The organism is Epibacterium sp. ABZ3_068, assembly GCF_056159265.1.
The window spans coordinates 3,710,015-3,765,199 of the sequence record NZ_JBSWUV010000001.1 but is presented as its reverse complement, the minus strand read 5'-3'; the positions used below and the strand labels follow the sequence as shown (position 1 = coordinate 3,765,199).

57 protein-coding genes (2 of these 57 only partly in view) are annotated in these 55,185 nt (G+C 57.6%); 26 read left to right on the top strand and 31 right to left on the bottom strand.

Annotation, left to right across the window (positions count from 1 at the left end; genetic code table 11):
• Positions 1-722 carry the 5' portion of a hypothetical protein gene (locus ACXAEW_RS18105; RefSeq protein WP_474942665.1) on the bottom strand. The gene continues 175 nt to the left of window position 1, outside the view, so the window shows 722 of its 897 coding nt (coding positions 1-722); its start codon is at positions 720-722; its stop codon lies off the left edge, out of view.
• A complete protein-coding gene (locus tag ACXAEW_RS18100; protein ID WP_474942664.1) occupies positions 722-1,285 on the bottom strand; it encodes an acyltransferase in 564 nt (187 codons plus the stop codon). The genes ACXAEW_RS18105 and ACXAEW_RS18100 overlap by 1 nt, the downstream gene beginning before the upstream one ends.
• Before the next feature lie 477 nt (positions 1,286-1,762).
• Here ACXAEW_RS18100 and ACXAEW_RS18095 point away from each other — a divergent pair, with 477 nt between their 5' ends.
• Both ACXAEW_RS18095 and ACXAEW_RS18090 read left to right on the top strand, forming a co-directional pair.
• Positions 1,763-2,461: a TerB family tellurite resistance protein gene (locus ACXAEW_RS18095; protein WP_474942663.1), complete on the top strand. Its 699-nt coding sequence runs from the start codon at positions 1,763-1,765 to the stop codon at positions 2,459-2,461.
• Positions 2,442-3,437, top strand: coding sequence for an endonuclease/exonuclease/phosphatase family protein (locus ACXAEW_RS18090; RefSeq protein ID WP_474943066.1), 996 nt, complete (start codon positions 2,442-2,444; stop codon positions 3,435-3,437). Before ACXAEW_RS18095 ends, ACXAEW_RS18090 begins: the two co-directional genes overlap by 20 nt.
• A gap of 211 nt (positions 3,438-3,648) precedes the next feature.
• Here the strand turns inward: ACXAEW_RS18090 and ACXAEW_RS18085 are convergent, their stop codons facing one another.
• Positions 3,649-4,533 carry a LysR substrate-binding domain-containing protein gene (locus tag ACXAEW_RS18085; protein WP_474942662.1) on the bottom strand — a complete coding sequence of 295 codons (885 nt, stop codon included), beginning with the start codon at positions 4,531-4,533 and terminating at the stop codon, positions 3,649-3,651.
• A gap of 114 nt (positions 4,534-4,647) precedes the next feature.
• Between ACXAEW_RS18085 and ACXAEW_RS18080 the strand changes: the two genes are divergently transcribed.
• Positions 4,648-4,872, top strand: a complete 225-nt coding sequence (locus tag ACXAEW_RS18080) for a DUF1127 domain-containing protein (protein WP_474942661.1) — start codon at positions 4,648-4,650, stop codon at positions 4,870-4,872.
• Positions 4,873-4,970: 98 nt separating this feature from the next.
• On the top strand, positions 4,971-5,417 hold the full coding sequence (locus ACXAEW_RS18075; RefSeq protein WP_474942660.1) for a hypothetical protein: 447 nt from the start codon (positions 4,971-4,973) through the stop codon (positions 5,415-5,417).
• A gap of 86 nt (positions 5,418-5,503) precedes the next feature.
• Here ACXAEW_RS18075 and ACXAEW_RS18070 read toward each other — a convergent pair whose 3' ends face one another.
• The 4 genes from ACXAEW_RS18070 to ACXAEW_RS18055 form a co-directional block, all read right to left on the bottom strand.
• Positions 5,504-7,045, bottom strand: coding sequence for a Ppx/GppA family phosphatase (locus ACXAEW_RS18070; RefSeq protein ID WP_474942659.1), 1,542 nt, complete (start codon positions 7,043-7,045; stop codon positions 5,504-5,506).
• A 90-nt stretch (positions 7,046-7,135) separates the two neighbouring features.
• Entirely contained in the window at positions 7,136-7,828 is a 693-nt protein-coding gene (locus tag ACXAEW_RS18065) for an HdaA/DnaA family protein (RefSeq protein WP_474942658.1), read from the bottom strand.
• Positions 7,829-8,977 (bottom strand): AI-2E family transporter, encoded by a 1,149-nt coding sequence (locus ACXAEW_RS18060; protein ID WP_474942657.1) that lies wholly within the window; start codon positions 8,975-8,977, stop codon positions 7,829-7,831.
• A 133-nt stretch (positions 8,978-9,110) separates the two neighbouring features.
• The gene (locus tag ACXAEW_RS18055; protein ID WP_474942656.1) at positions 9,111-10,589 is read right to left on the bottom strand and encodes a pentapeptide repeat-containing protein; all 1,479 of its coding nucleotides are present in this window, start codon (positions 10,587-10,589) and stop codon (positions 9,111-9,113) included.
• Between the two features lie 144 nt (positions 10,590-10,733).
• Between ACXAEW_RS18055 and proS the strand changes: the two genes are divergently transcribed.
• From proS to ACXAEW_RS18040, 3 genes are all read left to right on the top strand, one after another.
• Entirely contained in the window at positions 10,734-12,089 is a 1,356-nt protein-coding gene (proS, locus tag ACXAEW_RS18050) for a proline--tRNA ligase (RefSeq protein WP_474942655.1), read from the top strand.
• Positions 12,090-12,455: 366 nt separating this feature from the next.
• Positions 12,456-13,331, top strand: a complete 876-nt coding sequence (locus ACXAEW_RS18045; protein WP_474942654.1) for an alpha/beta hydrolase fold domain-containing protein — start codon at positions 12,456-12,458, stop codon at positions 13,329-13,331.
• Between the two features lie 341 nt (positions 13,332-13,672).
• Positions 13,673-14,071, top strand: coding sequence for a hypothetical protein (locus ACXAEW_RS18040; protein ID WP_474942653.1), 399 nt, complete (start codon positions 13,673-13,675; stop codon positions 14,069-14,071).
• A 171-nt stretch (positions 14,072-14,242) separates the two neighbouring features.
• Here the strand turns inward: ACXAEW_RS18040 and ACXAEW_RS18035 are convergent, their stop codons facing one another.
• The 3 genes from ACXAEW_RS18035 to ACXAEW_RS18025 form a co-directional block, all read right to left on the bottom strand.
• Entirely contained in the window at positions 14,243-14,761 is a 519-nt protein-coding gene (locus ACXAEW_RS18035; RefSeq protein WP_474942652.1) for a GNAT family N-acetyltransferase, read from the bottom strand.
• A gap of 152 nt (positions 14,762-14,913) precedes the next feature.
• Complete coding sequence (locus ACXAEW_RS18030) at positions 14,914-16,125, bottom strand: spondin domain-containing protein (protein WP_474942651.1); 1,212 nt, start codon at positions 16,123-16,125, stop codon at positions 14,914-14,916.
• A gap of 398 nt (positions 16,126-16,523) precedes the next feature.
• Complete coding sequence (locus tag ACXAEW_RS18025; protein ID WP_474942650.1) at positions 16,524-17,921, bottom strand: SLC5/6 family protein; 1,398 nt, start codon at positions 17,919-17,921, stop codon at positions 16,524-16,526.
• A gap of 251 nt (positions 17,922-18,172) precedes the next feature.
• Here ACXAEW_RS18025 and ACXAEW_RS18020 point away from each other — a divergent pair, with 251 nt between their 5' ends.
• Together ACXAEW_RS18020 and ACXAEW_RS18015 are read left to right on the top strand one after the other, a co-directional pair.
• Positions 18,173-19,459 (top strand): lipoprotein-releasing ABC transporter permease subunit, encoded by a 1,287-nt coding sequence (locus tag ACXAEW_RS18020; protein ID WP_474942649.1) that lies wholly within the window; start codon positions 18,173-18,175, stop codon positions 19,457-19,459.
• Positions 19,452-20,141: an ABC transporter ATP-binding protein gene (locus ACXAEW_RS18015; RefSeq protein WP_474942648.1), complete on the top strand. Its 690-nt coding sequence runs from the start codon at positions 19,452-19,454 to the stop codon at positions 20,139-20,141. The genes ACXAEW_RS18020 and ACXAEW_RS18015 overlap by 8 nt, the downstream gene beginning before the upstream one ends.
• Before the next feature lie 135 nt (positions 20,142-20,276).
• Here the strand turns inward: ACXAEW_RS18015 and ACXAEW_RS18010 are convergent, their stop codons facing one another.
• The 5 genes from ACXAEW_RS18010 to ACXAEW_RS17990 form a co-directional block, all read right to left on the bottom strand.
• Positions 20,277-20,714 (bottom strand): DMT family transporter, encoded by a 438-nt coding sequence (locus ACXAEW_RS18010; RefSeq protein ID WP_474942647.1) that lies wholly within the window; start codon positions 20,712-20,714, stop codon positions 20,277-20,279.
• Positions 20,715-20,828: 114 nt separating this feature from the next.
• Complete coding sequence (locus ACXAEW_RS18005) at positions 20,829-21,509, bottom strand: hypothetical protein (protein ID WP_474942646.1); 681 nt, start codon at positions 21,507-21,509, stop codon at positions 20,829-20,831.
• A 4-nt stretch (positions 21,510-21,513) separates the two neighbouring features.
• A complete protein-coding gene (locus ACXAEW_RS18000) occupies positions 21,514-22,182 on the bottom strand; it encodes a DNA-3-methyladenine glycosylase I (RefSeq protein ID WP_474942645.1) in 669 nt (222 codons plus the stop codon).
• Positions 22,169-22,948 carry a hypothetical protein gene (locus ACXAEW_RS17995; protein ID WP_474942644.1) on the bottom strand — a complete coding sequence of 260 codons (780 nt, stop codon included), beginning with the start codon at positions 22,946-22,948 and terminating at the stop codon, positions 22,169-22,171. Before ACXAEW_RS17995 ends, ACXAEW_RS18000 begins: the two co-directional genes overlap by 14 nt.
• 476 nt (positions 22,949-23,424) lie before the next feature.
• On the bottom strand, positions 23,425-24,186 hold the full coding sequence (locus ACXAEW_RS17990) for a DeoR/GlpR family DNA-binding transcription regulator (protein ID WP_474942643.1): 762 nt from the start codon (positions 24,184-24,186) through the stop codon (positions 23,425-23,427).
• A 260-nt stretch (positions 24,187-24,446) separates the two neighbouring features.
• Between ACXAEW_RS17990 and glpD the strand changes: the two genes are divergently transcribed.
• From glpD to glpK, 8 genes are all read left to right on the top strand, one after another.
• Positions 24,447-26,033 (top strand): glycerol-3-phosphate dehydrogenase, encoded by a 1,587-nt coding sequence (gene glpD, locus ACXAEW_RS17985; protein WP_474942642.1) that lies wholly within the window; start codon positions 24,447-24,449, stop codon positions 26,031-26,033.
• Between the two features lie 8 nt (positions 26,034-26,041).
• Entirely contained in the window at positions 26,042-27,130 is a 1,089-nt protein-coding gene (locus tag ACXAEW_RS17980; protein ID WP_474942641.1) for an ABC transporter ATP-binding protein, read from the top strand.
• 12 nt (positions 27,131-27,142) lie between these two features.
• The gene (locus tag ACXAEW_RS17975) at positions 27,143-28,219 is read left to right on the top strand and encodes an ABC transporter ATP-binding protein (protein WP_474942640.1); all 1,077 of its coding nucleotides are present in this window, start codon (positions 27,143-27,145) and stop codon (positions 28,217-28,219) included.
• A complete protein-coding gene (locus ACXAEW_RS17970) occupies positions 28,219-29,088 on the top strand; it encodes a carbohydrate ABC transporter permease (protein ID WP_153216862.1) in 870 nt (289 codons plus the stop codon). Before ACXAEW_RS17975 ends, ACXAEW_RS17970 begins: the two co-directional genes overlap by 1 nt.
• A 3-nt stretch (positions 29,089-29,091) precedes the next feature.
• Positions 29,092-29,952 carry a carbohydrate ABC transporter permease gene (locus ACXAEW_RS17965; protein ID WP_474942639.1) on the top strand — a complete coding sequence of 287 codons (861 nt, stop codon included), beginning with the start codon at positions 29,092-29,094 and terminating at the stop codon, positions 29,950-29,952.
• 21 nt (positions 29,953-29,973) lie between these two features.
• Positions 29,974-30,246 carry a DUF2160 domain-containing protein gene (locus ACXAEW_RS17960; protein ID WP_474942638.1) on the top strand — a complete coding sequence of 91 codons (273 nt, stop codon included), beginning with the start codon at positions 29,974-29,976 and terminating at the stop codon, positions 30,244-30,246.
• Positions 30,247-30,323: 77 nt separating this feature from the next.
• Entirely contained in the window at positions 30,324-32,045 is a 1,722-nt protein-coding gene (locus ACXAEW_RS17955) for an ABC transporter substrate-binding protein (RefSeq protein ID WP_474942637.1), read from the top strand.
• A gap of 156 nt (positions 32,046-32,201) precedes the next feature.
• Positions 32,202-33,701 carry a glycerol kinase GlpK gene (gene glpK / locus ACXAEW_RS17950; RefSeq protein WP_474942636.1) on the top strand — a complete coding sequence of 500 codons (1,500 nt, stop codon included), beginning with the start codon at positions 32,202-32,204 and terminating at the stop codon, positions 33,699-33,701.
• Between the two features lie 152 nt (positions 33,702-33,853).
• Here the strand turns inward: glpK and ACXAEW_RS17945 are convergent, their stop codons facing one another.
• The 5 genes from ACXAEW_RS17945 to ACXAEW_RS17925 all read right to left on the bottom strand — a co-directional run bounded on the left by ACXAEW_RS17945 (position 33,854) and on the right by ACXAEW_RS17925 (position 40,064).
• A complete protein-coding gene (locus tag ACXAEW_RS17945) occupies positions 33,854-34,729 on the bottom strand; it encodes a hypothetical protein (protein WP_474942635.1) in 876 nt (291 codons plus the stop codon).
• Positions 34,730-34,844: 115 nt separating this feature from the next.
• Positions 34,845-36,803 carry a DNA topoisomerase IV subunit B gene (parE, locus tag ACXAEW_RS17940; RefSeq protein WP_474942634.1) on the bottom strand — a complete coding sequence of 653 codons (1,959 nt, stop codon included), beginning with the start codon at positions 36,801-36,803 and terminating at the stop codon, positions 34,845-34,847.
• Between the two features lie 121 nt (positions 36,804-36,924).
• Positions 36,925-38,301, bottom strand: a complete 1,377-nt coding sequence (locus ACXAEW_RS17935) for an MATE family efflux transporter (protein ID WP_474942633.1) — start codon at positions 38,299-38,301, stop codon at positions 36,925-36,927.
• A 106-nt stretch (positions 38,302-38,407) separates the two neighbouring features.
• Positions 38,408-39,532 carry a nickel/cobalt transporter gene (locus ACXAEW_RS17930; protein WP_474942632.1) on the bottom strand — a complete coding sequence of 375 codons (1,125 nt, stop codon included), beginning with the start codon at positions 39,530-39,532 and terminating at the stop codon, positions 38,408-38,410.
• Complete coding sequence (locus ACXAEW_RS17925; protein WP_474942631.1) at positions 39,492-40,064, bottom strand: DUF1007 family protein; 573 nt, start codon at positions 40,062-40,064, stop codon at positions 39,492-39,494. The genes ACXAEW_RS17930 and ACXAEW_RS17925 overlap by 41 nt, the downstream gene beginning before the upstream one ends.
• Before the next feature lie 504 nt (positions 40,065-40,568).
• Here ACXAEW_RS17925 and ACXAEW_RS17920 point away from each other — a divergent pair.
• From ACXAEW_RS17920 to ACXAEW_RS17910, 3 genes are all read left to right on the top strand, one after another.
• Complete coding sequence (locus ACXAEW_RS17920; RefSeq protein WP_474942630.1) at positions 40,569-42,254, top strand: sensor domain-containing diguanylate cyclase; 1,686 nt, start codon at positions 40,569-40,571, stop codon at positions 42,252-42,254.
• A gap of 179 nt (positions 42,255-42,433) precedes the next feature.
• Complete coding sequence (locus tag ACXAEW_RS17915) at positions 42,434-42,631, top strand: hypothetical protein (RefSeq protein WP_474942629.1); 198 nt, start codon at positions 42,434-42,436, stop codon at positions 42,629-42,631.
• Between the two features lie 1,067 nt (positions 42,632-43,698).
• Positions 43,699-44,265, top strand: coding sequence for a VPLPA-CTERM sorting domain-containing protein (locus ACXAEW_RS17910; protein ID WP_474942628.1), 567 nt, complete (start codon positions 43,699-43,701; stop codon positions 44,263-44,265).
• Positions 44,266-44,391: 126 nt separating this feature from the next.
• On the opposite strand, the gene ACXAEW_RS17905 is transcribed toward ACXAEW_RS17910, so the two are convergent.
• From ACXAEW_RS17905 to ACXAEW_RS17895, 3 genes are read right to left on the bottom strand one after another with little or no spacing between them, the layout of a single operon-like run.
• Positions 44,392-44,793 carry a hypothetical protein gene (locus ACXAEW_RS17905; protein ID WP_474942627.1) on the bottom strand — a complete coding sequence of 134 codons (402 nt, stop codon included), beginning with the start codon at positions 44,791-44,793 and terminating at the stop codon, positions 44,392-44,394.
• A gap of 23 nt (positions 44,794-44,816) precedes the next feature.
• Positions 44,817-45,221, bottom strand: coding sequence for a VOC family protein (locus ACXAEW_RS17900; protein WP_474942626.1), 405 nt, complete (start codon positions 45,219-45,221; stop codon positions 44,817-44,819).
• Positions 45,222-45,224: 3 nt separating this feature from the next.
• Entirely contained in the window at positions 45,225-46,442 is a 1,218-nt protein-coding gene (locus ACXAEW_RS17895; protein WP_474942625.1) for a pyridoxal phosphate-dependent aminotransferase, read from the bottom strand.
• A 93-nt stretch (positions 46,443-46,535) separates the two neighbouring features.
• On the opposite strand from ACXAEW_RS17895, the gene ACXAEW_RS17890 reads away from it, so the two are divergent.
• From ACXAEW_RS17890 to ACXAEW_RS17880, 3 genes are all read left to right on the top strand, one after another.
• Complete coding sequence (locus ACXAEW_RS17890; RefSeq protein ID WP_474942624.1) at positions 46,536-46,946, top strand: helix-turn-helix domain-containing protein; 411 nt, start codon at positions 46,536-46,538, stop codon at positions 46,944-46,946.
• A gap of 59 nt (positions 46,947-47,005) precedes the next feature.
• Positions 47,006-47,251, top strand: a complete 246-nt coding sequence (locus tag ACXAEW_RS17885; protein ID WP_474943065.1) for an FAD assembly factor SdhE — start codon at positions 47,006-47,008, stop codon at positions 47,249-47,251.
• Positions 47,252-47,325: 74 nt separating this feature from the next.
• Complete coding sequence (locus ACXAEW_RS17880; protein WP_474942623.1) at positions 47,326-47,823, top strand: MarR family winged helix-turn-helix transcriptional regulator; 498 nt, start codon at positions 47,326-47,328, stop codon at positions 47,821-47,823.
• A 296-nt stretch (positions 47,824-48,119) separates the two neighbouring features.
• Here the strand turns inward: ACXAEW_RS17880 and ACXAEW_RS17875 are convergent, their stop codons facing one another.
• A complete protein-coding gene (locus ACXAEW_RS17875; protein WP_474942622.1) occupies positions 48,120-48,548 on the bottom strand; it encodes a VOC family protein in 429 nt (142 codons plus the stop codon).
• Between the two features lie 173 nt (positions 48,549-48,721).
• Between ACXAEW_RS17875 and ACXAEW_RS17870 the strand changes: the two genes are divergently transcribed.
• Positions 48,722-49,555: a thymidylate synthase gene (locus ACXAEW_RS17870; RefSeq protein ID WP_474942621.1), complete on the top strand. Its 834-nt coding sequence runs from the start codon at positions 48,722-48,724 to the stop codon at positions 49,553-49,555.
• Positions 49,556-49,564: 9 nt separating this feature from the next.
• Positions 49,565-50,041, top strand: a complete 477-nt coding sequence (locus tag ACXAEW_RS17865; RefSeq protein ID WP_474942620.1) for a dihydrofolate reductase — start codon at positions 49,565-49,567, stop codon at positions 50,039-50,041.
• A gap of 68 nt (positions 50,042-50,109) precedes the next feature.
• Here the strand turns inward: ACXAEW_RS17865 and ACXAEW_RS17860 are convergent, their stop codons facing one another.
• Entirely contained in the window at positions 50,110-50,976 is an 867-nt protein-coding gene (locus ACXAEW_RS17860; protein ID WP_474942619.1) for a delta-class carbonic anhydrase, read from the bottom strand.
• A gap of 376 nt (positions 50,977-51,352) precedes the next feature.
• Complete coding sequence (locus ACXAEW_RS17855) at positions 51,353-51,559, bottom strand: cold-shock protein (RefSeq protein WP_474942618.1); 207 nt, start codon at positions 51,557-51,559, stop codon at positions 51,353-51,355.
• 217 nt (positions 51,560-51,776) lie between these two features.
• Here ACXAEW_RS17855 and ACXAEW_RS17850 point away from each other — a divergent pair, with 217 nt between their 5' ends.
• The gene (locus ACXAEW_RS17850; RefSeq protein WP_474942617.1) at positions 51,777-52,094 is read left to right on the top strand and encodes an arsenate reductase family protein; all 318 of its coding nucleotides are present in this window, start codon (positions 51,777-51,779) and stop codon (positions 52,092-52,094) included.
• Between the two features lie 63 nt (positions 52,095-52,157).
• On the opposite strand, the gene ACXAEW_RS17845 is transcribed toward ACXAEW_RS17850, so the two are convergent.
• The 5 genes from ACXAEW_RS17845 to thrS all read right to left on the bottom strand — a co-directional run.
• Positions 52,158-52,724, bottom strand: coding sequence for a DoxX family membrane protein (locus ACXAEW_RS17845; RefSeq protein WP_474942616.1), 567 nt, complete (start codon positions 52,722-52,724; stop codon positions 52,158-52,160).
• Entirely contained in the window at positions 52,721-53,506 is a 786-nt protein-coding gene (locus ACXAEW_RS17840; RefSeq protein WP_474942615.1) for an HvfC/BufC family peptide modification chaperone, read from the bottom strand. Before ACXAEW_RS17840 ends, ACXAEW_RS17845 begins: the two co-directional genes overlap by 4 nt.
• A complete protein-coding gene (gene bufB / locus ACXAEW_RS17835; protein ID WP_474942614.1) occupies positions 53,503-54,369 on the bottom strand; it encodes an MNIO family bufferin maturase in 867 nt (288 codons plus the stop codon). The genes ACXAEW_RS17840 and bufB overlap by 4 nt, the downstream gene beginning before the upstream one ends.
• Positions 54,370-54,474: 105 nt before the next feature.
• A complete protein-coding gene (locus ACXAEW_RS17830) occupies positions 54,475-54,780 on the bottom strand; it encodes a BufA1 family periplasmic bufferin-type metallophore (protein WP_474942613.1) in 306 nt (101 codons plus the stop codon).
• A 220-nt stretch (positions 54,781-55,000) separates the two neighbouring features.
• Positions 55,001-55,185 carry the 3' portion of a threonine--tRNA ligase gene (gene thrS / locus ACXAEW_RS17825; protein ID WP_474942612.1) on the bottom strand. Its footprint extends 1,747 nt past the window's final position, so only the last 185 of its 1,932 coding nucleotides appear in the window; the start codon falls outside the window, past its right edge — the gene reads right to left on this strand; the stop codon is at positions 55,001-55,003.

The window sequence follows — 55,185 nt, the reverse complement described above, 5'->3', positions numbered from 1 at the left end:
CATTCTGCACGTGTGTCAAAAAAACCGGGCACAACCACGCTGGTGCATCCACAGACTGCTGCAAATTGCGAATACATCGTGGCTTCATCATAGCTGTAAAACGTCTCACACTGATTGAAGATCTGCGCGACCTCCTCATGGGGAAGACCATCAATACAGATCGCGTCTTTTGTTTCAGGAATGCGCGGTTTCTCGTGTCCTTTGCGCAGAATATAGCAGGCCCCCTGGCGTTCCGGCCGGTTCTCGTTTCTGTAGGCGCTGTTGCGGCGCCAGACAAATAGGTCAGGGGCCCCGCCGGTGAGTTCGGGAAGGTCGCTCATCTCACCTGCGCGGAAAAACATCTCGTTTTCGGTGAACTCAAACGGATCCTTGATGCCGGGTGTATACAGCAGCCAGCGGACAATATTCTTTGCGCGCAGAGGATTGCCCAGTGTTACTTCCGGGTAGATCACAATTGTATTGCTCTTCAAATCCCGTGGCAGCGCAATCCGTGTTTTCAATTCTGGATTAAGCCGGAAAGCGTGGCTGCCATTACGCCACAAAAGGCTGGGTTTGCGCAGGATATTTCTTGTGCTGGGCAACTGGGTTGTCCAGGGCCACAGGCTGACATCCTGTCCCAGCGCGCCAAGCGCATGCGCCAATTCGTGCAGGAAGATCGCGCCGCCGCTGTCGGGGTCAAATCCCGGCGCATAGACAATATAGTTCGGTTGCGTGTCGGACATTACGAATTTTCCTGCGCAAGGTAGTCCTGTTCCAGTTCAAGAAGGCTATTGTCACGCGCCTTCAGAACGCGGGCCGGAACGCCGCCCAATATCTTCCAAGGTGGGCTGGAGGCTAGCACGACCGCCCCGGCCCCGACCGCGCAGCCTTCCTCCAGGGTGACGCCGGGCCCCACTACGGCATTGGCGCCGACAATAACATGGCGTCCCAATCTGATGGGGGCGACGAACTCGCGTTTGAACGCGTGGGGCACGGTGGGGTTCGTCAGTGTGGCGCCAGAGTAGTCATCGGATTGGGCAAAGAGTTTTACGCCATAGGCAAGGCCTGCAAAGTCCTGCAGCTCGATGCCGCCCCGTCCCCCGGCCACCAGGCTCATGGGGGCGATATGTACATTGCGGCCTGTGGTCACCTGACCGGAGATGACACAAAAATCATCAATCCTGGTGTGATCGCCCAGATGCATTTTCTCGGGCTCATAAATCGCGGCTTTGTCACTGATCCGGACGTTCTGCCCCAGATGACCAAATCCCATGGCATCAAGTTCATGTTGAGAGAGATACGCCATAACAAGAGCCTACGCGAATGCCGTTTCGAAGCCGCGCGATCAGATGGAACGCGCATTCATGGGGTTAACCATCCTCGCTCGTGAAAAGCAATGGTCAAGCCGGCCGCGATGATCAAAGCACAACAGATGATGCAAGGAATACTGCCTTGAGGGCAATCAGGTACGTGTTTCAGTGATCTGACAGGCAATAGTGGTTGCGTCGTCAGCCAGAGAGAATGAGGGCAATAAGTCGTCGCCCGTAGGGGGGATCTCAAACCGATGTTTTGTGAAGGCCCAGAGGGTGCGTGCGTGGATCCGTCTGAATTCACCCCCTTGGACTTGTCAGAAACCTGCCATGGGGGGCTTTATAATGCGCGTGTGCGTAAGGGCTGTGCCAGGTGCGATGATCTTTTGTGTTTGCAGCCGTATCAGTGATTTTTTACCGATCAGCGCGCATTGACCGCTGACAGTGCCTGCCTATGCAGATAAGAATTCCCCATGTCGCTTTGGACTCGCATATCTGATGCGCTTTCGGCTCTTGCGAGTGGTGCAAGCCTCTCGGAAGTGTTCGAACAGCTGCGAACACCGCCCGAACGCTCGGTCGGGTTTGCCATTGCCGTTGTCGCCTTAGGAGCCAAGATGGCCAAGGCTGACGGGCAGGTCACGCGCGATGAGGTGACCGCCTTTCGCGAGGTTTTCCGGATTGCACCGGGGGATGAGGCGGGCGCGGCCAAGGTCTTTAATCTGGCCCGGCAGGATGTGGCCGGGTATCAGGATTATGCCCGCCGGATTCAGGTGATGTTCGCTGACGATCCCAGCACGCTGTGTGACTTGATGGAAGGGCTGTTTCATATCGCGCTTGCCGATGGGTTCTACCACCCCGGCGAAAACGCCTTCTTGCAGGATGTGAGCCAGATCTTTGGCCAGACACCGCAGCAGTTTTCCGCGCTCAGGGCGCGTTTTGTACCGGATGCGCCGCGTGACCCCTACACCGTTCTGGGGGTGAGCCCCGATATGCCGCGCGAAGAGATCCGCAAACACTGGCGGCGTCTGGTGCGAGAGACCCACCCGGATGCGATGATGGCCCGTGGTGTCCCGGAAGAGGCCGTAAGGCTGGCGGAAAAGAAGATGATCGACATCAACCGGGCCTGGGATCAGATCAATGGCTGCACGGCACATGCGTCTGGCCACCTATAATATCGAATGGTTCGCCAATCTGTTTGACCAGGAAGATTCCCTTTTGCTGGGGCCGGAGCCCTCGGGACGTTACGGCGTGTCTCGTGGTGAACAGGCAGAGGCTCTGGCCAAGGTTTTTCGCGCTCTGGATGCTGATGCGGTTCTGATCGTGGAGGCTCCCAATACCGGGAGAACCCAGCGAACCATTCGCGCGCTGGAGACCTTTGCTGAATGGGCAGGGCTGCGGACGGATGCGGTTGTGATGGGCTTTGCCAATGACACCCATCAAGAGATTGCCCTGCTATATGACCCAAAGGTTCTGTCAGCCCGGCATGCGCCACACAGCCAGCCCGATGCCCCTCAATTTGATAAAGTGTTTAAACTGGATCTGGATGTGGACGAGCGGGTGGATCACGTGCGCTTTTCTAAACCCCCGTTGGAATTAGAGGTAAAGACAGCTTCAGGACGCAGGATCCACCTGATTGGGGCACACCTGAAATCCAAGGCCCCGCATGGAGCCAAGGGTGACGCGGCAGTGATGCGCCTGTCCATCGCCAACCGCCGCAAACAGCTTGCGCAAGCGATCTGGCTCAGACGTCGGATCGCTTGGCACCTGGGGCAGGGCCGTGATCTGATTGTGATGGGGGATTTGAACGATGGTCCGGGCCTTGATCAATATGAAGCGCTCTTTGGCAGGTCTTCGGTGGAAATCGTCATGGGGGATGATCTGTTTGATCCCCATGCTGAACTTCAACAGCAACCCCGTGCCAGCGGTTCGCCAAATACCGCGCGGTTTTATAATGTTGAAAAGAAGCGCTTTTTCGGAGCACTTCTGGATTATGCGATGATCTCGAACGGTTTGCGTGGCAAAAATCCGCGATGGCGGATCTGGCACCCGTTTGAGGATGCGGAAGTTTATCAAAATCTGTCCTTGCGGGAGGCGCTGCTTCTCGCTTCAGACCATTTCCCTGTCTCTCTTGATCTTGAGGTGGACTGAAGTGTTCTGCCCGAGGTTCTCCCGCCCGTCACCATCAGCCTCTTTGAGGCTGCGGTTCCCGTTGGGCGTGGCGCGGACCCCTTCGGGGTCCGCGCGGCCGTCTGCCCCATCGGGCAGACGGCCCGGCCCAAGGCCGCCAATGGGGCTGCCGCAGGCAGGCATATGCGGGCGCGGGAGACTTCGCCTTGGTCTGGGGAGAGGTTCTTAAGGATTAAGGCTGCGCTTGCCTTGAGAGCCAATCCAAGAACAGTCTTGCCGCTTCGGGTGGTTTGCGATTGCTGGGCAAAGCGGCCTGGAACCCATCTGGAACCTCTACAAATCCCAAGGGGGCGATTAAACGCCCCTGATCCAGATCCAGAGCCGCAAGGCGGCGTTCGGTTAGTGCAATTCCCATGCCAGCAGCGGCCGCTTCCAGTGCAAGAATGTGATGCGGGTGTTCGCGCATCTCTGGGCTGGTGATCACAAGACCCGAGATCTCCTCCCAGACTGCCCAGGCAGAGGGGCCTCCCGTATGGCTAAAGCGCATTGGCGTCTCCCAGTGCGCGCCCCTGCGCACCAGCTCATACCCCGGTGCGCAGACCGGCCCATAGGCCGCATCCCCCATCGCGAACACCTCGAAACCTGGCCCGACAGGTCCCCGCAACCGGTCATAGCTCAGCATCACATCGCAGCTCTCGGGGGAACTCCGCCGCTGCCCGGCCACTAGCCCCGACATCAAAAGAGTGATCTCCACCTCTGGGTGTGCCGCGTAAAATTCCGGCAGCCGCGCCGTCAGCCAGCGGGTGGCAAAGGTCGCCCCTACGGCAATCCGCAGCACTTGTCGCCCGGACCCGCGCCGCAGCTCTGCGCTGATTGCCGCCAGCTCGCGCAACATCGGCGACAGTTCCTCTTGCAAACGCGTACCGCGCTCCGTCAGCACCAGTCCCGTCCCCTCCTTGCGAAACAGATCGCCGCCCAGATCCTCTGCCAGATGTTTGATCTGCTTGCTGACCGCGCTGTGCGTGCGTCCCAGCTCCGCAGCTGCGGCTGTAACCGATCCCAGTCGGGCAGTGGCTTCAAAGGCGGGCAGGGCGGTCAGCGGGGGCAGGTGGGTCATTCCATATGTTCCAAAAGGTTACAAATCCTGTGCCAATAACTCGATTTTTCTGCACATAAATTGATCCTATAAGGAGGATACGCGACCCTAATGTGAAGGAAAGGACGAAAGCCCATGGCTCAGCTCATCACTTTTCCCGCGAGTGTGGCCCGGCCCACCCCGGTGAGTAGCGCAAAAACACCTCCTTTGACCGGGCTTGCGCTGTACGTCTGCCGGATCAAGCAGCGGCGCATGTTGGCGCGCGATCTCCTGTTTGCACCGGACAGTGTTTTGTTGGACGCTGGCCTGACTCGGTCTGAGGTGCAGGCCGAGGTTGCCAAACCATTCTGGCGGGGCTGACCTGCGACGAATTCCCCGCATGCCACCGGGGATTGTGCCTGTAAATGCGCCGGCAAAGCGCCTATATACGGGGCATGTTTTTGCCTCAGGCCCTGCCCATGGGCCGAACCCTGGAGGGCGTGCCCGTGTTTGACCCCAGTCGTATCTCCCGTATCGCAATTGTCGCCATTGGCCTAGGCCCGGCCAGCCTGCTGAGCGTGCCACCTGCAGCCGCCCAAAGCCTTTTTGCGCAAAGCGAAGACGCCGCGCCGGATCAGGGCGACAATTCGCTGATGGAGCGCGGGGCCGAGCTGTTCTTTCGTGGCCTGCGCGAAGAAATGGCTCCGGCTTTGGATGGGCTGCAGGAGCTGATGGGGGAGATCGGCCCTTCTATGGGGGCATTCCTGGCCGAGATGGGGCCAGCGCTGGCGGACATCGTCGCACAGGTTGAGGACTGGAGCGCCTATGAGGTGCCAGAGATGTTGCCAAATGGGGATATTATCATCCGCAAGAAGCAGACAGACACGCCGCCCGAAGAGCAGCACGGCTACGACATCGAAATTTGAAGTGCCGCCGTCGCATTGGCCCCACCGCATCAGCATCAGCCGTACCGTCGCAACAGGGTGTTCAAACCTGTTACACCGCGGGCGGGTTAGCGGCTGATTTTGACCTCTCCCTCGGCGTCCAGCGCATTGCACAGGGACTTGAAACGCGCCTCGGCGGTTTCGGTAAACATCGGCGCAATCGATTTCTCCAGTTTTAACCCCAGCACTTTTTTGCGGGGCTGCCAGATCAATGTGCCGATCTCTGCGTTCTCATTGACAACCAACATCGCACCAAAGCGCATAGCGCGGCCCAGGATCTCGGCCTCGCGACGTTGTTTTTCGTCAATCAGGTCAAATAGTTCACGAAACCGCGCGGCAGGACGGCGATTGCTGTAGCGCGACATCAGTGCATGGCCCAGAAACACCCGTTCGGCATGGCGTAAACCGCCCAGGTTGGCCCGCGTCGCGTTTTCAAAACACAATTCAGCCCGGTAATCAGGGTGGGCGCGCCAGCTGACGTCATGCAGAAGGCAGGCCGCTTTGATCAGCCGCTTCTTGGCAAAATCCGCCCTTGGGAACAGGGGTAGAACAAAATCATAAAGGCTGCGCCCAAATCCCGGCAATCGCGCATCTTTGGCCTCGGCAAAGCGGCAGGCTTCAATCAGCGGATCGCGGTCTTTCAAGGTTTGGGGCATCTGCTCAAACAGCAATCCCTCGCGGATCCCATAGCTTGAGATCGCAATGTCGCGCGGTTTGAACGTCTTGACCAATCGGGCCAGAACCTCGGCTGCATAGGGCACCAGCGCCATCCGTGAACTGGATATCCCACATTCCTGGCGCAGCTTTTGCAGATCGGCCTTTTCGATAAATTTTGCCGTGGCTTGTACGGCTTTGACCGACATCCGGTATTCGTGCTGCACATGCAACGGATAGTTGCGCCGCTCCATGTCGATCCGGGCAATGGCCCGCCAACTGCCGCCCACCAGAAACAGCCGGTCGCGCTGCGGTCCCATCTGGTCCTTTAACGCTGTGACCACCTCATCGATATGCGCTTTGCGGCCTCGTTTGCCGCCTTTGATGTCCTTCAGTTTCAGCGGTCCCAGGTTGGATGTCACCCGTTTGCCAACGGTGTTGTCCTGGATTTCCGCCAGTTCAAGCGAGGAGCCGCCGATATCGCAGATCAACCCATAGGCTCCGGGCCAGCCCAGCAAAACGCCCTGTGCTGACAGCCGCGCCTCTTCCGGGCCGTCAATGATGTGGATCACCAATCCGGTCTCGCGCAGGACCTCTTCGCAGAACTCGGCCCCATCCTCAGCGTCGCGCACCGCTGCGGTGGCGACAACGGTCATATGAGGCAATTGCATCCCGTCCGCCAGGAGCTTGAACCGTTTCATTGCGGCCAGCGCCCGTTCGCGCCCCTTGGGGTTCAGCCGTCCGGTTTCTGACAGCCCTGCACCCAGGGCACACATGATCTTTTCGTTAAAGAAATAGGCCGGGCTGCGCGCCGCGCCATCAAACACCACCATCCGGACCGAGTTTGACCCCACATCCACAACGCCCACGCGTTCCAGCGCACGTACGCCGGGGTCATCAAACAAGGGCTGACCGTAGCCTCCCCAATCCGCAACAATTTCGGAGGTTTCGTTCATGGCTCTTCCAGGATTCGTGGCAGTGTCATATTCGGTTCAAACTAACGCGATGCCCTTCAGAAGGCTACCGCAATTGCCCGAAGGGTTCCATTAATTGGTGGCGCATTGACCCTGATCCAAATCCGTCAAAGCCCGGATGGCCAGCGGGCGCGACAGGCTGCGCTTTTCCGTCAGTGACAATTGGTCCAGCCGCTCCACAATATGCGCGGCGGCTTCGAAGGTTCGGTCCATATGGGCCACCAGATAGGGGATGACATCCGGTTTGGGCGCAATCTGGCGATCGTTGAACAGTTTTGCCAAAACCACAGCCAACAGCGCATCGTCGGGCGGTTGTAACTCTGCATGGGTGGCGGCCTGCACCCGGCTTTGCAGATCGGGCAGGGACAGCGCCCACAGGTTCGGCGCCGGACGACCGGTCATCATCAAGGGATGCCCCGCCGCGAGCACCAGATTATGCAGGTGAAACAGCGCCTCCTGCGCCTCGGGGTCCAACGCCACATCCGGGACATCTTCCACCACCACAGGCCCCTCGGACAGCGTCGCGATATCCTCATAGGGCAGGGCATGGGCCGGGATAATCCAGGCTCCGGACTGACGCGCCCACACATGGGCCAGATGGGTTTTGCCTGCACCTTTGGGTCCGGTCAGCACCATCTTTCCGCTGGGCCAGTGAAAGGCGGGGTCCAACAGTGCCACGGCCATTGCATTTGAAGGCGCAACAAAGAAATCCTCCCGCTCCAGCGCGGGTTTGCTGGGCAGATCAAAGCTTAGCTGTTCGGCCATTCAGGTCTCATCTTCTGCCGCCGCTTCAACGGCTTCTTCGGCCAGACGTTCATGGATGGTCAGACCGCGATACAGGCGACTGTCCAGATATTGCTCCACCAGGAACCGGGCCAGAACCCCCAATGCCGCCGCAATCGGCACCGCAACCAACATGCCGACAAAGCCGAACAGCGCCCCAAACACCGACAAGGCCAACAGCAGCCAGACCGGGTGCAGGCCGACAGAGTTGCCAACCAGTTTCGGGGTCAGGAAGTTGCCTTCGACAATCTGGCCGGCCACAAAAATCGCCGCAACAATCCCAATCCGCACCCAGTCGGTGGCATAGGTCACGGTGTCGCCATTCACCACCTCGATTGTGCCCCAGTACTGAAACAAGGCCAGGCCGATGGCCAGCGCGCCGCCAATCAGTGAGCCCAGATAGGGGATAAAGGTCACCAGACCGGCAACAAAGCCCACCGCCAGTCCAAAGTTCAGCCCCACCACCATCAGCGCCACCGCGTAATAGGTGCCAAGGATCAGGCAGACCGTGCCCATGCCACGAATGAAGGAGGCAATGACCGCATCAATATCGCCCGCCAGCTTGCGAATGACCGGCGCGTGATCGCGCGGCAGCATCTCGTCGATACGGGCAATCATCCGGTCCCAGTCCAGCAGCAGATAGACCGCCACCACCGGTACAATCACCAACAGGACCAGAAGGTTGATCAGAGACACCGCCGAGCCAAGCGCGGATTCCAGGATCACCATGGATTTGTCTTTCAACGTCGCGCCCAGGGAGGTCAGCAACTGGTGCATGCGGCTTTCCTGGTCAAACACCTGCGGGAAATGCTCCTGCGCAAATTCGCGCAGATTGCCAAAGGCCTCGGGCAGGACACGCACCAGATCAATCATCTGCCCGATCAGACTGGGCAGGACAACGATCAGCATCACAAGGAACATAATCACCGCGCCGATGGTAATGGTGGCGGTCGCGCCGGTGCGCGACATGCCCCAGGCCTCCAGACGGTCGGCGACGGGATCAATCATATAGGCAATCGCCGCCCCAAGGATAAAGGGCAACAACACATTCCCAAGCGCCCACATGACAATGGCAAACACAAGGGCGGCAATGCCCCAATACTGAAACTGTTTCTTCGCAGGCAAGGCCATGGCGGCTCCTTGAGGCTGAAATCACATAAACCCGATGCGCCATTTCTCCCCGACCAAGCCTGGGGTTGCAAGTCCCGCAAATCAGACGAACGTGGATAAGCCGGGGACAGAGTGGGTTTTTCTGGGGATGGGATCAGGGCACGCGGGTTTTCAGCCAGTTTTTGTAGGCGTAATCATAGGCGAGCCAATCTAATTTGTCCTCGGGCCAATGCGCGGGGCGGTCCAGCCAGTCTGGCAAAGTGACCGATCCATCGCCAAAACTTGCATCGATCTGATCCTGTGTTAGGTCGGTGGCGCTCAGATCTACATGACTCCAGCTCGCGGATTGGAAAGTGGCCCGATAGAAGGATGTGTCTTGGTCAAATTGCGCCCCGATGAGGTTTGCCCCTTTCATACTCGCAAAGCGGAGGACTGCCCCCTCCATCCGCGCCCCTCTGAGGTCTGCCTTCTCCATCCGCGCGCCGGTGAGCAAGGCGCCCGAAAATACGGCATCTGAACCCGTGTTTGAAAGGTCCGCCCGTTGCAGGTTTGTTTTGCGCAGATCTAAACGATAGCCGGTGTATTCGTTCATCTTCGATCTCCAAGCGCGGAGTTCTGCGTCGAAAACGTGTAGTTCCGCGTTGGTAAGCGCTGTCTGCGTCGGCACATCCTTCAATCGTTGGAATGAGGCTTCATCAAAGACCCATCCTTGGGGTGCAGGACCAACATTTGGCCAGTTCGCCTCCACCTTACGTTGGTCGGGCGTGCGGCGTTTCAAAACATTCAGCGCGGTTTGAATGTCTTCTCGTGGCGGGGGGAGGATCCTAGCCCATTCTCGTGCTTTGGGCTCGTCCCATAGTTCGCATAGTTCGGCGCCAAAGCGCTCCTCCCGCGCCGCGATATGTGCCTCCCGCTCTTCTTCGCTGGCGTCCTCCGACAGCGGCTCCCACTCCGCCAGCGGAAAATCCACGGCCTCGCTCGTCGGCGCATTCTCCCGGATATAGGCGCAGATGATCTCCATCACCCGCACATGGTCGCGGCCCTGGTCATACCGCGTGGAATCCTGCGCGATCCGTTCCAGTGACAACAGCCCGCCGATGCGCACCTCGATGTTGGGCACGGTTTTCTCTACGCCGTCGGTCTTTACTGTCTTCTCCGTTCCCAGATGCTCAACCGCCTTTGAAATCCGGTCGGTCATGTGGCCCTGTTCGGCGGTGCGGGTCTGGCGTTCGGTTGCGATGACACGGATCAAGGCAAGGGGGGCGGACACCGTCGCCCCAAGCGCTGTTACAAGGCCCAGAAATGCCAGAATGTGCCAGCGAAGCTCCGTGCCGGAGGTCGGCGTTCTGGTCCATGCCAAAGCGATCATGCTCCACAGAATGTACCCGCCGATCAATATCCAAACAGGGGAGAGGGCAATCGCCAGCATCCGTATAAAACGCTGCGTGTCGAATTGAGAGCCATCCTGCCTCTCTGTCGATGGTATGGCGGCAAAAATTCCTGCGCATAGCGCCACAAAGAACAGGGTGAATAGGATGGCTTCACCGATGTCCTGGGGGATCGGCAAGGATAACGTAAAGTCTTCAGCCTGTTGGGCCTCAGTTGTGGTGTCAGTCACAGTGTCAAATTCCATTGCCCGTCAGATCATCTTTGAGGCGAGCCTAGCGTGGTTCTGTCGTGTCTGCCAATGCTGTCCTGTGCATCTCCGCCCTTGCCCCGCCGCGCATTGGCTTCTAAACCACTCTTCAAACCTCAAGACACAGTTGATGGAGCCCAGATGCGCCTGTCCCGTTACTTCCTGCCGGTTCTCAAAGAGAACCCCTCCGAGGCCCAGATTGTCAGCCATCGCCTGATGCTGCGCGCGGGTATGATCAAACAGTCTTCGGCCGGGATCTATTCCTGGCTGCCGCTGGGCTTTAAGGTGCTGAAAAAGATCGAAGGCATCGTGCACGAAGAACAGATGCGCGCGGGTCATATCCCCTTGTTGATGTCGACCATGCAGCCGGCGGAGCTGTGGAAAGAGTCCGGTCGTTATGATGACTACGGTCAGGAGATGCTGCGGATCAATGACCGTCATGATCGTGACATGCTGTTTGGCCCGACGAATGAGGAGATGATCACCGACATCTTCCGCGCCCATGTGAACTCCTACAAAGATCTGCCGCTGACCCTGTACCAAGTGCAGTGGAAGTTCCGCGACGAGATCCGCCCTCGGTTCGGGGTGATGCGGGGGCGCGAGTTCTATATGAAGGACGGGTATAACTTTGACCTGACCAAAGAAGACGCGCTGCATGCCTATAACCGCCATCTGGTGAGCTATCTGCGCACCTATGAACGCATGGGTCTGCAGGCGATCCCGATGCGTGCGGACGGCGGCCCGATCGGCGGCGATTACACCCATGAGTTCCTGGTGCTGGCCGAAACCGGCGAGAGCGAGGTCTTCTATGACAGCGCGGTGACCGATCTGACCTTTGGTGATCGTGAGATTGACTATGACAGTGTTGAACAATGCCAGGGCGTGCTGGAAGAGTTCACCACCAAATACGCCCGCACCGATGAGACCCATGACGCGGCGCTGTTCAACGAGATCCCCGAAGACCGCCGCCGCGTGGCGCGCGGGATTGAGGTCGGCCAGATCTTCTATTTCGGGACCAAATATTCCGAGAGCATGGGGGCCACCGTGCAGACCGCAGATGGCAAGCCGCAGCCTGTCCATATGGGCAGCCACGGTATCGGTGTGTCCCGTCTGCTGGGCGCTATCATCGAAGCCAATCACGACGACAGCGGTATCATCTGGCCCGAGGGCGTGACCCCGTTCCACTGTGGCATTGTCAACCTGAAACAGGGCGACGAGGCGGCGGATGCGGCCTGTGACGATCTGTATAAGGCTTTGACCGCAGCCGGTCTGGATCCGCTTTATGACGACCGTAAGGAACGCGCAGGTGGCAAGTTTGCCACCATGGATCTGATCGGTCTGCCCTGGCGCATCACCGTTGGTCCGCGTGGTCTCAAGAACGGCGTGGTCGAGCTGACCTCCCGCCGCTCTGGCGAAAGCGAAGAACTGGCACCCGATGCGGCAGTGGCCAAGATCATCGAGATTTACAAGAACCACCCGAGCCCGCAGGGGTTCTGACCAGTTATTGGACATGTTCTGGAAAACCCCGCTCAAGAAGATTGGGCGGGGTTTTTCTTTTTCTCGATTTGTTCAAAGCGTGTGACCTGCCCTCCGCACACCAGAATTCTCGGATGTTTAAAATGCGCCCAGCTCTATTGGCTTTTCTGTCCCCCCAGAGCACGCAGTCCCAGGCCGGATGTTTCTGTGCCAGGCAGTGCGGCTGTTGCGGATCCCGGTAGAGGTCGGGCAAGGTCTGGCACATGCTCTTCGCAAGTAAACAGGAGGCGCGGGCGCAGTCCTGCCAAGGGGGCGAGCTTTGACCGCTTTAGGTTGAACCGCAATACAGAGTTGGCATAGCGTTGCCGCAGGGGGAGGAGAGACAAAATGATGGTATCACATGGGCTGCTTCTGAGCGCGGGGATCTTGGCAATGTCGATTACGGGAACGGCACAGGCAGAGGTGATCCGCGATATTGCCTATGGCGAACGTGCGCGCAATCAGTTGGATCTTTACCTGCCAGACGGTGTGGAAAATCCCCCCGTGGTGATGTTCGTGCACGGCGGACGGTGGTTTCGCAACGACAAGACCCAGATTGAGCTGCACAACCGGGTGAATGCTCTGACAGAAGCGGGCTATGCCATTGCGGCTGTGAATTACACCTTCAGCGATGAGGCGATATGGCCGACGCAGCGCGAAGATATGCAAGCCGCTTTGGGCTTTTTGCGCGCCCATGGCCCGGACTATGGATATGATGCCGAACGGGTTGCCATCTGGGGACAGTCTTCCGGGGCGCATCTGGCCTTGTGGGCGGCTTTTGATCAGGCCGGTGATCCCGCAACACCGGTAAAGGCGCTGGTTTCGTGGTATGCGCCCTCGGATCTTTTTAACCTGATCCCGGACCGCGCTGCGGATACGGTGGAGGACCGGGGAAACCTGGCAAAAGAGCCAACGCCGGAAAGCCAGCTGATCGGTCAGCCGGTGCCCAGTCACAAGGCGCTCGCAGATGCCGCCAGCCCGTTGTTCCAATTGTCGAAGCTCCCCGAAGATCCGGCACTGCCGCCGACTCTTCTGGTGCATGGAACAGCGGATTTTGTGGTTTCGCCTTTACAGACCGAACGTCTTTATGAGGCCATGATGCCGTTGATGGGGGACACACAAATCCAGCTGCGTGCGGTTCTGGGCGGTGGCCATGGAGGCGATGCCTTTGACGCGGAGGTGCAGCCGGTGATCGATTTCCTTGATCAGACATTGGCTAAGTAACAAGGGAAGCAAAGGCCCATTTAATCGTGGTCCCACCTGCAAGACCCACTGCCACTGTATGAAGGGGAGCTGTTCTGGGAAAAAAACGACATTATTCGGACAGCCTCTATCCGATGACTTATGCCGCGTTGCCGTGGCTGTGGTGGATCGACCAATCCAATGAAACTGCGCGGCGCAAGTTTCTGCCGTGTCTCTTTCATATGATTTTCTGCGGTGGTGCGCCAGACGGATTCGCATTTGACAGACGGAGGGCTAGGGACCGATTTCGCGGCCCGTCCGCAGCGGTCTGCTCCTATGTTTTGGAAGGGCTGCCGGGAGGTGATCCGCCACAGAAAGCGGACATGATCTGTTTGGCTGCGCTTGAGGATTGGTTTCTGGCGACCACTCCCAGCATAAACAGCGCCTGTCTTGAGCCGATTTCGCCGATGACAGCACAGGATGCCGGTTATCCCCTCAGCGGGGGGCTGGCTTTGGATGGTCTGTGGACACTCCATTCATGTGTCACGGTTTGGTGTGATGGATGGGAGCTGCAGGAATTCTGCTCTATACGACAGGAAGAGGACGGGCTGCATCGCGACCTTATGCGGCGCGAGATCGCCCGGGCTGCTGCCCTGGCCGAACGCTTTGGCCCACGGCTACCCGAGCTGGCGCAGCTGTTTCAAGATATCTTGAGCTTGGGGCAGTGCCCCGCAGAATTGTCGCCCACAATCAATGTTGATCGTCAACTGCGTATATTGTGACACCTTTTGCGAGTCAGACGTCTCCCGCGCGACCTGCGTGGATTTGAAATCCCCTGGGCCCCTTGGGCTTGGCACCGGGCCAGAGGCCCGGTGCCAAGCCCAACGCCTGAACCGGGTCTCTGCGTCAGCAGAGGGCAGGGGCAGGGGGCGGGAGTGCTTTGGGTTGTTTCTTTAGCCGCCTTGACCTCCGACGGTGGCTGCAGAAACAATCTTTTCCATGTGGGTGATTTCGATAACCGGAAGGCCTTCGCGTCTCGGAAAGGTACCGCGGCCGACTTCAGTGAAGCCCCATTTCTGATAAAAAGGCACGGCGCTTAGCGTGGCTACAATTCGGACGCGGCGCGTATCAGCCGTCACCGTCTGGGCCATCGCGCGTTCCATTAATCCACGACCAATACCCAGACCCGCGACATCGCCATCCACAAACAGACGCAGGATTTCACCGGGGCGTCCCTGACCATACCCCACAGGGCGGCCTCGGAATTCGGCTATCCAGATCTTTCCTGACGCACAAGGCGCCCGGTAATATGCGGCAGTACGGTTGGCCGTCCAACTCTGAACCACCTCTGGCGAATAGGGCACTGGCGCAAGCTTGCGGACCGCGGCGCGGGTGATGTCCAAAATGACCCCTGCATCGGTGGCGCGGGACCGGCGAAAGTGAACTTCGGGTGCTGGGGCAGATTGCGTCATGTCTCTTTCATGACAGATCTTCAGGGCGCGCCCAAGTCAGGAAACCGACACTCTGTCCGGGTACTCAGTTTCTAGGCCCCCCAGACTAGAACGCCCGGCGAGAGTGTCGCCGGGCACCGTGTCACAAGACACAGGATTTGGTCTGCGCCACCTTATGCAAAGAAGAAGTGATCTTCGGTCAGCTCATCAAAAGATACACCACGCAGCACCAGCGCGTCGCCATCGCCAAAGTTCAGCACGGTCCGGTTGCTAAAGTCGCGGGCAAAGTCAGCCAGATCCTCAAAGCTCTCGACCCCTTCGATGTTCAGCGCGATAACGTCATCTTCCAGATTGAAACCGCGCACCCTGTCACGGCCATAGCCGTCGGCAAAAACAAATGTATCTTCGCCACGGCCACCACGCAGATAGTCGCGGCCCGCACCACCATCCAGCACGTCATTGCCGTTGCCTCCGAACAGGAAGTCAACGCCGTCGCCGCCTTCCAGAATGTCGCGCCCCTGGTTGCCATAGAGCTTGTCTGCGCCGCTTCCGCCGGTCAGGTGATCCCAACCCGCGCCGCCAAAGATCACATCATTGCCGTCGCCGCCGTCGATCACATCCCAGCCCGCCCGGCCAAAGATCACATCATGGCCTGCGCCACCATCGACGATATCGTCCACGCGGCTGCCCTGGAACAGATCGTTGCCATTGCCCAGGTCCGTTGCAACATATTCGTTGATGTGAACCTGCGCGATGCCAGCGCCTTCTTGGGTAAAGTCGGCGACCTCGGGATCAATAAAAGCACCGGCTGCGTTTGTGCCCCCCAGGATCGTGCCTTCGCCTTCGGGCAGGAAGCCTTCATGCGCGGTTACAACGCCATTCTCGTCCTCGCCGGTGTTTGGCCCAGACTGATTGATAAAGGCCGCGTCCAGTTCGGTGTTTTCCTCGGTGCCCGCATCCAGAACGTCCGAACCTTCAAAGGTGATATTCTTGACACCGGTGAAATTGCCTTCCTCGTCAAAGAGTTTGATGGCCTCTTCGGTTCCCACAAAGGCGTCGTTTGACGGCAGGATCATTGCCGCCAGCGAGATATAGGCGTTCTGGGTGCCGTCGATGGTCAGGGTTGTGGCCGCGCGTTCGGCTGTTGCGATCGGGCCGTTGGCACCCAGAACCGCGCCAGTGGTTGCATCCGCGTCAAAGGCGGTCACTTCCGCGTTGATCGGGGCAAAGTTACCGTCTTCGGCCAGCGCTTCCAGACCGGCTGAGGAGGCTTCGCCAAGGTTGAAGACGTCGAAACCTTCGTCATGGGCTGCGAACCAGAACGGGGTCAGGAACGTACCGCCAGTGGGGGAGGTGTTTTGAACTGCAATGCGAATGTCGGTCATAAGGGTTCTCCTTGGGGTTATGTCCGAGGCCGACCATGCGTTCAAAATGATAATCGAAATAGGGCTGCGGGGGTCACAGTTGTTCACATGCGCACAACAGTATCGTGAATTAAGATGTGATCAGTAATCGTTAACAATAATAATGACTTATTTGTCAATTATAATGTGCAAATTGGCCTGTGTGTTCATTTGAAATTAAGAAAAATCTGGGCCGGAAACACCATCGTGTAGTGAGGTGAAGCGGCCGTCTCTTTAATTGTTTGATTGGTCTCCCAAGGGCGCAGCCGATTCATTGGGGTGTGTCCGATACCGCAGATGCAAAACGCGCCGCAGCGGGGATCCGTGCGACGCGCATGAAAGGTCAGGACACGATGTCCCGCCGGGAGGGCGTTGGGGGCTTAGCCCTCCACCGCCTGTTCCGCACGTCTGTCACGCGCGGTGGACCCTGTAAGAACCGCGCCAAATCCGACCGCCAGAACCAGTACACAGATTTGCAAAAGCTGCTCGTATTTATGTCCCTCATAAAGCAGCGGGGCGACGGTCTCATGCCCGCGCAGGAAATAGGCAGCAGCCCCGGTCAGCGCGGAGGCAAAACTCACCCCATATGCCCAAGGTGCAATGCGCCGGTTCATCAGCAAACCGATAACCAAGACCGGTGTCAGAAACATCGACGCCGTGCCAGAGACCGCAACCGCGTCAAACAGGCTTTGATTGCCCCATAGGGTCAGGGCGGCTCCCAAAACCGCAAAAGCCGTCATCGCCAGCCGCCCACCGGTGAGCGAGCGCGGAGCCAGACGCAGCTCTTCCACCACCAGACGTGCGGCTGAGGACAGAGCGGAATCCAACGTCGACAGGGCCGACACCAGCAAGGAGACCATAAGCGCGGCAAAAACCCAGCCCGGCAGCATCTGCGCCCAGGTGCCAATCAGCTGGCCCTCATAGGCGGCGCCTTGCAGGGCGGCCTGGATGCCAAAAGCGCCAAAGGCCAGAATGCAGAGGGAGGAAATCCAGAACGCGTGTACAAAGCTCTTCTTTGTGGTGGCCTCATCGGCCACAAAGCCGCGATCCATCATCACCGGATCATGCACGGGATATGAAAAGACCTGAAGGCATGCGACCAACAGCAGAACCCAGCCATTATAGGCACCGGCGGTTCCGGTGGCCGTTACTGTTGCGGCCAGGTCAAATCCGGGACTGAAGATCAGCGCCAGAAAGGCTGCGCCAAAGACCACCAGAAACAGGCCCATTTGCATCACGTCTGTACGCAGCGCGGCACTCAGGCCGCCCCACAGGGAATAGGCCAGCGCCAGGGCGCCGACGGCGATCATCACGGTGTTCTCCCACGCAGACAGATCCGGCAGGATCGCCGCAAAGATGAGCCCGACAACAATCAGGTTGGCAAAGACCTCGGACAGAAGGCGCAGCGCAATCACCAGATTGTAACAATGGGTGCCAAAGCTGCCAAACTGCATTGCAAGCCAGTCCTGAACGGATCCTGCGCCGCGCGCGCGCAGGCGCGCCACCACATACCCCCCGGTGAGGAATGATCCGTAATAGGCCGCATAGGCCAGAACTCCCGCGCTGCCATAGTAGTACCCCAGGATAGCGGCATTCATCAAAGAGCGGGCAAAGATCCATGTGGTCACCTGGCTGAGCACCAGCGTCCACAGCCCCGGCGCGCGCCCGTCTGTTCCGGCGCCGCCAAAAAAGCTCCGTTCGGTGACGCGTCGCGGTGCCACGTAAAGGCTTGCCAGCAGGATAGCGGTAAAGGTGGCAATGATAAGAACCGGCTGCATAAGTCCTCCAGAATAAAAGTTTGTCCTGACGCGCTACCAGCGTGGCCGTTGCCACGACCAGTCAATAGACTACGCCTCGCGCGACTGTGACCGTTGGTGTTCCGCGCGTGAGGGCGCAGGTGATCCGGCAAAGCAGCGCCGATCAGAGGCGGGGCAGGTCTGGTGATCTGCTTGACCCTGTGGGCTGTCCTACCTAGGGTTCGCGCGAGCTTTCAGGGCGGAAAATAAGCGTAAAAACAACCGGAGCAGACATGGCCAAGACCCCCCCGCCGTTTTCCAAATTTGAATGGATGATCGCCTGGCGATACCTCCGCGCGCGGCGCACCGAAGGGGGCGTCAGTGTGATGACCTGGATCTCTTTGATCGGGATCACCCTTGCGGTCTTTGCGCTGATTGCCACGTTGGCGGTGCGCTCGGGCTTTCGCTCGGAATTTGTGGGCACCATTCTGGGTGCCAATGCGCATGTGTCGATCTACACGCATGGGGTGGTGGATCAGAACGGTCGCGTTGATCGCACGCTCAAGGACTATGATGCCATGGCAGAGCGCCTGGGTGAGGTGCCCGGTGTCATCCGCGCGGCTCCGCTGATCAAGGGGCAGGTGATGGCCTCCCGCGCGGACCGCAATGCAGGGGTGCAGGTCTTTGGGATCACAGGCGAAGACCTGTCCGATGTTCCGGGTGTTGCCGGCAGCGAACAGGCGATAGGTGATCTGGCGCGCTTTGACGACGGTATCGCCATTGGGTCCGGTGTGGCACGTGAACTGGGGGTCACCGTTGGAGAGCGGATCAAGCTGATCTCTCCCAATGGGGTGAAAACCGCCTTTGGCACCTCTCCGCGGGTGAATGCCTACGAGGTGGTCTATATCTTTACTGCCGGTCGCTATGACATTGACCGCACGCGGGTCTATATGCCCTTTGAGGAGGCGCAGAGCTATTTTAACCGCGAAGGTGTCGCGGATGAAATCGAGGTCATGGTCGAGGATCCCGAAGCGGTCGACCAGATGGCGCTGCCTCTGTTGCGCGCTGTAGGCGGGCAAACCGGGGTCTGGACCTGGCGGGACGCCTCCGGTGGGTTCCTGCGCGCCTTGGAGGTTGAGGACAATGTGATGTTCATCATCCTGTCGATCCTTGTGTTGATTGCGACGATGAACATCGTCTCAGGCCTGATTATGCTGGTGAAGAACAAGGGCCGTGACATCGGGATCCTACGCACGATTGGCCTCAGCGAGGGGTCGGTCTTGCGGGTGTTTTTTATCTGCGGCGCCTTTACGGGTGTGATCGGCACGGCGTTGGGGGTGATCCTTGGATGTCTGTTTGCGATCTATATTGATCCGATCTTTTCCTTTGTGAATTACCTCATGGGGGGCGGGGTCTGGGATCCCTCGATCCGTGGGATTTATGCCCTGCCGGCAGAACTGCATTTGGAAGATGTGCTCAAGGCCGTGACCCTGTCGCTGGGCTTGTCCTTTGTTGTGACCATTTTCCCCGCCCGCCGCGCGGCGCGGCTGAACCCAGTGGAGGCGCTGCGCTATGAGTGACGATGTGATGCTGTCCCTACAAGGGATCACAAAGACCTATAACGCCGGTCAGCCCAATGCGGTTGAGGTTCTGCGCGGGGTGGATCTTGAGCTGAAAGCAGGCGAGCTGGTGGCGCTGGTGGCCCCGTCTGGATCGGGGAAGTCGACGCTGTTGCATATTGCAGGACTGCTGGACGCGGCCGATCAGGGTGAGGTTTATATCGGTGGTGAGGCGGTGCCCCAGTCCAAGGGGGACGGCAAACGCACCGGGCTGCGCCGTCGCGAGGTTGGTTTTATCTATCAGTTCCATCACTTGCTGCCTGAGTTTACGGCAGAGGAGAATATCGTACTGCCGCAGCTTGCCAATGGGGTGAGTGATCGCGAGGCCCGTGCGCGCGCCGCACATCTGTTGGCGCTTGTGGGTCTGGACCATCGCGGCGCGCATCGCCCTGCAGCGCTTTCTGGCGGAGAGCAGCAGCGGGTTGCTTTCTGTCGCGCGCTGGCCAATGCGCCTAGGCTTTTGCTGGCGGATGAGCCGACGGGTAATCTGGATCCGGGGACCTCGGATCAGGTGTTTGAGGCGCTTATCGCGCTGGTGCGTGGCAGTGGAATGGCTGCTTTGATTGCGACCCATAACCTGGACCTGGCCGCGCGGATGGATCGTATTTTGCGGTTGGAAGAGGGGCGGTTGGTCGCCGGCTGATGAGAGATAGGGTGGCCGCGGGAACCGGGCCGTTAGGCCCTCCGTCCACATTTGTGGGCGGACCCGCGCGCGCTTGGGCAGCAAAGCTGCCCAAGCGCGCGCCTGCGCCTTTGGCGCAGGTCTGTCGTCACGCCTTTAGGCCAGTTGGGTGATCCAGACACCAAGCGCCATCACTGCGATCCCGCTTGCGCGCAGCCAGCCCAGCGGTTCAATCTGGGCGCCAAACAGGCCAAAGTGATCAATTGCTGCTGCCGAAATCAACTGCCCCAACAAAACAAAAAACACCGCATTTCCGACGCCGAAATGTGGCGCGATATGGGTGATGGTCAGCACATAGAACGCAATCAGCGCTCCGCCCAGCAGAAGGTGGCGGGGGGCTTCAGATATTTTGCTCACGGCTTGTGCACCGGAAAACACCACCATAATCAGAACGCTGGAGGCCAGGGCTACCGAGAACAGCACCACCGCTGCCACCGTGGGAGATCCGATAAAGCGGCCCAAGGCGGCGTTTAATGCGGCCAGGACGGGGATACCTATGCCGGCAGTCAGCATGATCAGGGCGTAATGGGTCATCAAAGGGCTCCGGAGTAAATCATGAACGAGTAAAATGGCAGATCCACGCAGGCACAGTTGCGCGCAAAACTGTGGTGGGCAAGGTGTTTTGGCCTGTGCCGTTGCGTTGCGGAATCAACCGCATACCCCCGAAAGCTGTGCGCCTTTCCACGGCAGAACCACTTCATGTTCCCGCGATTTCGGAAGAGGGGCGATGGGCATTGCAGCGCCCAGCATCGCATGGATGCGTTTGGTCCGCGCCCCTTGGGGGTTGAGCGCGCGACAGCAGACGTATTCTTCGACAATAGCGCCCTGTTGTTCAAACCCGTAATCCAGAAAACGGCGCTCTTCGGCCAGATCAAAGAGATAGGGATCCTCGGCCCCGCCATGTTCAGAGGCCGCGCGCAGCGGATGATAGCCGGTCACCGCGCGGTTTTGCCATTGCCAGACATGGGTTGCCTCATGGGCGATCAGCATTGCCTCGACCAGATACAGGCGATCGGGAAAGCGAGGCATGTAGTTTGGCTCATACCAGTCCTTGGTCAGAAAAACCCGATTGAACAAAGCGATGGCCGCCGGACGGGCGCGCACCACGCCGGGTTTGGCAGGGGGCAGGATGCGTTCGCGGCAGGCCACACGGGGACGGGTTTGGCGGTAGACCTTGACCGGAAGGACCGGCGCGCCCTGGACCAGTCGCATACGATCCAGATCCAGCGCCTCCCCGTGGATGTCGCTTAGAAAGGCGCGCTCATCCGGGGTGAGCGGGCGGCCACAGCTGGCAAGGATCATCAGCAGGAAAATGGCGTAGCGTATCATGGGATCAGATGCTCATGGCCAGGATGCGGCTCATCTCGGTCAGGCTGCGCCCCGATTGTTCGCCCCATGTGTTAAACGCCTCCTGCACCTTTTTCAGCGCCCCCTTTGAGGTTGCGGGTTTGTCGATCACCCCTTCGGCCACCAGTCGCGCAGTCACATCCTGGCTGAGGATAAAGGCGTCGCGCCCGGCAAAGCGCATGGCGTATTGGCCCGTGGCCCCACCCAGGCGGCTGCCGCGTTTCTTGAGCATCTCAAGAAGGCCGATGTAATCCGTTGAGGGCCATCCGCCCAGAACCTTGCCAGCGCCGCCGTCCTCGCGCAGCTCCAGCAGAAAGGCTGCGTTGTCGCGCACGGCCTGGATCTTGGCCCCGTTGCGCACAATGCGGCTGTCCTGAATAAGGGCGTCGAATTCTTCATCGTTCATCATGGAATTGCGCCCGATATCAAATCCTTGGAAGGCCTCCTCGAAGCCATCCCATTTGGCCTGAATGACTTTCCACTGAAAACCGGCCTGAAAGATGCACCGGGTCATGGTGGCCAGCCAGCGGTCCTCTGGCAGATCCGTGATTCCGGGGGCTGGGCCGCGCGGGCCTTCGGCCAAGCGGGTTTCCAAAGCCTCTGCGCTGCCCTGGCGGTTGGCGGCAATATCATAGATTTCGTCAAAGGGGCGCATGGGGATTGTTCCTTTTGGGGGCCAGTTCGACCAGCGATTTGCCAAGGCGAAAGGGCGCGGCAAAGCTGACAAGACAGAGAGCAATGATCTGCAGCAGAAGGATATGTGCGTTGGCCTGCAGGATCTCCCATTCGGTTTTCAACTGCGCGACCTGAGCGATCAGATCATCATAGGCGCGCGCAATAATCAGGTAGTCCCCGGCAATGGCGGGCACCTTGCGGCGCATGTTGTCGACTGCGGTTTGGGTGGTGTCATCCAGCGCGGTAAAGACCAGAAACGGTGTAGGGTCAAAGGCGTCGGCCTGAGCTTTTTTGTCCGCCATTTCCTCCATTGGGGGGGCGGGGCCAAAGATGTGCAAGCCTTGCAGCGGTGCCACTTCGCGGGTGACAGAGAGAAACAGCGGCAACTCGGCATTGCCCGCGGTGGAGGCCGAGAGGAATTCGACCTTGTCGCACAGAACGGCTGTGTCGGAATCATAGGCGGGATCGCAGAACCTGAGCCGGAAGCGGGCGGCATCGCGGTCAAACGCATCAGTGGCCGCATAAGCGATGTCGATCTGGCGACCGATGCGCGAAGAATCCTCGGCGTAGATCCCGGCAATCACGGCTGCAATCGCCCCAAAGCCGCCAAGCACCACCCAGACAAGGTCGGCAATGCGCCAGGCGCGGTGGCCTGCAGGTTTGCGAAACAGGAAGGCGGTGCCGCCGCAGCCCAGAAGAAAGAACAAGGCAATCAGGGGTAACTGATTGTCGGCAATAAACATCATGAAAGGGCGCGCGCTCCGGTGAGACCAATAGCCAGAGCTTAGGGCGCAGGTCGGTGCCCGATCAACCGTTTGTGGTGGCTGCGGGCTTCACAATTTGATGCTGTGTCCTGACATCCGCCTGTCCTGACATCTGCCTGTCGTGCGTCCTGTGTGTCGGTTCTGAAGGCTGCGGGCAGGTGGTCTGGCAAAAGAAGGGTGGCGGCCGCCGGGGGCGGAGGGCCGGGGCGGGGAAATCCCCGCGGTCAGAGTCCTCTGGGTGGTTGCATCGCCCTTCACCTGGTCGCGGGGGCTTTAATCCCGGTCAAAAGGTGACCCGGCCAAAAGCTGGGTTGTGGGCGGTGCGGTCCCCGTATCTCCTGTGGTGTGTGCCCAGGGCGTGCCAGGCCATGGGCGTGTCTGTCCGGACGGGAAAGAGCCTACCGCGTCGGGCTTAACAGTCGGCAAGCGGGGCGTACGGTGGGGGCGCAACGGGGCCATCAGGTGACGGTGATCACACGGGTGTTGCCGGCATTGCAATGGGCGACAGAGGTTTCGGGCAGGGGGCCGTTGGTAATGAACATGTCCACATCTGCCAATGACCCGATCCGCACCGGGGCCTTGCGGTCGTATTTGGAAACATCGGCAGCCAGGATCACATGATCGCTGTGGGTGATGATCGCCTTGCTGACGCCGACCTCCTGAATGTCGTAATCCATGATGTCGCCCTGCGGATTGAGCGCCGAGCAGCCGATCACCGCATAGTCAAATCGGAATTGGGCAATTGTGTTGCGCGCCAGTTCGCCAATCAGCCCACCATCGGAGCGACGCAGATTGCCGCCAGTGACCACCACCTGGATCTCGGGGTTGGCGGACAGGATCGTGGCAATATTGACGTTGTTGGTGATCACCAGAAGCCCCACGTGATTGAGAAGCTCTGCTGCGACGGCCTCTGTTGTGGTGCCGATGTTCAGAAACAAAGAGCAGTCGTTGGGGATGTGTTTCACGCATTCGCGGGCGATGTCGACCTTGGCCGCAAGGTTCAGATCGCGCCGTTCGCTATAGCCGATATTGGCGGTGGTCGAGGGCAGGATGGCACCGCCGTGGACGCGCTCCAGCTCTCCGGCATCGGCCAGTTCGGTCAGGTCGCGACGGATGGTCTGCGGGGTGACCCCGAAATGTTCGACCAGACCTTCCACGGTCACCTTTCCTTCGCGGCGGGCGATATTGATAATCTCGGGTTTTCTGAGGGTCTGAACCATGCCGCCTTGCCTTTGCTGGTTGTGGTCTTGAACCGTTTTAGACCGAAACCGCGCATCGGCGCAAATTTTTGTGTTCGCTGTGTTTCGAATCGAAAATGGACGTGAACCGATCAGATCCGCGCAACAGGTGCGATTTTTTCTTTTCGTTTTCAGGGTATTACTCGGAAACGCAAAGAAACGAACATTTTTACCTTCCAATTGTGATCGTTTTTTGTCAGTTTTTGCCAGGGCACCGAAGGCGGTGGACTGTGGAGGATCACATGACAACGACGTTTGACCTGCTGGTGATCGGCGGGGGCATCAATGGGTGCGGGATTGCGCGTGACGCCGCTGGGCGTGGGTTGCGGGTTGGCCTGGCCGAGATGAATGACATGGGCTCTGCCACCTCTGCGGCGTCGACCAAGCTGTTTCACGGTGGCCTACGGTATCTGGAGTATTTTGAGTTCCGCCTGGTGCGTGAGGCGCTGGTCGAGCGGGAGACGCTGCTTCGGGCGATGCCGCATATTTCGTGGCCGATGCGGTTTGTGCTGCCCTATCACAAGAGCATGCGCTTTGACGCGTCGACGCCGACCTCGAAACTGCTGAGCCTCGTGATGCCCTGGATGAAGGGGCGCAGACCGGCCTGGCTGATCCGGCTGGGGCTGTTTCTGTATGACAATCTGGGCGGACGGGAGATCCTGCCGGGCACGTCCAAAGTGGATCTGACATCCGGCCCCGAGGGGCGCGGGCTGAACCCGAAGTTTGCCAAAGCCTATGAATATTCCGACTGTTGGATCGAAGATTCCCGGCTGGTGGTTTTGAATGCCCGCGATGCAGAGGCGCGCGGGGCGCAGATCATGCCACGGACCAAAGTGGTCTCGGCCGATGTGGCGGACGGCATCTGGCATGTGACCCTGCGGGACAGTAATACAGGGGAAGAAAAGACCGTAACCGCGGGCATGGTGATCAATGCGGCCGGCCCCTGGGTGGGCGATGTTCTGCACGGCACGCTGCGCAGCAATGTGACCAGCGGCGTGCGCTTGGTGCGTGGGTCTCATATCGTGACCAAGCGGTTGTTTGACCACAATAAATGCTACTTCCTGCAGGGCACGGACGGGCGCATTATCTTTGCTATCCCGTATGAGACGGATTTCACCCTTATCGGAACCACCGATGCGGATCATCAGGACGCCAGTGTGGAACCGGAATGCACCGCAGAAGAGCAGGCCTATCTGATCAACTTTATCAATCAGTATCTGGCCAATCCGATCTCGGATCAGGATGTGGTGTGGACCTATTCCGGCGTGCGGCCTCTTTATGATGACGGGGCCAGCAGCGCGACGGCGGCGACGCGGGATTATGTGTTACAGTTGGATCAAAGCCGGGGCGCGCCTGCGCTGAATGTCTTTGGGGGTAAGATCACCACCTACCGGCGTCTGGCCGAAAGCGCGATGGACAAGATCGCAACGGTTTTCCCGACGGCCGCCACGCCTTGGACCGCCGGAGTGGCGCTGCCCGGAGGGGATTTCCCGGTGGATGGGGTGGATGCGTTGATTGCGGACCTGCGGTCCGAGTTCGCCTTTTTGAGCGAACGCTGGGCGCGGCGCCTGGTGAAGGCTTACGGAACCGAGGCACGTTTGATGCTGAAAGGGGCTGAAACGGCCGAGGATTTGGGACAGGATTTCGGAGCCACTCTGACCGCACGTGAGGTCAGCTGGCTGATGGATAAGGAATATGCGCGCGCAGCCGATGATGTGTTGTGGCGGCGCAGTAAATTGGGACTGCGGCTGACCGGTGCAGAGATCGTTGCGCTGGATCAGTGGATGAAAAATCGGCTGAACGCGGGCGTTACCGCAGCTGCAGAATAGGGGGAGTTATGACACTCGAGCTTAGGAATGTGTCAAAGGTGGTGAATGGGGCGACCCATATCTACCCCACTGATCTGACGTTGGAAAAAGGCACGATGAATGTGCTGCTGGGGCCGACTTTGTCGGGCAAGACCTCGTTGATGCGCCTGATGGCCGGGCTGGATGCGCCAACCAAGGGCAAGATCTTTTGGCAAGGCAATGATGTCACGGGCATGCGGGTGCAGGATCGTCAGGTGGCGATGGTGTATCAGCAGTTCATCAACTACCCGTCGATGACTGTTTACGACAATATTGCTTCGCCTTTGCGGCTGATGGGAAAATCCAGCGCCGAGATTGACGCCGCAGTGAACAAGGCTGCGGATCTGATGCAGCTGTCGCCGATGTTGCAGCGCAAGCCGCTGGAACTGTCCGGTGGTCAGCAGCAGCGCTGTGCTTTGGCGCGCGCGCTGGTCAAGGATGCGGGTCTGGTTCTGCTGGATGAGCCTTTGGCGAACTTGGATTACAAACTGCGCGAAGAGCTGCGGGTTGAGATCCCCAAGATCTTTGAAGAGGCGGGATCCATCTTTGTCTATGCCACAACCGAGCCGGAAGAGGCGCTGTTGTTGGGGGGCAATACCGCCACCATGTGGGAAGGCCGCGTGACCCAGTTTGGTCTGACGCCGTCGGTTTATCGCCAGCCGGTGGATGCAACCACCGCGCGGGTGTTCAGCGATCCGCCTATGAACTTCCTGAAGGTGTCCAAGACGGGCACAAAGATCATGTTTGGCGATGGTCAGACCGCAGATGCGGTGGGGCCGATGGCGGATCTGGCCGATGGGCGCTATGTGGCGGGGTTCCGTCCCAACCATGTGGAGATCACCCCGCATGCGGCGGGGCTGATGACATTTGACACCCGTCTGGTCGTGACTGAGCTGACCGGCTCCGAGACATTTGTGCATCTGGACCACCACGGCGAGACCTGGGTGGGGCTGGTGCATGGGATCCACAACCTTGAGATCGGAGCGACGCTGCCGGTCTATCTGGATCCGGCACATGTCTATATTTTTGATGAGAATGGCGCATTGGTGGCGCCGGCCTCTTACGCTTTGGCTGCATGAGGGGGGCTGGATATGGCACAAATCACACTTGATAATCTGGCGCATTCCTATTTGCCCAACCCGACCCGCGAGGATGATTTTGCGCTGAAAGAGCTGAACCACGTCTGGAAAGACGGCGAGGCTTATGCGTTGCTCGGCTCGTCAGGATGCGGGAAATCGACGCTTTTGAATATCATCTCGGGCCTGTTGCAGCCGAGCCAGGGGCGCATTCTGTTTGATGATCAGGATGTGACCCATGCGTCCACCGCAGATCGCAATATCGCCCAGGTGTTCCAGTTCCCGGTTGTTTATGACACCATGAGCGTGCGCGAGAACCTGGCGTTTCCGCTGAAAAACCGCGGTGCGGATCCTAAGTATATCGCCGAGCGCGTGCAGCAGATCGGTCAGATGATTGGTATGGAAGCCGAGCTGGACCGCCGTGCGCGCGGTCTGACGGCGGATGCCAAGCAGAAGATCTCGCTGGGTCGTGGCATGGTGCGCGAGGATGTGAACGCGCTGTTGTTTGACGAACCGCTGACCGTGATCGACCCCCATATGAAATGGGAGCTGCGCACCCAGCTGAAATCGCTGCATCACCAATTTGGTCACACGATGATCTATGTGACGCACGACCAGACCGAGGCGCTGACTTTTGCGGACAAAGTGGTTGTGATGTACGACGGCCGCGTGGTGCAGATCGGCACGCCGGAAGAGCTGTTTAACAAGCCGGAACATACGTTTGTGGGCTATTTCATCGGCTCTCCGGGGATGAATGTGATCCCGGCCTCGGTTGCGGGGCAGGTGGCGTCGGTGCATGGGGCCGAGGTACGTCTGGACCGCGCGTTCAAGGATCTGTCCGGCAAGGTCGAGATCGGCGTGCGCCCGGAATTTGTGACGCTGACCAAGGGTGATGGCTTGCCGGTGAATGTACGCCGGGTTGAGGACGTGGGCCGCCACAAGATCGTGCGCGCCGACCTCTTTGGCAAAGAAATGAACATTGTCGCGCCCGAAGGCACCGAGATTTCGCCGGATATGAACCGCGTCACTTTTGCGCCGGAACGGGTCAATGTTTACGTGAACGACTGGTTGCAAGAGGGGGAGGCAGCCTGATGGAAAAGACAGTCAATCAAAAGGCCTGGTTCCTGATCCTTCCGGTTCTGATCCTGGTCGCGTTTTCGGCGGTAATCCCGTTGATGACGGTTGTGAACTATTCTGTGCAGGACACATTCGGCAACAACCAGTTCTTCTGGGCCGGTCTCGAATGGTTCGAAGAAATGCTGCATTCGGAACGGATGTGGGACGCTTTGGGGCGTCAGCTGATGTTCTCGGGCATTATTCTGGCGATTGAAATTCCGCTGGGGATTTTTGTGGCGCTGAACATGCCGAAATCGGGCTTCTGGTCGAGCTTCTGCCTGGTTCTGATGTCGCTGCCTCTGCTGGTTCCGTGGAACGTGGTGGGCACCATCTGGCAGATCTTTGGCCGTGTGGACATTGGTCTGTTGGGCTATACGCTGGATGCGCTGGGGATCAATTACAACTATACCCAAGACACATTTGCCGCCTGGGCCACCATCATTGTGATGGATGTCTGGCACTGGACCTCGCTGGTGGCGCTGTTGGCTTTTGCCGGTCTGAAATCAATCCCCGACGCCTATTATCAGGCGGCCAAGATCGATCAAGCATCGCGCTGGAAGATCTTCCGCTTTATCGAGCTGCCCAAGATGATGGGTGTTCTGATGATCGCGATCCTGCTGCGGTTCATGGACAGTTTCATGATCTACACCGAGCCATTTGTTGTAACCGGCGGTGGTCCGGGCAATGCAACAACGCTTTTGTCGATTGACCTTGTCAAAATGGCGCTTGGCCAATTCGATCTGGGACCGGCTGCTGCGTTTTCGATCATGTATAACCTTGTGATCCTGACGCTGGCCTATGTCTTCTACACCATTATGACCACTATGGACAAAAGGGAGGGCTGATTGATGACGGATGAAACTGCCACAACCAGCTTTACCGTGCAGCCCAAGAAGAAGGCGCGGGTGGCGATCAAAGGGTCGGTCATTGTGATGGCCTGCTATCTGATCTTCCTGATGCTGCCGATCTACTGGCTGATCAATATGAGCCTGAAGACCAACACCGAGATCCTGAGCACGTTTTCGTTGTGGCCGCAGGATTTGACGTTTCAGAACTATATCACCATCCTGTCTGACCCCGCCTGGTACATGGGCTATGTGAACTCGTTGACCTATGTGGTGATGAACACGGTGATCAGCCTTGCTGTGGCGCTGCCGGCGGCCTACGCCTTTAGCCGCTACAGCTTTCTGGGCGACAAACACCTGTTCTTCTGGCTGCTGACCAACCGAATGGCACCGCCGGCTGTTTTTGCGCTGCCGTTCTTCCAGCTCTATTCCTCGGTGGGTCTGTTTGACACCCATATCGCGGTGGCGCTGGCGCATTGTCTGTTCAACGTGCCGCTGGCGGTGTGGATCCTGGAAGGGTTCATGCGCGGCGTGCCCAAGGAAATCGACGAGACCGCATATATCGACGGCTACAGCTTTGGCCGGTTCTTTGTGAAGATCTTCATGCCGCTGATTTCATCGGGCATCGGGGTCGCGGCCTTCTTCTGTTTTATGTTCTCTTGGGTAGAACTGCTGCTCAGCCGGACCCTGACCACGGTGGACGCAAAGCCGATTGCCGCAATCATGACCCGAACCCAAGGTGCAGCGGGCATTGACTGGGGTGTGCTGGCGGCGGCGGGTGTGCTGACGCTCGTGCCCGGTGCCCTGGTCATCTATTTCGTACGCAACTACATCGCCAAGGGTTTTGCCCTGGGCCGTGTGTAACCAGACCGGAGGAGAGCCCTGATGGATTGGATGGCCTGGACCCTGCCGACGGCATTGTTCTTCATCTTCATTGCCACGACGCTGATCGTCTTCACCGTGCTGGCAATCAAATTTCCCGAAACGCCGCGTCGTGGTGTTTTGGGGACTGAGACGACCCGAGGGGATCGTCTGTTTATCACGCTTCTTGGTTCAGCCTTTATCAATCTTGGCTGGCTGGGGCTTGCGGGTGCAAACCAGCCTTATGCGCTGGGGCTGTGCCTGATCTACGCCGTGGCGGTGTTCCGCTGGGTGTAAAGCAAAGATCTGGCTTCCCATGGCCCGGCGGGCGGTGGGGGGATGGAACAAGAAAGAACTTTAAACGGGAGGAAACGATGAAGTTCACGCTGAAATCAAGTACCGCGCTTGCGCTGGCACTTGGACTGATGGGCAGCGCGGCTATGGCCGATATGGAAGCTGCCAAACAGTTCCTGGATACGGAAATTGGCGATCTGTCGGTGCTGTCACGCGCTGATCAGGAAGCAGAGATGCAATTCTTTGTGGATGCGGCCAAGCCGTTTGAGGGCATGGAAATCAAAGTGGTGTCGGAAACCATCACCACCCACCAGTACGAAAGCGAAGTACTGGCGCCCGCCTTTGAAGCGATCACCGGTATCAAGGTCACCCATGATCTGATCGGCGAAGGCGATGTGGTTGAAAAGCTGCAGACCCAGATGCAGTCCGGCGAAAACATCTATGACGCCTATATCAACGACAGTGACCTGATCGGCACCCATTGGCGCTACCAGCAGGTGCGCAACCTGACCGACTGGATGGCGGGTGAGGGTGCAGATGTGACCCTGCCGAGCCTGGATGTGGATGATTTCATCGGCACCAGCTTTACCACGGGCCCCGATGGCAAACTGTACCAGCTGCCGACCCAGCAGTTCGCGAACCTATACTGGTTCCGGTATGACTGGTTCAACGACGAGAAGAACAAAGCCGACTTCAAAGAGAAATACGGCTATGATCTGGGCGTTCCGGTGAACTGGTCTGCCTATGAGGATATCGCCGAATTCTTCACCGGTCGTAACCTGAGCCATATGGGCGTCGAAGGGGACGTATTTGGCAATATGGACTACGGCAAGAAAGACCCGTCTTTGGGCTGGCGTTATACCGACGCGTGGATGTCCATGGCGGGCATGGGCGACGTTGGTGAACCCAACGGCCTGCCGGTTGACGAATGGGGCATTCGTGTGAACGAAAACTCCCAGCCGACCGGTTCCTGTGTGGCACGCGGTGGTGCGACCAACGCGCCGGCTGCGGTTTACGCCGTGACCAAGGCGATCGAATGGCTGGAAAAATACTCTCCGCCCGCGGCCGCTGGTATGACCTTCTCTGAGGCGGGTCCGATCCCAGCACAAGGGAACGTTGCACAGCAGATGTTCTGGTACACCGCCTTTACCGCAGCCACGGTTGAGCCGGGCCTGCCGGTGATGAACGAGGACGGCACGCCGAAATGGCGCATGGCGCCCAGCCCACATGGTGTTTACTGGAAAGACGGCCAGAAGATCGGCTATCAGGACGCTGGTTCCTGGACACTGATGAAATCCACCCCGGTGGATCGCGCCAAAGCGGCCTGGCTTTATGCTCAGTTCGTGGTGTCAAAAACCGTGGACCTGAAGAAGTCTGACGTGGGTCTGACCTTCATCCGCGAAAGCACCATCGACAGCCAGCACTTTACCGACCGTGCGGACAAGCTGGGTGGTCTGGTGGAGTTCTACCGTTCGCCCGCGCGCGTTCAGTGGTCCCCAACCGGCACCAACGTGCCTGACTACCCCAAGCTGGCACAGCTGTGGTGGCAGAACATCGGCGACGCCATGTCCGGCGCCAAGACCCCGCAAGAAGCGCTGGATGCGCTGTGTTCCGACCAGGAGCGCGTTCTGCAGCGTCTGGAACGTGCAGGCGTTCAGGGCGACCTGGGTCCGAAACTCAATGACGAGCAAGATGCCGAGTACTGGTTCAACCAGCCGGGTGCACCTTATGCCAAGCTTGCCAATGAGGACGAAGAGCCCAAGACGGTGTCCTATGACGAGCTGATCAAATCCTGGCAGTAAGCCCCTGGGATGAGACAGGGCGGGGGCGTTCACATACGCCCCCGCCTTCTTTGTGACCTCTGGTCACGGCTTTGGTTTTATCTGGCCAGAGCGTTCGTATTTGGCCACACTCTCTGGACCCAACCCTTTGCGTTTGATTTTAAACGAGACCCACCCATGACCTATGTTCTTGCCATCGACCAGGGCACCACATCGTCCCGCGCCATTCTGTTTGACGCTCAGCTTGCGCCTGTGGCCTCAGCCCAGGAGGAGTTTGCGCAGATCTTCCCAAATTCCGGCTGGGTGGAGCATAATCCGGATGACCTCTGGGCGACGACAGCGGGCACCTGCCGGGCGGTGATCGAACGCGCAGGCATTGATGTGGCGCAGATCGCTTCGATCGGGATCACCAACCAGCGCGAAACCACCGTGGTCTGGGACAAGGCAACAGGGCAGCCGATCTACAACGCCATTGTCTGGCAGGACCGGCGCACGGCTGACTTCTGCCGCAGCCTGCAGGAGGCGGGGCATGCGGATATGTTTGCCGACCGCACCGGTTTGCTGGTGGACCCCTATTTCTCGGCCACCAAGCTGAAATTGGTGCTGGACAATGTGGAGGGCGCACGGGCGCGCGCCAATCTCGGAGAGCTGTTGTTTGGCACCGTTGATACCTTCCTGATCTGGAAAATGACGGGTGGTAAAGTGCATGCAACCGACGCCACAAATGCGGCGCGCACCATGCTGTATGACATCCGCAAAGGGCGGTGGAGCCAGACGATCTGTGATCTCTTGGACATCCCCATGCATATGCTGCCCGAGGTCAAGAACAGCGCTGATGATTTTGGACTGTGCCGCGGCGATCTCTTTGGGCGGGAGATCCCGATCAACGGCGTGGCAGGCGACCAGCAGGCGGCGACCGTGGGGCAGGCGTGTTTCAAACCGGGGATGTTGAAATCCACCTATGGGACGGGCTGTTTTGCGCTGCTCAATACCGGAGATGTGCCGGTGAAATCCAACAACCGCCTGCTGACGACCATTGCCTATCAACTGGATGGCAAACCCACCTATGCGCTGGAAGGGTCGATTTTTGTCGCCGGTGCCGTGGTGCAATGGCTGCGTGACGGGCTGAAAATCATCCGCGAAGCGTCGGAAACCCAAGGGCTGGCGGATGGCGCAGATCCCGCGCAATCGGTGGTTCTGGTGCCTGCGTTTACGGGCCTTGGCGCGCCCTATTGGAACCCGGATTGTCGCGGCGCGATCTATGGACTCACGCGCAACTCTGGCCCCAATGAGCTGGCCAAGGCGGCGCTGGAAAGCGTGGGCTACCAGACCCGTGACCTGATTGACGCGATGCGCGCCGATTGGAGCGCGGCAGAGGGCACAAACAGCGGTCAGTCGGTCCTGCGGGTCGATGGGGGCATGTCGGCCTCGGACTGGGCGATGCAGTTCCTCGCCGATATCACCGACGCACCGGTGGACCGTCCCAAGGTGCTTGAGACCACGGCGCTGGGTGTGGCCTGGCTGGCGGGTATGAAAATCGGCGCGATGCCGGATATGGAGGAATTTGCCAAAGGCTGGGCGCTGGACCGCGAGTTCCGCCCGTCAATGGCGACCGAGGTGCGCGACGTCAAATACACCGCCTGGAAACGCGCGGTCGAGAGCACGCTGGCGTTTTAACCACGAAGGTTTGCGCCAAGTGAAACGGCCGAAGCCTCCGGCGGGAGTATTTGGGAAAAGATGAAAGGGTTGAAGGTGTGTGTCAACGATAATTCAAACCGTTAAATTTTAAGGGCTAGGCTAGGATTGGCGGTGGCCGAAACGAGCGGTTTTCAGTTGACGAGCTTCCTGCGTTGGATAAATCGCGTAAATAAACCAAAACATGCCAACCCTGAAAGAATGAGCACCCCACCGGCTGGAAGCGGAACTGGGGCAGGCGGAGCTGATAAAACGCGATTGTCCTGTTCTATTACGCTAGCTCCACCGCTGCTTTCTACGGAAAGAATACCTTGTATATTAGCTGATCTGTACGCAGCGGTGGTGTTGCCAATAGAGCCATGCGAAGTCAAATAAGCTCGTAGCGTAAATGTATCCCCGTCGATGATCGGGAAAGTCAACGAAAGTGTTTCCGAAAAACTTTGTTCAATGACGTCCCCGAATGTCTGTTCCGCTGCCATCCCGCGAGTGTCGAACATTAGTGAAGGCTGGAAAGGCCTTCCAGATGAAGGATTAATTCCCAACAAGGCTGTTGCGTAAGGGTTGTCTGTAGACCGTACAGAACCGCCAGAAGCGACAGATGCAACGAGGTCTAAGGAAACCGTCACAAAGCCGTCGCCAATTATGTTGAATGAATATCTTGAGTCAACAAGTGCAGCAGAGCTACCATATCCATTCCCAAGCTGGCTGTCACGCTCCAAAAAAGATGAAGCGCTAAACGTTCCGGTTGCAAAATTTGCACTGAAACTAGCTGATCCAGAGAGCTCTCTATCGAGCGTTTGAGCCCCAGCTAGACCGTTTAAATGTAACCCGTCAAAAACTGTATTAAATGTGTTTGTTTGATCAACTCTGTCCTGAACTAGCTCGCCGCCGATACGCAAGGTGGTTGCTGCGACCGTATTACCGCTAATGAGCGTTGCCGCAGCTAAAGGCCGAAACGGAAGTAAAGCAACCGTGAGTAAAAAGTACCCAAAAAATCGATAACGTAACATAGGCACAACCTTTTAACAGAACATTGCTCTGTTATTTTTGTCGCCGTTTTGTAAAACTGCAATTACACTTGAGCTAATGCACGAGAATTTTATTGATTGTGCCTATTTTTCGCACTCAAACATCCAGCTCCTCCACGAACTTCGCGTTTTCCTGAATGTACTGGTAGCGCAGTTCGGGTTTTTTGCCCATCAGACGTTCGACCAGGTCGCCGGTCTCGCCCGGTTCGTCCTCGTCGATGGTGACCCGGATCAATTTCCGGGTTTTGGGGTCCATTGTTGTCTCTTTCAGGTCTTTGGCGTCCATTTCACCCAGACCCTTAAATCGGCTGACGTCGATTTTGCCTTTGCCGCCCAGCCCTTTTTCCAGCCATTTGTCGCGCTCTGCCTCGTCCAGGCAATACACACGTTTGGCCCCTTGAGTCAGGCGGAAGAGCGGCGGGCAGGCGAGGTAGAGGTGGCCTGCGTCGATCAGCGGGCGCATCTGGGTGAAGAAGAAGGTCATCAGCAGCGAGGCGATATGGGCGCCGTCGACATCCGCATCGGTCATGATGATGATCTTGTCATAGCGCAGATCATCGAGGTTGAATTTGGTCCCCACACCAACCCCCAGCGCCTCACACAGATCGCGGATTTCGGCGTTTGACCCCAGTTTCGAGGAGGCCGCGCCAAGCACGTTCAGGATCTTACCCTTCAAGGGTAACAGCGCCTGGTTTTCGCGGTTGCGCGCGCCCTTGCCGGAGCCGCCGGCCGAGTCGCCCTCCACAATAAACAATTCGGTGCCTGCGCGGTTCTTGGCGGTGCAGTCGGTGAGCTTGCCCGGCAGACGCAGTTTCTTGGTCGCGCTCTTACGCTGGGTCTCTTTTTCCTGTTTGCGGCGCAGACGTTCTTCGGCGCGCAGAACCAGGAAGTCGAGGATGGCGCCGGCCGATTTGGTATCCGCCGCAAGCCAGTTGTCGAAATGGTCACGGACCGAGTTTTCCACCATTTTTGCGGCGGCTTCGGTCGACAGGCGGTCCTTGGTCTGGCCCACGAATGCCGGGTCTGCAATGAAGCAGGAGACCAGCGCACAGCCGCCTGCCATCAGGTCTTCGCGGGTGATCTGGGCAGCCTTCTTGTTGTTGACCAGATCGCCATAGGCCTTGATCCCCTTGAGGAGCGCGGCCCAGAAACCGGTCACATGGGTGCCGCCTTCGGGCGTGGGGACGGTGTTACAGTAGGACTGGGTGAACCCGTCGCGCGAAGGTGTCCAGTTGATCGCCCATTCCACATAGCCGGGTTCGCCGAATTTCTCGGAAAACTCAACTTTGCCCGCGAAGGGCGCGTCGGCATAGGTGGTTGTTTTGCCCAGAACTTCGGTCAGATAGTCACGCAGGCCGCCGGGGAAGTGGAAGGTGGCCTCGACCGGGGTCTCATTGTCGTCGATGGCCGATTTCCAGCGGATTTCCACACCCGAGTAAAGATAGGCCTTGGAGCGCACCAGGGTGAACAGGCGTTTGGGTTTGAAGCGGTGGGAGCCAAAGATCATCTCATCCGCGTGGAAGGTCACGGTGGTGCCACGGCGGTTGGGGGCTGCGCCGATCTTCTCCACTCCGCCGAGGGGCAGACCGCGGGAGAATTTCTGTTCATAGAGCTCTTTGTTTTTGGCGACCTGGACCACCATGGAATCCGACAGCGCGTTCACAACGGACGACCCTACACCGTGAAGGCCGCCCGAGGTCTGGTAGGCCTTGCCCGAGAACTTGCCGCCGGCGTGCAGGGTACACAGGATCACCTCAAGCGCGGATTTGTCGGGGAACTTGGGATGGGGGTCGATCGGAATGCCGCGGCCGTTGTCGCGGATGGTGACCGAATAATCTGCGTGCAGTTCTACCTCGATCCGGTTGGCGTGGCCTGCGACGGCCTCGTCCATGGAGTTGTCGAGGATTTCCGCCACCATATGGTGCAGCGCGCGTTCATCCGTGCCGCCGATGTACATGCCAGGGCGCTGGCGCACCGGCTCGAGCCCTTCAAGGACTTCGATGGAGGATGCGTCGTAGGTTTCGGCCTGGGGCGTGGAAAGGAGATCATCTGCCATGTGTCGGGGCTGCTCTCAACTGAATGTGATTTGCTGTTGTTTGGCGACCATTATGGCACCAGTTGTGTCCCGGCGAAAGGGGGGCGCAAGGTTCTGTGGATAAGCTGGGCGCAGGCGGGTGTTAAAACAGGTCGCCGCGCCGTATCGCATGGCCCCAGAAACGCCACAGGAGCAGCGCGCCCACCGCGGTGAGGCCAAAGACCAGGCCTATCCAGACTCCAACGCCGCCCAGGTCAAAAACAAAGCCGAGGACATAGCCTGTCGGCACGCCAACCGCCCAATAGCCAAAAACGGCAATGAGCATGGGAACGGTTGTGTCCTGAAGCCCGCGCAAAAGGCCGATGGCCTGGGCCTGAAGCCCGTCGGTCAACTGAAAGAAGGCGGCGACGATCAAAAGCGAGATACTGCTTGTCATAATGATCGCGCGATCCGGATCATCCGGGCTGAGAAAGACCGAGATCAGAGCTTCGGGAAACAGCACAAAAGCCGCAGCTGACAGCATCGCAAAGGCAAAGGACAGCAGGATCAGCATTCGGGCGCCGCGCAGCATATGGGGTAGGTCTTTGCGTCCCAGTGCATTGCCCACGCGGATGGTGGCAACATTCGACAGACCCAGGTGCACCATGAAGGTAAGCCCCGCAAGATTGAGCGCAATCCCATGAGCTGCCAGCGCTATGGGGCTGATCCAGCCCATCATAATGGCGGAGGCCATAAACAGAGAGACTTCGGCCAAGGTGGTGAAGCCGATTGGAATACCCAGCTTGAATAGACGCGCGAACATCTCCCAGTCCGGTTGGTGAATATTGCGAAACAGCTCTTGCTCTGGGAGAGCCCGCTGGCAATAGGCTATCAGGATCAGGGTGCTGACCGAGATTGTCACAAGCGACGCAATGGCCGCGCCCATTAGGCCCATCTCTGGTGCGCCGAAGTTTCCAAAGATCAGGACATAGTTCACGCCGGCGTTGACCACGGCCGAGGCGATTTGCATGAACAGTACGACCTGGGTGCGTTCCTGTGCGGCGAGAGTGGATTTCAGGACCATCACGATCAGGGCGGGAAAGGTTCCCCAGCCCATTACTGACAGGTATTGCGCGGCGTCGGCGGCAACGGTTGGATCCTGTCCAAGGGCTCTCAGGATCGGTTCAGACCACAGGAATGCCGGCATGGCGATCGCCCCATAAAGCATCGACAGCCAAAGACCCATACGATTTGCGCGGCGCGCCATTCGGGTGTCACCTGACCCGGCCGCTGCGGCCACCAGGGGCAGCACTGCAAAGGCAAAGCCGGACCCGAGCAAAAAGATCGCATGGAAATAGGAACTGGCCAGCGTCACGGCGGCCAGCGCGCCGGAGCTGTACCAGCCCAGCATCGCCGCATCCGTCAGGCCGATGGCGAATTGCGCCAGATGACCGCCAATCAGTGGCAGGCCCAGAACGGCAATTGCACGCACATGGCCTTTTGGTGTCATAGCATTGGAGTGAAGAGCCGCATGTGTCATGCTTTTGCTTAGATGCGTAATTTTTGACCTTCAAGTAAATTCCTGACGGTCCGTGCAATGCACAGTGTCCTGTGCATTTTCACATATTGGTGAGCTTTGCGGTGGCTCAGATCAGCCGAAGGGCAATCTGGCTGGCAACACCCAAGATGATCAGCCCGCCAACCAGCTCCATCGTGGCGGCAATGCTGCGGGCGCGGGTGCCCGAGAGACGGGACAATGTACCTTCGCGCACGGTCACCGATGCGATGGCAACAGCGATCGTAATCGAGGCGGTGCCAAGACCCATCGCCAATGTGCCCAGAACCCCGGCGGTCATCAAATCCAGCCGCCATGTCAGCAGCAGCAAGAAAACTGCCCCCGTGCAGGGGCGCATCGCAACCGAGGCGATAATCGCCAGACCATCGCGGAAGGAACGGACTGCGGCGACCTCTTCCAGGGAGGGGCCATGTTTGTGGCCGCAATCCGGGCAGATGTCACCTTCGTGGTGGTGGTGGTGGTGGTGATTGTGAGGGTGGGGGGCGTGCATATGGTCATGATGCGCGTCATGTTCATGCAGGTGGTGATCATGCCCGTGATGGTGATGCCCGTGATGATCGGGCCCGTGATGGTGATGCCCGTGATGATCATGGCTGTGCAGCTGTGGTTCTACCGTTGCAGCCTTTGTCCGCCAGAGCTTCAGAAAGCCACGGCGCGCCAGCCAAAGGCCCAGCAATGCGATCAGCCCGTAGGACAGCGGTGCCAGCACCTCTTCAGTGAGCCCGGTGAGTTCCACGCGGCCCAAGTCCAGAAGCGTAAGTCCACCCACAACCAGCAGGATTGCGGTGCCCGCCTGTGCCAGCGAGGATCCAAGCGCCAGAGAGATCAAACGTCCAAGCGGCACCTTCTGGCCCAGCCCGTAGCCTCCGATCACCAGCTTGCCATGACCGGGGCCTGCCGCATGAAAGAACCCATAGGCAAAGCATAAGGACAGCAAAGACATCAGCGCCCCCGGCTGCTGGGTTTTCAGCGCGCGCAGGGCGCTTGCAAGCGCGTTTTGTACAATCTGCTGTTCATTGGCAGCCCAAAGGGCCAGACGGTCCGCGCCGCCAAATCCCCAAAGCCAGATGGCGGCGCCAATACACAGGACAGCACCAAGCCCAAGACACCACGCCAGCACCCTCCGACGCGAAACAGGAGGAATTGCAGTTGGATTATGATCCGTGGGCACAGGAAAGTCTGATGGTGTCTGCAAAGGATTTTCCGATCTCGGGGTAATTGTCTTCGGCCTCGGCGCTGGACATGGCATAAAGCGTTTCTTCCACCAGCGTGTAGGCCTGATCTAAATTGGGTGCGGTAACGGTGGCGGAACAGGGGCTGCCCTCTGGCAGGCTGACCCGTGGTCCAACGGTATAGGCGGTGTAATAGGTTGGGTCATAGGTCTGAATCACCAGATCATCCGCAGGCACCGGCGCTGCAAGTGGTCGAAAATGGCGAGTGGTGATCCGGCCCTGGCTGACCTCGGTTGCCAGATGCTCTGGCGCGGCCAATGCAACGGGGGTATCATCTTGCGTGACAAAGGTGTCGCCTGCAAAATCCGCGTCCCATTGCATGTCAAACCCCTGCAGTTGGGCCAGTTCCGCTGGGTTCAGCTCTCCGTCGAAATCATTGTCGAGCTGGCGGTCCTCAAAAATGAGGAGTGAGTAGAAATCATCATAGGCCCATGTGACCTCAAGCCCGAGCAGCTGACCTTCTTCATCAATCCGTAGTGCAAGTGAGGTGTCCACGAAAATGTGAGGATGCGCCTGAGAAAAGTTAGGCGTCAGGCAGGCAGCAAGGGCCAGAACAGCAAATGACGGTGTGATGCGCATATATAACAGATAGCGGTCCAAAGCGGTCCGGGCAAGATGCGGATCCGTCAAAACCCGGTGAGACGGCAGGGTTTAGCGCATGTGCAAGGGGGCGCCAAAACGCGTATTTCACGGATGGGACCAGGGCCCAGTTCGGTTAACAGACGAATCCCGCAATAGACCGCAAAAAGCCGTGTAAGCACGTATGCGGCGTGGGGTTTTGCTCGGTTTATCGGAAGAATTGTAAAGGTTTTGCCCTGCTGGCGTTTACCTTTGCCTTAACCTTTGGTGCGAGTTTCGGCGCATATACACTTCCTTACCGGTACTCCCGCCATGCACAGACTACTTAAACTATTTCTTTCCGCCACAACTTTTCTGACGATTGCTGGGGGCGCCGGATTTACAGTTCATCACGTCTCGGTTCCGATTGTGGAGCGGCTGATGGAGGCTGATACACGCAAACATTCAGAACTGTGGAACCGGCGCGTGGTCCTGCATCTAAGCGATCCGGATCGCACGTTTTCTGATGGAATCTTGACCCCGGAAGATATCCGATACCTCAGCCTGTTGCCGGAGGCCTCTGATATCTATCGGTTTAACCTGTTTGACCCAAAGGGCCTGATCCTCTGGTCCACCCGGTCGCAGGACACGGGCCGCGATGTCTCCGCGCATTTCCCGGCCCAAGAGATCGCATCGGGAAAAGTGGTGTATAGCCGAGATCAGAAATTGGCCTCGGAAATTGACGGGTTGGGGCTTCACGCCCTGAACCAGGATGTTTCAGTCCGTGAGGTGGCCGAGGTCTACCAGCCGGTGATCGACGAGGGGCGGGTGATCGGAGCCATCGAGTTTTACACGGACATTACGGATTTGCGGAGCACGTTCCTGATGCGGGTGCGCGCGCTTCTGTCCGGGTTGTCTGCGATTGCCTTGATCGCTGTCAGTGTGGTTGGCACCATCCTCTATCGTACCAATCGAAGCCGTTATGAGGCGCTTATTCAACGCTCCGCCAGCGAAAAAGAGATGATGAGCGAGCAGCTGCGCCTGGCGCGGGATGTCAAACTGTTGGGAGAGCTGAATGAATGGCTGCAATCCAGCCGGTCTTTGGATGAGCTGTTTGATATGGTGGGCCGTTTCATGAGCCATATCCTGCCCAACGCGGAAGGCAGCGTGTATGTCTATTCCAACTCGCGCGATGTGCTGGATGGCTGGGGCAGCTGGAATGGCGGCACCCACAAAGACCACATCCGACCGGATGAATGCTGGGGGCTGCGCCGCGGGCAGACCTATGAATACGGGGCCAATGAGATCAACTTCAAATGTGGCCATGCTGATGCGGACAATGACAAACCCTATTTCTGTTTCCCGCTATTGGCACATGGTGAAACCGTCGGGCTGCTGCATCTGCATGCCAAGATAGAGGATGCAGACGCGTTTTTTGCCGACCGGGACTTGGCCCAGATGTGCGCCGAGCAGATTTCAATGGCCATTGCCAATGTGCGGATGCGCGATGAATTGCATGACCAGTCCGTGCGGGATCCGCTGACCGGGCTGTTCAACCGCCGCCACATGACGGAAACCCTGCGAAAGCGGATCAATGAAGGGGAGCGCAGCGGGGCCTCCTTTACCGTGGTTGCGATTGATGTGGACCATTTCAAAAAGTTCAACGACACCCATGGGCATGATGCAGGTGATATGGTCCTGCGATCGGTGGGCAGCACGCTTGAACAGGCGTGTGACGGCGATGACGTGGCCTGCCGCCCGGGCGGTGAAGAGTTCACAGTGATCCTGCCGGGCTGTGATACCAAGCAGGGGCTGTTGCGTGCCGAGGCCCTGCGCCGCCAGGTGGAAAACATCAAGGTCCGCTATGGCGAGAAAACCTTGCCGCGGGTGACCATCTCGGTTGGCGTGGCCAGCTACCCGGCAAACGGGACTATGCCGCAGTTCCTGCTTCGCTCAGCAGATGAGGCGCTTTATCAGGCCAAGGCGCTGGGTCGCAATCGCGTGGTCCTGGCGGATGATCTTGCGGCTTCTGATGCGGTCCAGGCCTTGCCCATGGGAGACGACGGAAAGGCCTGGGATGCGGTGGATGAGGCGGTCTCCGGAAAAGAAACTGCGCGCAAAGTCTGACCCGTTTTGGGGCGTATGGCGCTGTTTGGGACGGGCGCGTTCACCGCGAAACTTTGTGAAATCCGCCATCCCATATGGCCCCATTGCGCAAAATAAATGCGTCTGAGCCATATGTCCGCCATACTTGAGACTAATTTTAAAAGTGTATTCCGCGTGTGATTTAAAGCTCGAGATTGAAGATGAAGACTATTTCCATTGCCTTTGCCGTGTGCGCGGTGCTTTTGGTCTGTGCCGCGCCAACTCCACCACGTCCCGATAACACAGCGTTTTCGACCGCTCAGATTACGCAAGCCAACCTGCAGCCGGTTCGTGGAGGGTATGGTGTGCCTGTATCCTCGGATGCATTTATCAATGTAAACTTTGGCCCTTACGAATAGTCGCGCAGTGCTTTCAGCCGGTCCGCCACCGGAGAAGAGCCGCAATTGAAAATGACAATTTACTGCGTTGCGAAAGAATTACTGCGTTCGAAAGAAACCGGGCACGGTTCTCGTCTGGTGGGACGGGCCCGGACATTTCCCTTCTGATCGCGTCCGAGACGGCAACAGATGCCGAGGTTTCGGAATGCGGCAAGGAAATCGCGCGCCGAAGCTTTTGCAATGATTGTTCTGTAGCGGCAAAAAAACAGCACCGATTACAGGATTACGACTGGATAGATCTCAACCGTCTTGTGGTGGGAGACTGCGGGTAAGCTGAGGAAACCCAATTCCTGCGTGCCTGTCGATATTCCGAGGAAACTGGGTCACGGGGATTGCGATGTGACTTTGGCAAAGAGTCGCCAGGCCGACCCGGCGATTAGGATGGCTGAATTGCACGTTTCCAAACGGAGAGGTGATGCCTTTTTCGTGAGTCGCAAAAGGAAGAGAATCGGAGCGACAAAATCCGTTTCCTTGCGAGGAAAAGGTTAAGAGATCGGGAAAAATACGTAAGTGAAACTGATTACAGAAAGAGGGAATTGTTGTTATCTGGCGGTCCAATGGGGGGAAAAAGTTTGTTTCCGTAACCGTTGGTAATGGTCATGGCTTAACAGATGAAGGCGCTTTGTTTAGCCATAATTCGAGTCGCTGGAGGAAACTTCCAGATTCGGGTATGTCATTGGAATATCAGGATAAAAATTTATTCTTTATCGCAGGTTTGCAAAAGTTCAATTTTTTTAACACGAATAAAATTATGCGCGGAAGTGGTTTGCCGGTCGCAGGGTGCGGATCTACTCACGTTCACGGGTACTTCCCTAAATTTTTATCAAGCATCTGATTTTGTAACGAAAAATTAACTTTCTTTTGTTGTCGCTTCGTTAGGTAAGGAGTGCTGCCGTATTAGGAAAGGTTAAAAAGTTATTTATCGAAAGATCAGGATCGCATAATATGGCAACAGTTTGACGAAGTTTGGGCTTTGTGCGGACGCTGCAATGTGTGAACCAACACAAGAGTTTTAGTGAGGATACATAATGTTTGGTCAATTGAAGAAATTTGGAATGGTGGTCGCGCTTCTGACCGTTCCTGCTACGCTTCAGGCGGCGACTATTTCAGGTCAGATTGATATTGTCGGGCTTGTCGATGTAGACGCTTCTGAGTTTTCTGCCACTGGCACTGCCGATTTGTCTCCGACGGGGACCGCTCTGCAACGCACCGGTGACTTTACTGGCTATCTGGCCGAAAACGCTTCGGTAACCCTTTTTGACATCGATTTTGCTTCGGTGGTACCGCAAACGATCTGGGAAGTTGGCGGTTTTTCCTTTGTTGCCACGTCGTTTAGCTCTTTCCAGGATTCAGTGACAAAAGCGTTTGAAGCGATTGGTGTCATTTCCGGAAACAGCTTCGACGATACCTTGGGAACCCTGTCATTTACCGCCCAAGAAAACAGTGGCGCTGTAAACGTGTCCTTCTCCACAACAACCGTTTCCGGCGACTCGACACCGGCTCCGGTTCCGCTGCCCGCCGCAGGTCCTTTGCTGTTGCTGGGTCTGGGTGGACTGGCTGTTGCGCGTAGAAAGAAATCAAAGTCTCGCGCATAATATTTTGATACGTCGGCAATAAGCCGGTGTTTTGAAAAAAAAGGAACGGCATCTGCTGCCGTTCCTTTTTTACTTTGGCGGTCTTGTTCAAAAACAATAATGTTTAAGTCCATGCCGCGACTGCATTTAAGCTTTGCTCATCCGGTCGGCTTTTTTGCGTACCAGAACCGTGCGCAGGTCATGCATGGCCATCAGCAGCCGGTCGGTAACATTCTCCAGCTGGTCGGCATCGGCCTTGGACTGAGCCCATTGGGTTGTCAGGTTCAGGTGATCGATGGTGCGGTGGATATCGTCCAGTTCCCGGTTCAGCAACGTAGCGCGCCGGTCTTCTTTCCAAGCCCCGATCGCATTCAGATCTTCGGGAGACAGCGCCCGGTTTCCATGGGGTTTCACATCGCCATTGCGAATATTGATCACGGCGATCTGGTCCATTTCTATGCGGCGGTGACGGTTTTCGGTGTCGACCTTAAAGACCACAGCGCCGTTTTCACGGATGCGAAAGTAATATTCTGGCAGCTCTACGCTCATTTCTGTCCCTTCGGCGCGGTCTTTTAGCCGAGCCTTCTGTCTTGGGGGCTGTGTTGATCCAGACCCTTTAAATCAATCACCCGCCATAGTGTGCCATCTGGATCGACCAAAGGAAACATCCGTGGCACCGTATCGCGCACCGGGATGATGTCACACAGACGCGGGATGGCGGCCGGATCCGTCGACAGCCCCAAAGCGGACCATTCCTTGTGCAGAGGCGCGATGTCTTCGACCCTTAAGCAGGCGGAGAACCAGCTTTCGGTTGGGGCCAGATCCGGGTGGGGAAAGAACTCCACCTGGGTCTCCTCATAAGTCAGGATCATCCAGCTTTGATCCCGGTAAGAGGTGGTAAAGCCGAGACGATGATAAAACGCTTCGGTCTTATCAAAGTCCCGGCTGGGCAGATTGGCTGTTATCTGCGCGCCCATGCGTCAGGTCAGCGACGCGCAGAAAGTCTGGATGCGGGTGCATGCTTCTTTCAGCGCCTCATCCGACGTGGCGTAGGAGACGCGGAAATTCGGCGACAGGCCAAAGGCCGCGCCAAAGACCACGGCCACACCGGTGTCTTCCAGCAATGCGGTTGCAAAGATCTCGTCGTTTTCGATGACCACGCCCTTTGGGGTGGTTTTGCCGATGAGGCCCGCAATCGATGGGTAGACGTAGAACGCACCTTCGGGCGTTGGGCAGGTGATGCCGTCGATTGCGCTCAGCATTTCCACCACCAGATTGCGGCGGCGGACAAATTTCTCGTTGTTGGGGGCCAGATAATCCTGGGTGCCGTTGATCGCTTCAACGGCCGCATATTGCGAGACAGAGCAAGGGTTTGAGGTCGATTGCGACTGTACCTTGCGCATGGCTGCGATCAGCTTTTCCGGACCCGCCGCATAGCCGATGCGCCAGCCGGTCATCGCATAGGCTTTGGAGACGCCATTGCAGGTCAGCGTGCGCTCATACAGCGCAGGTTCGATTTCGGCCGGGGTGGCGAATTTGAAATCGTCATAGGCGAGGTGTTCGTACATGTCGTCAGACATCACCCAGACATGGGGATGGCGCATCAGAACATCGGTCAGCCCCTTCAACTCATCCGCTGTATAACCTGCACCGGTGGGGTTCGATGGGGAGTTGAAGATGAACCATTTGGTTTTGGGCGTAATCGCCGCTTCAAGCTGTTCGGGGGTCAGTTTGAAGTTGTTTTCCAGCGTTGCTTCAACCGCAACGGGCGTGCCACCTGCCAGCAGCACCATATCGGGATAAGAGACCCAGTATGGCGCGGGGATGATGACCTCGTCCCCTGGGTTCAGCGTGGCCACAAGCGCGTTATAAAGCGTGTGTTTCCCGCCCGAGTTCACGGTAACCTGAGCAGGCGTATACTCCAGCCCGTTGTCGCGTTTGAACTTGGCACAGATCGCCTCTTTCAACTCGGGAATGCCGTCAACGGCCGTGTATTTAGTCTTGCCCTCGGCGATGGCCTTGACCGCAGCGTCCTTGATGTTTTGCGGCGTGTCGAAATCGGGTTCGCCGGCACCCAGGCCAATCACATCGCGGCCCGCGGCCTTGAGTTCGCGCGCTTTGTTTGTCACCGCAATCGTGGGGGACGGCTTCACGCGGGCCAAGGTGGATGAGAGGAATTCAGCGGGCAGGTCGGACATTTTGCGCCTCGGTTTGAAAGTTGGACGCGTCTGTCATAGGGTGCAGCCCAGAGGCGATCAAGCGAGATCGCGAATTGATACAGGAGTGAGGCGATGAGCGAAGGCAAAGTGACCGAAACCGAAGCGGATTGGTACGGCCCAGACATGGCAACACTCGGCGATCGGATTGCAGCGGCGCGCGAGGCCAGTGGCATGACGCAGGCACAGCTAGCGCGGCGTCTCGGGGTCAAGAAAGCAACCTTGACGGGGTGGGAGCAAGATCTGTCAGAGCCGCGCGCCAACCGGATGTCGATGATGGCGGGGATCCTCAGTGTCTCTATCATGTGGTTGATGACCGGAGAGGGCGAAGGCGCGGCTTCTCCCGAAGAAGATGGCACTCCGCAAAATCTGCGTGACCTTCTTGTTGATTTGCGGCAGTTGCGCAGCGAGATGCGCGAAAACGCTGATCGCGCTGCCCGTTTGGAAAAACGTCTGAAGAATGTCATTGAGGAGATGAACGCGTGAACGACCCCCTGCGCGAAGCTGGTTTGAGCCTGAAGGAACAAAGCCCCAAGGATGAAAGCATGGAGGTCCGCAAGAAGCGGCTTTATATGCGGTCGATCCGTCGTGGGATCAAGGAAATGGATATTCTCCTGCAGGGATACGCCGAAGCCAATCTGGCAGGCATGGATGCTGCCGCGCTGGATCGGTATGAGGCCCTGTTGGGGGAGAACGATCAAGACCTGTTGCAATGGGTGACAGGACAGGTGACGCCACCCGCAGAACTTGCTGATTTAGTTAAAAAAGTCTCGCAAACTTATCAAAATTAATTCTCAAACGCCTTAACGCAATTTTCGGAAATTCAGCGCATTCTGTCTCTAGCAAATTCGAGTCGGAGATGCGCATGAGTATGGAAATGCCAATCGGCCAGCAGGAATCCAAAGGGTTCATGACTGGCTACCTTGAAGCGCTCGCGCTAGTCGAGCGTCTGCATCGTCTGCTGCTAGACGTGATCAAGGATGAATTTGAACGCGTAGGCGTTCTTGAAATAAACGCGGTTCAGGCTCTTCTGCTGTTCAATATCGGGGACAATGAGGTTACTGCGGGAGAATTAAAATCCCGTGGCTACTATCAAGGCAGTAACGTGAGTTATAACCTCAAGAAGCTGGTCGAGATGGGGTATATGCACCATCAACGTTGTGAAATCGACCGGCGTTCTGTCCGTGTACGCCTGACAACAAAAGGGCGTGAAATTCGGGACATCGTAACCGAATTGTTCCTGCGCCACGCAGAAGGCCTGGAAAACCGAGACGTGATCAGCCTCGAAGGGATTGCGGATATTACCGCGTCATTGAAACGCGTTGAGCGGTACTGGTCAGACCAGATCCGCTATATCTACTGAACGTAGATAAGATCAGGAGAATTCCGCGTCTTGTCGGAGCGGCTAGAATGGCCCGGACGACCGCCAGGATGCACGTTGTAGAATGCAACGGTGAACAGTAATTCACAAAACGGCCGCCCCAAAAAGGGCGGTCGTTTTTGCGTTTGGCAGGGTTGAGACTGGACTGGGGGCTTGTGATCGGACCGAGGACGGTGGACCGTTTTGTGCAAAATATAAATTATCTGAATGGCTTCTGTCGAAACGCCCGCCACGGTTCTCTGCGGGCGTTTGCTGATATGCGATTATGCGCCTTGTGATTACCAGTGGCCGGTGTTTTCCATGCTGGCCCAGGGTTCTGCAGGCTCCAAACGCTCGCCGTTTTGCAGAAGTTCAATCGAGACATTATCGGGGGAGCGCACAAAGGCCATATGCCCGTCGCGCGGGGGACGGTTGATGGTGACACCCTTGTCCATCAGCATCTGGCAGGTCTCGTAAATATTGTCGACACCATAAGCCAGATGGCCAAAATGGCGGCTGTCGCTGGGCAGGTCGTCATCGCCGTCCCAATTGTAGGTCAGCTCAATCGGGGTGTCCTCCTGACCGGGCGCGGCCATAAAGATCAAAGAGAACCGGCCCTGTTCGCTGTCGATGCGGCGGGTCTCTTTCAGTCCCAACAGCGCGTAAAAGGCCATGGATTTTTCCAGATCCTTCACGCGGACCATTGTGTGGAGATATTTCAGTGGCATGTTTTCCTCCGAGGTTTGCTTCCTGTCGGCGGTCAACATTTAGGCCGCGCTCGGCGTTAAAACCAGAGGGTGTAAATAATTTAATGGTGCATCATTCGGCGTGACACTGGCCATTTATGGTATCTCGTGCGAAAAAGCACACAAGCGATTGAGGTTTTCCTGGGGCAAAAGCAATGCAGCAATATCTTGAAGCGTTACGTATGGTACGGGACCAGGGCGTTCAGTCCACGGACCGCACCGGTACTGGTACGATTTCCTATTTCGGGATGCAGTGCAGGTACGCTTTGGCGGATGGGTTTCCGCTGGTGACCACCAAGAAACTTCACCTGAAGTCTATCATTCACGAACTTTTGTGGTTCCTCTCCGGCGATACCAATATCCGCTATCTGCAGGATAATGGCGTGCGGATCTGGAATGAATGGGCAGATGAAAACGGTGATCTGGGTCCTGTTTATGGCTATCAGTGGCGTCGGTTTCCGAAGTTGGAGCTGGTCGAAGGCACCACCGGGGATGAGCCGCTGTATCGGGCGGGCAGTGTGGATCAGATCGCCGATCTTGTGGAACTGATCCGGAAAAGCCCGGACAGTCGCCGCATGATCGTGTCTGCCTGGAACCCCGCTGACGTGCCCAATATGGCGCTGCCGCCGTGCCATACCCTGTGGCAGGTACGGGTTGCCGGCGGCAAGATGCATCTGCAGCTCTATCAACGCTCGGCCGATATGTTTCTGGGCGTGCCGTTCAACATCGCCTCATACGCTCTTCTGCTGAAGATGCTGGCGCATGTCACCGGTTATGAGGCCGGGGATTTCATCCACACGATGGGAGATGCGCATATATACACCAACCATCTGGAACAGGTGGAACTGCAGCTGAGCCGGACACCCAAGTCCTTGCCTCAGCTGAATATTCTCCGCGATGTAAGCTCGATCTTTGATTTCAAATTTGAGGATTTCGAGGTTGTCGGCTATGAGGCCGATCCGAATATCAAGGCGCAAGTGGCGGTCTGAGGAAGCACGATGATTTCATTGATTGTAGCGCGTGATCGCAATGGGGCGATTGGCAAGGACAATACGATCCCCTGGTATGCGCCCGAGGATCTGAAGGCGTTTCAGCGCGAAACACTTGGCGGCGCGATTATCATGGGGCGCAACACATGGGACAGCCTGCCGGTGAAGCCTTTGAAAAACCGTCTGAACATTGTGGTCTCTTCCAATCCCGGTTGCGCGGATCTGGTTGTCCCGTCGATTGAACTTGCGGTCGCTGAGGCGCGCGCGCAGGGCTACATGCGAATCTATGGGATTGGCGGGGCCGGGATCTATCGCGGTATGATGGACATGGCGGACCGGCTTTTGATCACCGAGGTGGAGACGGAGGTCGCCGAGGCCGATACGTATTTCCCGGAGGTTTGCGCGGATCAGTGGCAGGTTGCCGCGCGCAATCCGTTGCGCATTGAAGATCCGTCCTGTGTGATGGTGGAGTATCTGCGCCGCTGACCGGGCTGTTTGTCTTGGGATAAAGGGCCGCCCCCCAAAGTGACAGGGGGCGGTTTTTTGCGGTGTCTTTAGTGGTTGATTGGTGACAGCAGCTTTTCGTTTTCGACCAGGTTGCGCACGCCGTGGGCGTGGTTCTCTTGGAAGATATTGTCTTTGTACCAGGCATCGACTGAGTTGATGTCGACCTTGATCACCTGCGGGCGCACGCTCCATGTCACCTGGAACGGAGAGCCTTTCTCATTGTAGCTGGGTCCTGTGGTCGACCCTTCATAGACAATGGGCGTGCCGAGGTTGTTGGGCAGGTTTTCCGCCTGATAAAGCCCATTCACCTTGGAAACCTTTGCCATCTCGGTGAAATCAGCGGCTTTGGGATCATTTACCAATACTGCAACCACAGTTTCCACCCGAAGCTGTGGGTTGGCGATAGAATCGCTGAGACAGGTGCCAAGGGTTGGTCCGGGCTGCGCCTGGGCTGTGGAATGGACAAAGTGGATTTCGATGGTGTCACCGCTTTCCAAGAGGCCATGTTCACCGTCGCCGACCGGGTGCCCTACGGGTGTTAGCTCTTCTTTGGTCAGGGTTCCATCATATTTGAATCCGGTCCCGTAGCCCTTACCATTGCCATTACCGACATAGGTCGTGAACTCGCCGCCCTTGTGCTCGGCGTTTTCATGGAAATGGATGTCACACAGGTTCATCTCCGTATAGGCGGGCGCAGCCGCAAAGGTGCGTGTGTTGAGCCCTTCATGTTTTGCCAGATCTCGTGGCGCCTGCGGGCCAAAGCCTGCGCCTTCTGTCGATTGGGCAAGCGCTTTACGCTGTTCAGCTATGACGTGGTCATCCACCGGGTTGGCGTCGCTGCCGGCCAGAACAGGAGCGGCGAATGCAAGAGTCACACAGGCAAAAATTGCTGAAGGGGTGAGGTGATGGGACATAATATCCTCAGTTCTTTTGGTTAAGAATCACACTCAGACTAAAAACGATGATGTCGTCTGAGGTCAGTCAACGAAAATCGGCTGACACGAGAGACATAAGAAACGTGTATTTGATTTAAATGTCTCAGCTGAAAGAAATATCGCTGCTGGTGATGTGTGGAGCTAAAAAAATGGTAATAAAAACAATAAATTAACCCACTGCAAAAGTGCAGGTAACGGTTTCGTGAGGTGGGGAGAGCGGGGGGCTAATGGCTTTTTGCAGGAAAAACAGTGCCCTGCCGAAGCGCCGACCCGTTTCGAAGCAGCTTCGACTGATGTGTTTTCTGAAAGCATCAGCTGCGCCCCGCTGGAGTAGGGCGCAGCAGATTCTTTTAGTTCAGAGCGGCTTTAATTCGCCAGCCATTTGACGGCCATCTCGCCCTTCGGTCAGTTCGTAACCAACTTTCATATTGTCAGACAGGCCCGTCAGCCCCGAACGTTCAACCTGAGAGATGTGCACAAACACATCTTTGCCGCCTTCGTCCGGTTCGATGAAACCATAACCCTTTGTGGTGTTAAACCACTTCACGGTGCCGGTTGGCATATCCCGTGTCTCCTTCTACCTTGTACTTTCTCACGAGGCCTCCCCCATGTACTTCATCCACCAAGATGGTCCGCTTGAGCCCAAAAATAGCCGGGCAAACGGCAGAACAGCTTGACGAACCTTCTTTAACTGTTGCACGCGGATTGCAAAAATCAAGCAAAACACAAGGCCACTACCATAAATTGTGTTTGAGAGAGCCTTGGGAATGGAGAGTTTTATGCGCATTTATGGTTTGAAGAACTGCGACACCTGCCGTAAGGCATTGAAAGCATTGCCTGGCGCTGCGTTTGTTGATGTGCGCGCAGATGGGGTGCCTGCGGAACTGTTGCAACAGGCCTATGCGCAATTTGAAAGCAAGCTGCTGAATACACGGTCAACGACGTGGCGGCAGTTGGACGAGGCCGAACGCGCCCGTGCCCCGTTGGACCTGCTGGCAGATCATCCGACATTGATGAAGCGGCCGCTGATTGTGGACGGGGATCAGATGGTTCTGGGCTTTGACAAAGCCGCGCAGACGGCCTTGGGTCTGGGGTGATCCATTAATAAAACGCCCTGCTGTGGGGCAGGGCGTTTTCAGATGTAACTGGTCCGTGCGCGATTAAGCCATGGCCGGGGCGGTCAGTTGCTTGCGCAACAGCGTGTCCAGCGACAGAATGCCTGCACCTTTGAACACCAGGATCAGCAGGACAAAGCACCAGAACAGACGTTGGTCCAGGATCACGCCATCGGGCAGGCGGTCAAACATAACGCCCAGAGTTTTGGTGTCGGTGGCATTGTGGCCATAAACATCAGTCAGCGACTGAACCACGACAAAGCCGATCATGCCAACAGCGGCCAGGCGGGTCAGCAAGCCCAGAACAATCAGCAGCGGCAGGACAAATTCAGCATAGGTGCCTGCCATGACCACGGCCCATTCAAAGATGCCGAATTGGGAGACGTCATAGCCTGCGGCTTCAAGTTTCTTGGGGAAAATTTGGCTGTAGGCGCCGATGGAGGGCGAAAAAAGCCCCCAAATTCCGTCCCCCAATTTGGTGAGGCCGGAGTTCCAGTAGTAAAGTAGCAGCGTCGATGCAAAGACCAGGCGGGCCAGCAGTGGGGTCAGTTGGTCGCCAATCTTTTCGACCCAACCGGTGAGCGTGTCGTGAAGGGAGATGAGGGACGTCATTGTTCGTCTTTCCTATGCAATTCCGTGAGTGCGCCACCCTGCAAAAGCAGGGCAAGCGTGGTGGAGAGGTCGAAATTCTCGCTATCCTGACAGGCGACCTCAAAAGCCTGTCCAAACGTCTCGCCCCCCATCAGGGCAGAGATCCATGCCGCGCCACCCTGCAAAAGCGCCTGGGGCATCGGGTCGTATTCCGGGCGCATTACCAACACATCCTGGGCGGTGGCTTGCGGCTTTGGCGCGTCGGCTTCCATGTTGAAACGCCAGATGTCAAAAATCGGCCAAGGGGAGCGCAGCAGGTGAACCGTGGGGGCAAATGTCACGCGGGTCTCCATCAGCGCATCAGGTGCCAGTGCTCCCAGGGCGGCGGTATCGATCGGTGTCACATCGGCCGCATGGTAGGAGTGGCGCATCATCTGTTCCAGCCGCGCCACATCTGGCAGATACCCAAGGTGGGAAAGCTGCTCCATCCCTGCCAGGAAAGCGGGAAACGCGTCACCGTAGAACATCATCAACGGTGATTTCGGCGGGTGGGCGCGCAGGAAGATCCCTGCAAGCCCTTTCATGTTCTCCTCCCCCAAAAGCCGGGTCACGACCGGAAAAGCCTGCATCAGCGCTTCGGTCAGGGAGACCGCGACATTGTTGCGATAGACGTTGAACCGGCGTCCGGCAGGGCGGTTCTGGCTGTCGCGCAGACCGATTGGATTGGCGATATTTGCGTCCATCATCGCGCGGGTGAATTCAGCCTGATCGACCGCAGCAGAGGGGAGAGAGCCTGTGGTCATTGGGCCACCTCGGATGACACACGGGCCAGCGCGGTTGCAGCGCGCGCGGCCTCGGCTTCCAGCGTGGGCCAGTCGGGGACGTCGTTGTCCCATTCGATCAAAGTGGGCAGAGGGCCGGATTGCGCCAGAGCATAATCCAGAAGCGCCCAGACCGGATCCACAACTTCGCGTCCGTGGCTGTCGATCAGCAGCGGATGTCCATGGTCGTCTTCGTCCTCGTCATGGCCGCCAAGGTGGATTTCCCCCACCAGATCGAGCGGATAGGCGTCGATGTACCCCTGCGGGCTGAAATCCAGATTGATTGCAGACACAAAGACGTTGTTCACATCCAACAGGAGGCCGCAGCCCGTGCGGCGGGCGACTTCTTTCAGAAACGCAGGTTCGGACCAGGTGCTTTCGGAAAAGGCCAGATAGCTTGATGGGTTTTCCAGCAGCATCTTGCGCCCGAGAAGGTCCTGCACCTGATTGATGTGATCGCAGACCCGTGCAAGCGTTGCGTCCGTATAGGGCAGCGGCAGCAGGTCATTGTAAAACGCGCTCTCATGGGTGGACCAGGCGAGATGTTCGGAGAATGACGCAGGGTTCAGCCAGTCCACCAGATGTTTAAGGCGGGACAGATGGTTCCTGTCCAAGGCACTTTCGCCGCCGATGGAGAGGCCAACCCCGTGGACGGAGATCGGAAAATGCTCGGCCAGATGGCGTAGCTGTGCAATTGGGCGGCCACCATCGCCCATGTAGTTTTCGGCGTGTATCTCAAGCCAGCCGACCGCGCCCGCATGAGAGATAATGTCGTTGAAATGTTGGGGTTTGTAACCAACACCCGGTTTCAGTGGCAGATGGGTGAATGTGGGTTTATCCAGCATTGCTGTGCTCCGTTCTGCGCGTTTCCTGGTTACCGAACAACAAGGGGCGGAGGCGGGATGCTCCGCCCCTTTTGTGACCTTACATCAAAGTCATTAAGGCGAGGCTTATGCCGGCAGGTCGCGATCCAGAGCTTCCAGCGAGCCTTTACGCGCGGTGCCGTCTGCCAGCGCAGGCAGTTCGATGGAGGCGCAGGTGCCTGCATCAACCAGAGTCCATGCGTTGCCTTGGTAATCAACGGTGGAGGTGCCTGCGCAGGTTGTGCCGGGGCCTGCGGCGCAGTCGTTCTGGCCTGCAAGGGACACGCCATAGCACTTCTCTTTGGATTGCGCGGAGGCTGCACCAGTCAGAGCGGTGGTCATAGCTGCTGCAACGGCGCCAGCAACGGCAAAGGTTTTTGCGGTGTTCGACATCTCATTATTCCTTTCGGTTACACATGCGGTGTCGTCGTGATGACACTAAAAACCTAACCCCAAGTATAAGCTGGGGAAAGTCACGAGGCTGTTAGTAACGACTGCGTCACTGACTGTTACGAAAAAGCGCCGATTGCAGGCCAAAACCCGCCGTTTGATCCGGGTGACACAAAAAAACGGCCCGTCGCCGGGCCGTTCAAATGGATTTCGTGAGCAAATGTTACAGAAGGTCTGGCGGGGTTGCTTCGACCTTCAGGGCATTTGTTACATCCGCGAGGCTTTCAACCGAAGTCTGTTTCTGACCCAGTCGGCGGACAGACACGGTGCGCTCTTCTACCTCGCGATGCCCAACGGCCAGAATGACCGGAACCTTGCTGAGCGAATGTTCGCGGACCTTATAGTTGA

Bases quoted from the DNA above. Each gene is read 5' to 3' on its own strand.
- ACXAEW_RS18100 (WP_474942664.1), bottom strand. From the start codon at position 1,285: ATGGCGTATCTCTCTCAACATGAACTTGATGCCATGGGATTTGGTCAT.
- ACXAEW_RS18095 (WP_474942663.1), top strand. From the start codon at position 1,763: ATGTCGCTTTGGACTCGCATATCTGATGCGCTTTCGGCTCTTGCGAGT.
- ACXAEW_RS18090 (WP_474943066.1), top strand. From the start codon at position 2,442: ATGCGTCTGGCCACCTATAATATCGAATGGTTCGCCAATCTGTTTGAC.
- ACXAEW_RS18085 (WP_474942662.1), bottom strand. From the start codon at position 4,533: ATGACCCACCTGCCCCCGCTGACCGCCCTGCCCGCCTTTGAAGCCACT.
- ACXAEW_RS18080 (WP_474942661.1), top strand. From the start codon at position 4,648: ATGGCTCAGCTCATCACTTTTCCCGCGAGTGTGGCCCGGCCCACCCCG.
- ACXAEW_RS18075 (WP_474942660.1), top strand. From the start codon at position 4,971: ATGGGCCGAACCCTGGAGGGCGTGCCCGTGTTTGACCCCAGTCGTATC.
- ACXAEW_RS18070 (WP_474942659.1), bottom strand. From the start codon at position 7,045: ATGAACGAAACCTCCGAAATTGTTGCGGATTGGGGAGGCTACGGTCAG.
- ACXAEW_RS18065 (WP_474942658.1), bottom strand. From the start codon at position 7,828: ATGGCCGAACAGCTAAGCTTTGATCTGCCCAGCAAACCCGCGCTGGAG.
- ACXAEW_RS18060 (WP_474942657.1), bottom strand. From the start codon at position 8,977: ATGGCCTTGCCTGCGAAGAAACAGTTTCAGTATTGGGGCATTGCCGCC.
- ACXAEW_RS18055 (WP_474942656.1), bottom strand. From the start codon at position 10,589: ATGGAATTTGACACTGTGACTGACACCACAACTGAGGCCCAACAGGCT.
- proS (WP_474942655.1), top strand. From the start codon at position 10,734: ATGCGCCTGTCCCGTTACTTCCTGCCGGTTCTCAAAGAGAACCCCTCC.
- ACXAEW_RS18045 (WP_474942654.1), top strand. From the start codon at position 12,456: ATGATGGTATCACATGGGCTGCTTCTGAGCGCGGGGATCTTGGCAATG.
- ACXAEW_RS18040 (WP_474942653.1), top strand. From the start codon at position 13,673: ATGATCTGTTTGGCTGCGCTTGAGGATTGGTTTCTGGCGACCACTCCC.
- ACXAEW_RS18035 (WP_474942652.1), bottom strand. From the start codon at position 14,761: ATGACGCAATCTGCCCCAGCACCCGAAGTTCACTTTCGCCGGTCCCGC.
- ACXAEW_RS18030 (WP_474942651.1), bottom strand. From the start codon at position 16,125: ATGACCGACATTCGCATTGCAGTTCAAAACACCTCCCCCACTGGCGGT.
- ACXAEW_RS18025 (WP_474942650.1), bottom strand. From the start codon at position 17,921: ATGCAGCCGGTTCTTATCATTGCCACCTTTACCGCTATCCTGCTGGCA.
- ACXAEW_RS18020 (WP_474942649.1), top strand. From the start codon at position 18,173: ATGGCCAAGACCCCCCCGCCGTTTTCCAAATTTGAATGGATGATCGCC.
- ACXAEW_RS18015 (WP_474942648.1), top strand. From the start codon at position 19,452: ATGAGTGACGATGTGATGCTGTCCCTACAAGGGATCACAAAGACCTAT.
- ACXAEW_RS18010 (WP_474942647.1), bottom strand. From the start codon at position 20,714: ATGACCCATTACGCCCTGATCATGCTGACTGCCGGCATAGGTATCCCC.
- ACXAEW_RS18005 (WP_474942646.1), bottom strand. From the start codon at position 21,509: ATGATACGCTACGCCATTTTCCTGCTGATGATCCTTGCCAGCTGTGGC.
- ACXAEW_RS18000 (WP_474942645.1), bottom strand. From the start codon at position 22,182: ATGCGCCCCTTTGACGAAATCTATGATATTGCCGCCAACCGCCAGGGC.
- ACXAEW_RS17995 (WP_474942644.1), bottom strand. From the start codon at position 22,948: ATGATGTTTATTGCCGACAATCAGTTACCCCTGATTGCCTTGTTCTTT.
- ACXAEW_RS17990 (WP_474942643.1), bottom strand. From the start codon at position 24,186: ATGGTTCAGACCCTCAGAAAACCCGAGATTATCAATATCGCCCGCCGC.
- glpD (WP_474942642.1), top strand. From the start codon at position 24,447: ATGACAACGACGTTTGACCTGCTGGTGATCGGCGGGGGCATCAATGGG.
- ACXAEW_RS17980 (WP_474942641.1), top strand. From the start codon at position 26,042: ATGACACTCGAGCTTAGGAATGTGTCAAAGGTGGTGAATGGGGCGACC.
- ACXAEW_RS17975 (WP_474942640.1), top strand. From the start codon at position 27,143: ATGGCACAAATCACACTTGATAATCTGGCGCATTCCTATTTGCCCAAC.
- ACXAEW_RS17970 (WP_153216862.1), top strand. From the start codon at position 28,219: ATGGAAAAGACAGTCAATCAAAAGGCCTGGTTCCTGATCCTTCCGGTT.
- ACXAEW_RS17965 (WP_474942639.1), top strand. From the start codon at position 29,092: ATGACGGATGAAACTGCCACAACCAGCTTTACCGTGCAGCCCAAGAAG.
- ACXAEW_RS17960 (WP_474942638.1), top strand. From the start codon at position 29,974: ATGGATTGGATGGCCTGGACCCTGCCGACGGCATTGTTCTTCATCTTC.
- ACXAEW_RS17955 (WP_474942637.1), top strand. From the start codon at position 30,324: ATGAAGTTCACGCTGAAATCAAGTACCGCGCTTGCGCTGGCACTTGGA.
- glpK (WP_474942636.1), top strand. From the start codon at position 32,202: ATGACCTATGTTCTTGCCATCGACCAGGGCACCACATCGTCCCGCGCC.
- ACXAEW_RS17945 (WP_474942635.1), bottom strand. From the start codon at position 34,729: ATGTTACGTTATCGATTTTTTGGGTACTTTTTACTCACGGTTGCTTTA.
- parE (WP_474942634.1), bottom strand. From the start codon at position 36,803: ATGGCAGATGATCTCCTTTCCACGCCCCAGGCCGAAACCTACGACGCA.
- ACXAEW_RS17935 (WP_474942633.1), bottom strand. From the start codon at position 38,301: ATGACACATGCGGCTCTTCACTCCAATGCTATGACACCAAAAGGCCAT.
- ACXAEW_RS17920 (WP_474942630.1), top strand. From the start codon at position 40,569: ATGGAGGCTGATACACGCAAACATTCAGAACTGTGGAACCGGCGCGTG.
- ACXAEW_RS17915 (WP_474942629.1), top strand. From the start codon at position 42,434: ATGAAGACTATTTCCATTGCCTTTGCCGTGTGCGCGGTGCTTTTGGTC.
- ACXAEW_RS17910 (WP_474942628.1), top strand. From the start codon at position 43,699: ATGTTTGGTCAATTGAAGAAATTTGGAATGGTGGTCGCGCTTCTGACC.
- ACXAEW_RS17905 (WP_474942627.1), bottom strand. From the start codon at position 44,793: ATGAGCGTAGAGCTGCCAGAATATTACTTTCGCATCCGTGAAAACGGC.
- ACXAEW_RS17900 (WP_474942626.1), bottom strand. From the start codon at position 45,221: ATGGGCGCGCAGATAACAGCCAATCTGCCCAGCCGGGACTTTGATAAG.
- ACXAEW_RS17895 (WP_474942625.1), bottom strand. From the start codon at position 46,442: ATGTCCGACCTGCCCGCTGAATTCCTCTCATCCACCTTGGCCCGCGTG.
- ACXAEW_RS17890 (WP_474942624.1), top strand. From the start codon at position 46,536: ATGAGCGAAGGCAAAGTGACCGAAACCGAAGCGGATTGGTACGGCCCA.
- ACXAEW_RS17885 (WP_474943065.1), top strand. From the start codon at position 47,006: ATGGAGGTCCGCAAGAAGCGGCTTTATATGCGGTCGATCCGTCGTGGG.
- ACXAEW_RS17880 (WP_474942623.1), top strand. From the start codon at position 47,326: ATGAGTATGGAAATGCCAATCGGCCAGCAGGAATCCAAAGGGTTCATG.
- ACXAEW_RS17875 (WP_474942622.1), bottom strand. From the start codon at position 48,548: ATGCCACTGAAATATCTCCACACAATGGTCCGCGTGAAGGATCTGGAA.
- ACXAEW_RS17870 (WP_474942621.1), top strand. From the start codon at position 48,722: ATGCAGCAATATCTTGAAGCGTTACGTATGGTACGGGACCAGGGCGTT.
- ACXAEW_RS17865 (WP_474942620.1), top strand. From the start codon at position 49,565: ATGATTTCATTGATTGTAGCGCGTGATCGCAATGGGGCGATTGGCAAG.
- ACXAEW_RS17860 (WP_474942619.1), bottom strand. From the start codon at position 50,976: ATGTCCCATCACCTCACCCCTTCAGCAATTTTTGCCTGTGTGACTCTT.
- ACXAEW_RS17855 (WP_474942618.1), bottom strand. From the start codon at position 51,559: ATGCCAACCGGCACCGTGAAGTGGTTTAACACCACAAAGGGTTATGGT.
- ACXAEW_RS17850 (WP_474942617.1), top strand. From the start codon at position 51,777: ATGCGCATTTATGGTTTGAAGAACTGCGACACCTGCCGTAAGGCATTG.
- ACXAEW_RS17845 (WP_474942616.1), bottom strand. From the start codon at position 52,724: ATGACGTCCCTCATCTCCCTTCACGACACGCTCACCGGTTGGGTCGAA.
- ACXAEW_RS17840 (WP_474942615.1), bottom strand. From the start codon at position 53,506: ATGACCACAGGCTCTCTCCCCTCTGCTGCGGTCGATCAGGCTGAATTC.
- bufB (WP_474942614.1), bottom strand. From the start codon at position 54,369: ATGCTGGATAAACCCACATTCACCCATCTGCCACTGAAACCGGGTGTT.
- ACXAEW_RS17830 (WP_474942613.1), bottom strand. From the start codon at position 54,780: ATGTCGAACACCGCAAAAACCTTTGCCGTTGCTGGCGCCGTTGCAGCA.